47 protein-coding genes, 1 other RNA gene and 1 pseudogene (1 of these 49 running past the window's edge) are annotated in these 57,671 nt (G+C 32.6%); 30 read left to right on the top strand and 19 right to left on the bottom strand.

Translation table 11 applies throughout. From position 1 onward, the window contains the following. Window positions 1-10: 10 nt before the first annotated feature. Window positions 11-457: a hypothetical protein gene (locus tag BUB42_RS06120; RefSeq protein WP_073018191.1), complete on the bottom strand. Its 447-nt coding sequence runs from the start codon at window positions 455-457 to the stop codon at window positions 11-13. 684 nt (window positions 458-1,141) lie between these two features. Here BUB42_RS06120 and BUB42_RS06115 point away from each other — a divergent pair. Further along, window positions 1,142-2,608: a glycoside hydrolase family 130 protein gene (locus BUB42_RS06115; protein ID WP_073018189.1), complete on the top strand. Its 1,467-nt coding sequence runs from the start codon at window positions 1,142-1,144 to the stop codon at window positions 2,606-2,608. 110 nt (window positions 2,609-2,718) lie between these two features. On the opposite strand, the gene BUB42_RS06110 is transcribed toward BUB42_RS06115, so the two are convergent. Both BUB42_RS06110 and BUB42_RS06105 read right to left on the bottom strand, forming a co-directional pair. Continuing rightward, window positions 2,719-3,195, bottom strand: a complete 477-nt coding sequence (locus BUB42_RS06110) for a hypothetical protein (RefSeq protein WP_073018187.1) — start codon at window positions 3,193-3,195, stop codon at window positions 2,719-2,721. A 295-nt stretch (window positions 3,196-3,490) separates the two neighbouring features. Continuing rightward, complete coding sequence (locus BUB42_RS06105; RefSeq protein WP_073018185.1) at window positions 3,491-4,258, bottom strand: XRE family transcriptional regulator; 768 nt, start codon at window positions 4,256-4,258, stop codon at window positions 3,491-3,493. Between the two features lie 89 nt (window positions 4,259-4,347). Between BUB42_RS06105 and dinB the strand changes: the two genes are divergently transcribed. From dinB to BUB42_RS06090, 3 genes are all read left to right on the top strand, one after another. Continuing rightward, entirely contained in the window at window positions 4,348-5,514 is a 1,167-nt protein-coding gene (gene dinB, locus BUB42_RS06100) for a DNA polymerase IV (RefSeq protein ID WP_073018183.1), read from the top strand. Beyond that, window positions 5,504-8,572, top strand: a complete 3,069-nt coding sequence (locus BUB42_RS06095) for a DNA polymerase III subunit alpha (protein WP_073018249.1) — start codon at window positions 5,504-5,506, stop codon at window positions 8,570-8,572. The genes dinB and BUB42_RS06095 overlap by 11 nt, the downstream gene beginning before the upstream one ends. 350 nt (window positions 8,573-8,922) lie before the next feature. After that, on the top strand, window positions 8,923-9,444 hold the full coding sequence (locus BUB42_RS06090) for a hypothetical protein (protein WP_211517674.1): 522 nt from the start codon (window positions 8,923-8,925) through the stop codon (window positions 9,442-9,444). 205 nt (window positions 9,445-9,649) lie between these two features. On the opposite strand, the gene BUB42_RS06085 is transcribed toward BUB42_RS06090, so the two are convergent. The 3 genes and pseudogenes from BUB42_RS06085 to BUB42_RS16990 all read right to left on the bottom strand — a co-directional run. Continuing rightward, on the bottom strand, window positions 9,650-10,165 hold the full coding sequence (locus tag BUB42_RS06085; RefSeq protein ID WP_073018181.1) for a hypothetical protein: 516 nt from the start codon (window positions 10,163-10,165) through the stop codon (window positions 9,650-9,652). 223 nt (window positions 10,166-10,388) lie between these two features. After that, a complete protein-coding gene (locus BUB42_RS06080; RefSeq protein WP_073018179.1) occupies window positions 10,389-12,143 on the bottom strand; it encodes a hypothetical protein in 1,755 nt (584 codons plus the stop codon). A gap of 311 nt (window positions 12,144-12,454) precedes the next feature. Beyond that, window positions 12,455-12,610: pseudogene (locus tag BUB42_RS16990) on the bottom strand (IS30 family transposase); the annotation flags it as partial. Window positions 12,611-12,794: 184 nt separating this feature from the next. Here BUB42_RS16990 and BUB42_RS06070 point away from each other — a divergent pair. After that, window positions 12,795-13,355, top strand: a complete 561-nt coding sequence (locus BUB42_RS06070) for a DUF6642 family protein (protein WP_073018177.1) — start codon at window positions 12,795-12,797, stop codon at window positions 13,353-13,355. Between the two features lie 246 nt (window positions 13,356-13,601). Beyond that, entirely contained in the window at window positions 13,602-14,273 is a 672-nt protein-coding gene (locus BUB42_RS06065; RefSeq protein ID WP_244533885.1) for a sugar-binding protein, read from the top strand. A 115-nt stretch (window positions 14,274-14,388) separates the two neighbouring features. On the opposite strand, the gene BUB42_RS06060 is transcribed toward BUB42_RS06065, so the two are convergent. Then, window positions 14,389-15,078: an SIMPL domain-containing protein gene (locus BUB42_RS06060; RefSeq protein ID WP_073018175.1), complete on the bottom strand. Its 690-nt coding sequence runs from the start codon at window positions 15,076-15,078 to the stop codon at window positions 14,389-14,391. A gap of 49 nt (window positions 15,079-15,127) precedes the next feature. Then, window positions 15,128-15,766: a rhomboid family intramembrane serine protease gene (locus BUB42_RS06055; RefSeq protein ID WP_073018173.1), complete on the bottom strand. Its 639-nt coding sequence runs from the start codon at window positions 15,764-15,766 to the stop codon at window positions 15,128-15,130. Between the two features lie 115 nt (window positions 15,767-15,881). On the opposite strand from BUB42_RS06055, the gene BUB42_RS06050 reads away from it, so the two are divergent. Further along, window positions 15,882-16,751 (top strand): lysophospholipid acyltransferase family protein, encoded by an 870-nt coding sequence (locus tag BUB42_RS06050; protein ID WP_073018171.1) that lies wholly within the window; start codon window positions 15,882-15,884, stop codon window positions 16,749-16,751. Between the two features lie 120 nt (window positions 16,752-16,871). Here BUB42_RS06050 and BUB42_RS06045 read toward each other — a convergent pair whose 3' ends face one another. Both BUB42_RS06045 and glmM read right to left on the bottom strand, forming a co-directional pair. Then, the gene (locus tag BUB42_RS06045) at window positions 16,872-18,359 is read right to left on the bottom strand and encodes an aminotransferase class V-fold PLP-dependent enzyme (RefSeq protein ID WP_073018170.1); all 1,488 of its coding nucleotides are present in this window, start codon (window positions 18,357-18,359) and stop codon (window positions 16,872-16,874) included. A 657-nt stretch (window positions 18,360-19,016) separates the two neighbouring features. Then, entirely contained in the window at window positions 19,017-20,405 is a 1,389-nt protein-coding gene (gene glmM / locus BUB42_RS06040) for a phosphoglucosamine mutase (RefSeq protein ID WP_073018243.1), read from the bottom strand. A gap of 116 nt (window positions 20,406-20,521) precedes the next feature. On the opposite strand from glmM, the gene BUB42_RS06035 reads away from it, so the two are divergent. The 4 genes from BUB42_RS06035 to BUB42_RS06020 all read left to right on the top strand — a co-directional run bounded on the left by BUB42_RS06035 (window position 20,522) and on the right by BUB42_RS06020 (window position 25,152). Further along, entirely contained in the window at window positions 20,522-21,106 is a 585-nt protein-coding gene (locus BUB42_RS06035) for an acyl carrier protein phosphodiesterase (protein WP_073018168.1), read from the top strand. Further along, window positions 21,103-22,788 (top strand): gamma-glutamyltransferase, encoded by a 1,686-nt coding sequence (ggt, locus tag BUB42_RS06030; protein WP_073018166.1) that lies wholly within the window; start codon window positions 21,103-21,105, stop codon window positions 22,786-22,788. The genes BUB42_RS06035 and ggt overlap by 4 nt, the downstream gene beginning before the upstream one ends. Continuing rightward, window positions 22,745-23,005, top strand: a complete 261-nt coding sequence (locus tag BUB42_RS06025) for a hypothetical protein (RefSeq protein ID WP_073018164.1) — start codon at window positions 22,745-22,747, stop codon at window positions 23,003-23,005. The genes ggt and BUB42_RS06025 overlap by 44 nt, the downstream gene beginning before the upstream one ends. Window positions 23,006-23,367: 362 nt before the next feature. Further along, window positions 23,368-25,152, top strand: a complete 1,785-nt coding sequence (locus BUB42_RS06020) for a chloride channel protein (protein WP_073018162.1) — start codon at window positions 23,368-23,370, stop codon at window positions 25,150-25,152. 73 nt (window positions 25,153-25,225) lie between these two features. Here BUB42_RS06020 and rnpB read toward each other — a convergent pair. Beyond that, an RNA gene (gene rnpB, locus BUB42_RS06015) (RNase P RNA component class A) lies at window positions 25,226-25,564 on the bottom strand. 127 nt (window positions 25,565-25,691) lie between these two features. On the opposite strand from rnpB, the gene BUB42_RS06010 reads away from it, so the two are divergent. The 6 genes from BUB42_RS06010 to BUB42_RS05985 all read left to right on the top strand — a co-directional run bounded on the left by BUB42_RS06010 (window position 25,692) and on the right by BUB42_RS05985 (window position 30,383). Then, window positions 25,692-26,012 carry a hypothetical protein gene (locus BUB42_RS06010; protein ID WP_073018161.1) on the top strand — a complete coding sequence of 107 codons (321 nt, stop codon included), beginning with the start codon at window positions 25,692-25,694 and terminating at the stop codon, window positions 26,010-26,012. 287 nt (window positions 26,013-26,299) lie between these two features. Beyond that, complete coding sequence (locus BUB42_RS06005; RefSeq protein WP_073018159.1) at window positions 26,300-27,229, top strand: glycerophosphodiester phosphodiesterase family protein; 930 nt, start codon at window positions 26,300-26,302, stop codon at window positions 27,227-27,229. A 253-nt stretch (window positions 27,230-27,482) separates the two neighbouring features. Then, window positions 27,483-28,568, top strand: a complete 1,086-nt coding sequence (gene dnaX / locus BUB42_RS06000) for a DNA polymerase III subunit gamma/tau (RefSeq protein ID WP_073018157.1) — start codon at window positions 27,483-27,485, stop codon at window positions 28,566-28,568. 314 nt (window positions 28,569-28,882) lie between these two features. Beyond that, window positions 28,883-29,227 (top strand): DNA polymerase III, encoded by a 345-nt coding sequence (locus BUB42_RS05995; RefSeq protein ID WP_084118294.1) that lies wholly within the window; start codon window positions 28,883-28,885, stop codon window positions 29,225-29,227. A 194-nt stretch (window positions 29,228-29,421) separates the two neighbouring features. Continuing rightward, window positions 29,422-29,727: a DUF202 domain-containing protein gene (locus BUB42_RS05990; protein ID WP_073018153.1), complete on the top strand. Its 306-nt coding sequence runs from the start codon at window positions 29,422-29,424 to the stop codon at window positions 29,725-29,727. Window positions 29,728-29,810: 83 nt separating this feature from the next. Beyond that, entirely contained in the window at window positions 29,811-30,383 is a 573-nt protein-coding gene (locus tag BUB42_RS05985; protein WP_073018152.1) for a TlpA family protein disulfide reductase, read from the top strand. A gap of 392 nt (window positions 30,384-30,775) precedes the next feature. On the opposite strand, the gene BUB42_RS05980 is transcribed toward BUB42_RS05985, so the two are convergent. After that, window positions 30,776-32,356 carry an NADP-dependent glyceraldehyde-3-phosphate dehydrogenase gene (locus tag BUB42_RS05980; RefSeq protein ID WP_073018150.1) on the bottom strand — a complete coding sequence of 527 codons (1,581 nt, stop codon included), beginning with the start codon at window positions 32,354-32,356 and terminating at the stop codon, window positions 30,776-30,778. A gap of 53 nt (window positions 32,357-32,409) precedes the next feature. Next, window positions 32,410-32,721, bottom strand: a complete 312-nt coding sequence (locus BUB42_RS05975) for a rhodanese-like domain-containing protein (protein ID WP_073018148.1) — start codon at window positions 32,719-32,721, stop codon at window positions 32,410-32,412. A 286-nt stretch (window positions 32,722-33,007) separates the two neighbouring features. Here BUB42_RS05975 and BUB42_RS05970 point away from each other — a divergent pair, with 286 nt between their 5' ends. From BUB42_RS05970 to trxA, 7 genes are all read left to right on the top strand, one after another. Further along, complete coding sequence (locus BUB42_RS05970) at window positions 33,008-33,640, top strand: Crp/Fnr family transcriptional regulator (protein ID WP_073018146.1); 633 nt, start codon at window positions 33,008-33,010, stop codon at window positions 33,638-33,640. A 54-nt stretch (window positions 33,641-33,694) separates the two neighbouring features. Further along, window positions 33,695-34,483 carry a sulfite exporter TauE/SafE family protein gene (locus BUB42_RS05965; protein ID WP_073018144.1) on the top strand — a complete coding sequence of 263 codons (789 nt, stop codon included), beginning with the start codon at window positions 33,695-33,697 and terminating at the stop codon, window positions 34,481-34,483. 266 nt (window positions 34,484-34,749) lie between these two features. Beyond that, window positions 34,750-36,165, top strand: a complete 1,416-nt coding sequence (locus tag BUB42_RS05960; protein WP_073018143.1) for an MBL fold metallo-hydrolase — start codon at window positions 34,750-34,752, stop codon at window positions 36,163-36,165. Window positions 36,166-36,190: 25 nt separating this feature from the next. Next, the gene (locus BUB42_RS05955) at window positions 36,191-36,394 is read left to right on the top strand and encodes a YgaP family membrane protein (protein ID WP_073018141.1); all 204 of its coding nucleotides are present in this window, start codon (window positions 36,191-36,193) and stop codon (window positions 36,392-36,394) included. Then, window positions 36,395-37,015 carry a methyltransferase domain-containing protein gene (locus tag BUB42_RS05950; RefSeq protein WP_073018140.1) on the top strand — a complete coding sequence of 207 codons (621 nt, stop codon included), beginning with the start codon at window positions 36,395-36,397 and terminating at the stop codon, window positions 37,013-37,015. Window positions 37,016-37,069: 54 nt separating this feature from the next. Then, window positions 37,070-37,273 (top strand): hypothetical protein, encoded by a 204-nt coding sequence (locus BUB42_RS05945; protein WP_073018138.1) that lies wholly within the window; start codon window positions 37,070-37,072, stop codon window positions 37,271-37,273. After that, on the top strand, window positions 37,270-37,572 hold the full coding sequence (trxA, locus tag BUB42_RS05940) for a thioredoxin (RefSeq protein ID WP_073018136.1): 303 nt from the start codon (window positions 37,270-37,272) through the stop codon (window positions 37,570-37,572). The genes BUB42_RS05945 and trxA overlap by 4 nt, the downstream gene beginning before the upstream one ends. Window positions 37,573-37,660: 88 nt before the next feature. On the opposite strand, the gene BUB42_RS05935 is transcribed toward trxA, so the two are convergent. Both BUB42_RS05935 and BUB42_RS05930 read right to left on the bottom strand, forming a co-directional pair. Next, window positions 37,661-38,710 carry an AMP-binding protein gene (locus BUB42_RS05935; RefSeq protein WP_073018134.1) on the bottom strand — a complete coding sequence of 350 codons (1,050 nt, stop codon included), beginning with the start codon at window positions 38,708-38,710 and terminating at the stop codon, window positions 37,661-37,663. 15 nt (window positions 38,711-38,725) lie between these two features. Further along, the gene (locus BUB42_RS05930; RefSeq protein WP_073018132.1) at window positions 38,726-39,646 is read right to left on the bottom strand and encodes a CPBP family intramembrane glutamic endopeptidase; all 921 of its coding nucleotides are present in this window, start codon (window positions 39,644-39,646) and stop codon (window positions 38,726-38,728) included. 98 nt (window positions 39,647-39,744) lie between these two features. Here BUB42_RS05930 and BUB42_RS05925 point away from each other — a divergent pair, with 98 nt between their 5' ends. Continuing rightward, complete coding sequence (locus BUB42_RS05925; protein ID WP_073018130.1) at window positions 39,745-40,089, top strand: ArsC/Spx/MgsR family protein; 345 nt, start codon at window positions 39,745-39,747, stop codon at window positions 40,087-40,089. 101 nt (window positions 40,090-40,190) lie between these two features. Then, on the top strand, window positions 40,191-42,647 hold the full coding sequence (locus tag BUB42_RS05920) for a TonB-dependent receptor (protein WP_073018241.1): 2,457 nt from the start codon (window positions 40,191-40,193) through the stop codon (window positions 42,645-42,647). A 111-nt stretch (window positions 42,648-42,758) separates the two neighbouring features. Here BUB42_RS05920 and BUB42_RS16220 read toward each other — a convergent pair whose 3' ends face one another. Then, a complete protein-coding gene (locus tag BUB42_RS16220) occupies window positions 42,759-42,932 on the bottom strand; it encodes a hypothetical protein (protein ID WP_139257301.1) in 174 nt (57 codons plus the stop codon). A gap of 257 nt (window positions 42,933-43,189) precedes the next feature. Between BUB42_RS16220 and fumC the strand changes: the two genes are divergently transcribed. Continuing rightward, a complete protein-coding gene (fumC, locus tag BUB42_RS05915) occupies window positions 43,190-44,587 on the top strand; it encodes a class II fumarate hydratase (protein ID WP_073018239.1) in 1,398 nt (465 codons plus the stop codon). A gap of 195 nt (window positions 44,588-44,782) precedes the next feature. Further along, window positions 44,783-46,651, top strand: coding sequence for an RNA-binding domain-containing protein (locus tag BUB42_RS05910; RefSeq protein WP_073018128.1), 1,869 nt, complete (start codon window positions 44,783-44,785; stop codon window positions 46,649-46,651). 99 nt (window positions 46,652-46,750) lie between these two features. Here BUB42_RS05910 and lpdA read toward each other — a convergent pair whose 3' ends face one another. Continuing rightward, complete coding sequence (gene lpdA, locus BUB42_RS05905) at window positions 46,751-48,154, bottom strand: dihydrolipoyl dehydrogenase (protein ID WP_073018126.1); 1,404 nt, start codon at window positions 48,152-48,154, stop codon at window positions 46,751-46,753. Window positions 48,155-48,304: 150 nt separating this feature from the next. Further along, window positions 48,305-48,763 (bottom strand): Lrp/AsnC family transcriptional regulator, encoded by a 459-nt coding sequence (locus tag BUB42_RS05900; RefSeq protein WP_073018125.1) that lies wholly within the window; start codon window positions 48,761-48,763, stop codon window positions 48,305-48,307. A gap of 281 nt (window positions 48,764-49,044) precedes the next feature. Between BUB42_RS05900 and BUB42_RS05895 the strand changes: the two genes are divergently transcribed. Then, on the top strand, window positions 49,045-50,271 hold the full coding sequence (locus BUB42_RS05895; RefSeq protein WP_073018123.1) for an aminotransferase class I/II-fold pyridoxal phosphate-dependent enzyme: 1,227 nt from the start codon (window positions 49,045-49,047) through the stop codon (window positions 50,269-50,271). Window positions 50,272-50,756: 485 nt separating this feature from the next. Continuing rightward, window positions 50,757-52,913, top strand: a complete 2,157-nt coding sequence (locus BUB42_RS05890) for a prolyl oligopeptidase family serine peptidase (RefSeq protein WP_073018121.1) — start codon at window positions 50,757-50,759, stop codon at window positions 52,911-52,913. Window positions 52,914-53,580: 667 nt separating this feature from the next. Here BUB42_RS05890 and BUB42_RS16215 read toward each other — a convergent pair. Next, a protein-coding gene (locus tag BUB42_RS16215; RefSeq protein ID WP_170857191.1) for a PAS domain S-box protein crosses the window boundary here: on the bottom strand, window positions 53,581-57,671 show its 3' portion. Its footprint extends 1,927 nt past the window's final position; 4,091 of the gene's 6,018 nt are visible here — the last part of the coding sequence; its start codon lies off the right edge, out of view; its stop codon occupies window positions 53,581-53,583.

The following is a 57,671-nucleotide window of genomic DNA, read 5'->3' as shown; positions in this document are numbered from 1 at the left end:
TGCAAATTTTCTATTGTCTATTTTGAAATCGTTCTATTAATCGAACCAAAGTCGCAGTTGTAAGTGCACCAATTATGTAATATCCTATTGTCCAAGCTTTAGTAGTATTAGTTTTGGCTACCGGCTCGTCATCAAGTCCTATTTTGCTAGGTAGATTAATTGCGCCTACTCCAGCAAAAAAACCAGCAGAAGCGGCTTTTGTCCACAACTCCTTTCCCTCACCGCTGATTAAGCTAAAGTATGCGGTATTGCTCACTAAATCACCTATTAAACTGGCTTCATATAACGTTTCCTTATTATCCATTTCTACTCCAAAATAAGCTGCGCTTTTTTGCATTGCTTCTTCGCCAACTAGATCGATTCTAGGCATGTCGCCATTAATATGTTTTAATGATTCATTTAGAATGGTCAGCATTACTGCTCCACCTAAACCTGCTAATAGATTAGTTGCATTCATGTTTTATATTTTTCAAATTAAATTTTATCATTCTTATTTCATTTTTCGTCAATTGATTTAATATCTGTAATATAAGAACAAAACTAAAACTGTGCTCTTATTTTACTATTTATTAAACAAAATTTTATGCGTAACGAAAACACCTAACAGCGTTATCATTGTAAATGTTTCAACTTGTTTTAAAGGAACGAAATTATTCTAATTCCTATTTTGGTAAATTTATTAATAGATAATGTTAATTACTTACAGAATTTATTTTTGTTTTTATACTATTTACATTGTTCTAAAAGCTATTTAATTCTTTAACGTAATATAAGGTTTCATTTAAAGGTGATTGATTACCTTAGACATATCAAAAATAATTACCTGAAATTATGCAAAATATTTCTTTCTATTAATGATCCGTCAGTTTGTTGCTATCATTGGTGAAAAATAATTATTGACTGCAATAGTTATTTGTAAAAAAAACGAGAAATTTAATTACTTAAAATGTCATGTTACGTTTGATAATTATCCAAATAATTTTTTGAAATTGTAAATAAAGACGACAATTCAAATTTTGAGTAACAATAAAATCCTATTTTTTTGTAAATTTGAGTAACTAGTTGATCTTTATCTTAACAGCAATTCATTATAATTTGTAATTAAACAGTTTAATTTTTTTTTAAATTAAAAAACACAACTATGCAAGTTCCAATAATCCGAAAAAATGTAGTTTTTACACCTGACTCCAAAAGAGTAGTTACCCGATATTTTATGAATGGTAAGCAACGCACTCAGAAAATGGTTAGCCACATCATGACGCTAGATGAGAAAAAGGTTAAATCTACCTTAGAACAAACGTTAAGAGAATTTGCTAGAAGACACAGGAATATAACAAAAGTGTTTTATAAACACTGTGAAAAAATTAGGGGAATTATTGAAGACATGCAAATTGATTACGCAAATTTATCAGATGAACGCAAAATGTTGATTGGCTCTTATTGCACGATGGAATATTCAATAGAGTCGGCAGCTTTTTTTAATCCTTCTATAGTCGAAGATTTTGACCAATCAGACCTAGAAGCTGGAGAAAAAAGAGTGATAATTTCGTTTCGTGCCACTGGTGAAGGTCATATATCGTCAATTGTTTTTCGAAGAGGAATTTTAGATAAAAACAATGATCTCCGAGTAATGAAAATTGGTAAAAATATTGACAAAGCCGAGGTTGGTCACAAAACTTTTTATAATAAGCAGCGCTTTATAAAAAAGTTAGAGGAAATGCATACTGCTGATAAATACCTTTCTTGCATCATGCAAGAGTTGCCAGAGGAATTTGAGTTTCTGGTTTTAAAAGATTTAGTAAACAAAGCATTGGCCAGTACTACGATACGTCAAGAAAAAAGAACCGCATTAGAAGAGATAATTTGGCTAGCAGACTCCTTTTATGATTTACAATTTAAACACGATTCTGATATTACAGAGCGCGTTATATTTCCTATTTCTGAGTCGGAAAGTCGTGGAATTGAAGATGCTCGTTTTGTGCGCTTTGTTGATGATGATGGATTTAACAGCGTGTTTGCAACTTACACAGCTTATAATGGACATACTATTCTTCCTAAATTAATTTCTACCGAAGATTTTTACACCTTTCGAGTGATGCCATTACACGGAGCTGGTGCACAAAATAAAAATTTAGCAGTGTTCCCTCGTAAAATTAAAGGTAAATATGCAATGTTATCACGAATTGATGGTGTGAATAATTATATTATGTTTTCGGAAAAACTAACACAATGGAATAATCCTATTTTGTTGCAAGAGCCAAGATACACATGGGAGTTTACACAAATTGGAAATTGTGGTTCGCCATTATGGACCTCTGAAGGTTGGTTAGTAATAACCCATGGTGTGGGAGCTATGAGACGCTATTGTATAGGAGCATCGCTTTTTGATTTAGAGGATCCTTCAAAAGAAATTGGCAGGTTAAAAGAACCTTTACTCTCACCATTAGAAGATGAACGTGAAGGATATGTTCCTAATGTTGTTTATTCCTGCGGTTCTCTTATTCATAACAACAGTCTTATTTTGCCGTATGCAGTTTCAGACTATTCATCTACTTATGGTGTTGTAGACTTGATTGACTTGCTGAATGCGTTAAAAAAGAGTAATTGATAGCAGTGTGTAAAATTGAATAAATTAATTTTATAAATAGAGCTTTATGTTAAGCTTTATAATTGACAAAAAATCACAAAAAAGGGGAAATTAATTTCCCCTTTTTTGTATTATTTAGTTCCGCAATCTACAGCGTCGAATTTATATTTTACTCGGTCAAAATCAATAGGTTCTCCTTTTACGAAATGCGAAGCTCCCATTGTTATTTGTATTTGTCCGTTACCTAAAATAAGTTGATTGTTCCGTTTTAAAAACGCCATTGGATTTTTTAAAGTTTTTTCTTTATAATCACCTTGAATAAAAGTATAGCTAGCAAATAAAGTATCACCTTTAAATTCACCTACAATTTCACCCGTTTTTACAGGCATATTATCAATTGCCATTACCATATCTCCCGTTACTTCTCCATTTTTAAAAGTATTAATTTTTAGGTTTAATGTGTCTTTTTCATAAATTGCTTTATAACAAGCCACACTTATTGGCTCTCCAACCTGCGTAACTGTGGGCGTTTTTTCAGCTTCTTTATTTTTACAGCTTGTAAATACTATAGATGCAAGCAACAAACTATATAATCCTAGGTTTTTCATAATACTTTTTTTTTAATTAATGTTTTTGTCAATCGCTAATTTACAAAGAAATAACGTGCGTTAGATAAAATTACAGCAGTAATTAACTTGGTAAATAGTTATGGAAAATTTAAAATACTAAAAATTAAGCGATTGAGTTTAATTCGCCAAATTCACTATTACCATTAATTTTGATTAAAAATTAAACCAAAATAAAGTATTTAGACAAGCTTAATTTAAAAAAATTACTTGTTTCTAATGGTGTATAAATTGAATTCTCGAGAACAATCAAATCTCATTTTATATTTTACAACTGTTAGCTAATTTTAGCACTCACTGCTCTTATTTCTCTTCTTAATTCTCTAACCATATCTTTTAAACTTTCAGCACTTAAATCATCTGGAATAAATTCTTTAGTAGCAATACTACAAGCGTATTCCCAAATTTCTAAAATCTCCGAAGCCTTTACCACATAAGGCAGGTACACCGTATTATCAGAATGTAGCATTAACGCGTTCTTTCCGTTTTTATTCAATCGCTTGTATACAATTCCTTCCGTTTTAGTAACTATGATATAGGTTTTGCCGTCCATAACATCGCCTAATCGTTCTACATATTGCCCTACAATAAACGAACCTTCTTTATGAGGTGGCATAGAATCTCCTTCAACAGGAAAAGCTCTAAATTTTCCATTTCGCAAAAACGGAAGTGAAATATGTTGTAGATTTTCTATATACTCAGGATCAGCATATCCTGATGCATACCCCGCTCTCGCTTTATGCGGTATTATTTCGATAACGTTTTCTCCTTCTTGATCTACCGCTATTGGCAATAATATTCTATTGTCCCCTAATTTTAGTAAGTCGTCAATAGGTATTTTTTGTACATCTACCGAGAGTAAAATGTCAATACTAACATAGAAATAATACGATATTCTTTTTAAAATATCATAAGGAGGTTCAGAGCTGCCGTCTTCATATTTAACATATCTGCCCCTTGTTATCAAAAGATTTTCAGCTAGTTTTTCTTGAGAAATACTCTTCTTAACTCTTAAATGTCTGATGTTGTCCGAAAATAAAGACATAGCTATTTTGTTATAAATTATAACTACAAATATAGTTTATTTTGTTACAACCTATACTAATTTTGTACTGTATTTTATAGAAAAGAATTATGGACAGAGCAATAGTACACATGGATTTAGATACATTTTTTGTATCGTGCGAGAGATTAACTAACTCAAAATTAAATGGTTTGCCTTTAATTATAGGGGGTGGAGACCGCGGCGTTGTTGCGGCTTGTTCGTATGAAGCACGAACTTTTGGTGTGCGTTCTGCAATGCCCATAAAAATGGCACTTCGGCTTTGTCCACAAGCTAAAGTGATGAAAGGTGATATGGAATTATACTCTAAATTATCACATGATGTTACTCAAGTCATAGAAGACAAAGCACCTATTGTGGAGAAAGCCAGCATTGATGAATTTTATTTAGACATTACTGGAATGGATAAATTTTACGGTTGTTACCAATGGACAAATGAACTTGCACACTCTATTACAAAAGAAACTGGATTGCCCATCAGTTTTGCATTATCCGTTAATAAAACGGTTTCTAAAATAGGCACAGGTGAATCAAAACCTGTGGGGAGATTAGAAATTCCAGAAATTATGGTAAAACCATTTCTAAATCCGCTTTCGATACAAAAAATTCCTATGGTGGGCGAAGTTACTTTTCAATTACTATCGCGTATAGGCATTAGAAATATACAAACCCTTTCAGAAATGCCTGCCGAAGTTTTACAACGAATGATAGGTAAAAACGGTCTTGAATTATGGAAAAAAGCAAATGGTATTGATAATAATCCCGTTGAACCTTATACGGAACGAAAATCAATTTCAACCGAACACACTTTTGTGCAAGACACCATTGATATTCATAAACTAAAATCGCTATTAGTAGGCATGGTCGAAAAACTAGCTTTTCAATTGCGTTCAGAAGAGTGGCTGACCTCAACAGTAGTTATAAAAATACGTTATGCTAATTTTGACACAGAAACAAAACAATGCAAAATAGCCTATACTTCATCAGATCATGCACTAACAAAAACAGTAACTGATTTATTTGATAAATTATACCAACGCCGAATGCGATTGCGACTCATTGGTATTCGCTTCAGCGGATTAGTTCGCGGTACTTACCAAATCAATATGTTTGACGATACTGAGGAAATGCTATCGCTTTACCAAGCCATGGATAAAATGAAAAAACGGTACGGCTTTGACGCAGTAGCGCGTTGTGCTGGTGCAACTCTTAAAACAAAAAACAACAATGTATCTTAATTGTCACTCGTTTCATAGCCTGCGTTATGGTACAATTCCATTAACTGAACTCGTACAACTAGCTGTAACTGCTAATGTGACAGCTATGGCTTTAACTGATATTAATACTGTTACTGGAATTTATGATTTTATCAAAGAGTGTAATGCTGTTGCTATAAAACCCATTGTAGGAATTGAATTTAGATACAACAACAAACTACTTTATATAGGTTTAGCTAAAAATGCCGAAGGTCTTGCGGAAATGAATCGGTTTTTGACGCAACATAATTTTGATGGTAGTCCCCTGCCTAATTCTGCACCCCAATTTCAAAATGTAACTATAATTTATCCTGTCGAAAATGTTCCTAATTGCTTTAGAGATTTTGAATTTCTAGGCATTCGCCCAGAACAATTACCACTGTTGTATCATCCTATATGGAAAAGTAAATTAGATAAAATGGTGGTTTTGCAACCAGTAACTTTCCGTACAAAAAAGGAATTTAATTTACATAAAATTCTACGTGCCATTGATACTAATATCATTTTATCAAAACTTACCGAGACTGATTATTGCAGCACATCTGAAATTATGATTCCGTTAGAACAACTATTAGAAAAATTTACAGACTATCCTGCAATAATTGAAAACACTGAAAAAATAATTACCGAATGCAATTTTGAATTTGAATTCAAAACCCCAAAAAACAAAATTAATTATACTTCTAATAGAGAAAGTGACATACAGCTTTTAACCAGTCTTGCCTACCACGGATTGATAAAAAAATATGGTAAAACTAATTCCGATGCACGCAATAGAGTAGAAAAAGAGTTAAAAGTTATCCATGAATTAAAATTTAGCGGTTATTTTTTAATCACTTGGGATATTATCCGGTATAGCAACAGCATGGGATTTATGCATATAGGTAGAGGCAGCGGCGCTAATAGCATTGTGAGTTATTGCCTTGGTATTACTGACATTTGTCCGCTTGAATTGGATTTATATTTTGAACGTTTTCTAAATGTAAATCGTAAAAGCCCACCTGATTTTGATATTGACTGGAGTTGGAAAGAACGGGATGTTATTCTAGAATACATTTTTAACAGATATGGTCGAGATCATGTTGCGTTTTGTGGTACTAATGTTGAATTCAAATACCGATCGATTTTTAGAGAAGTCGGAAAAGTTTTTGGTTTACCCAAAGAAGAACTAGATGCGCTGGCTAAAAATCCTATGCAGTTACACGATACTAATTCAATAGTTGCATTAGTGCAAAAATATGGAATGTTGCTCGAAAAATATCCCAATCAACGCAGTATGCATTCCTGTGGCGTATTGATTTCTGAGCAACCTATTACTAATTACACTGTTTTAGAAATGCCGCCTAAAGGATTTCCTATTGTATTATTTGACATGCATGTTGCTGAGGATATCGGTTTTGAAAAATTTGATATTTTGAGTCAGCGCGGTATTGGTCACATCGATGATTCTGTAAAACTGATTAAAAAAAATCGCGGTATTGACGTCAATATTCGAGATACGTCTATATCAAAAAATGAAGCAAAATGCAACGCGTTTTTAAGTAGTGGTAACACTATTGGGTGTTTTTATATCGAAAGTCCAGCGATGCGCGGTTTATTGCGAAGATTAAAATGTGAAAATTATAAAACGCTTGTAGCAGCATCATCTATCATTCGTCCAGGCGTTGCCCAAAGTGGAATGATGAAAGAATACATTTTTAGGCACAACCATCCGGATCGCTTTGAATATTTTCATCCCGTTTTCAAAGAGCAGTTGGGTGAAACTTACGGCATAATGGTGTATCAAGAAGATGTAATCAAGATTGCACTCCATTTTGCAGGAGTTCCAGCCTCAGACGGTGATATTTTGCGTAGAGCAATGAGTGGAAAAGGACGTTCATCAGCGGCATTACAAAAAGTAAAAGACAATTTTTTTAGATGTTGTGAACAAAAAGGGCATCCGCTAGCACTTAGTCAAGAAATTTATAGACAAATAGAATCCTTTGCAGGATACTCTTTTTGCAAAGCACATTCCGCTTCCTATGCTGTTGAAAGTTATCAAAGTTTGTATTTGAAAGTGCATTATCCCATAGAATTTATGGTGGCTGTTATCAACAATCAAGGTGGTTTTTATAGAACAGAAGTCTATGTTCATGAAGCTAAAATGTCAGGCGGAATCATTAAAACTCCTTGTGTAAATAAAAGTGAATATGAAACAACCGTGTACGGAATTGAAGTATTTCTGGGTTTTATGCATTTAGAAGGGCTTGAAACTAAAATAGCAAATCATATAGTATCTGAGCGTAACACTAATGGATTATACCAATCACTTGAGGATTTTATAAATCGAATTCCAATAGGTATTGAAGGAATTCAGTTATTGATTTTTATAGGTGCATTTCGTTTTACAGGTCAAACAAAAAATCAATTACTGGTAATAGCAAGATTGATATTAGTCAATTTCAAACCTGAAAATCGCAATATGATGCTGCTTCAAGAACCGGTTAAGGAATACAATCTTCCAGTGCTAGAACGCTCTCCATTTGAAGATGCTTTTGATGAAATAGAATTATTGAGTTTTCCTGTTTCTTGTTCGCCCTTTGATTTATTACAAACTAAATATCGAGGAGGTGTATTATCTAAAAACTTATTGGAATACCATAAAAAAACAGTCAAAATGCTCGCTTATCTTATTTCTCGAAAACAGGTTCCTACTAAAATGGGTACAATGTATTTTGGAACTTGGATCGATGCTGAAGGACATTTTTTTGACACCGCGCATTTCCCTAATAGCTTAAAACAATATCCGTTTCAAGGTGGCGGTTGTTATTTATTGTTAGGAACTGTAGAGGTCGATTACCACTTCCCTACCATTACTATCGTTAAAATGGCTAAAATGCCTTTTATTCCTGACCCAAGGTATTCTAATTCAAATGATAGACAGTACAAAGCACATCAACAAATTAAAGAAGATGTGAGTATGACGCAACGAGCACCTTATCCACAAGATATTAATTTGCCGCGGCATAAAATGAATACTATTTCTTCAGTTAAAAATTAAGCATGACTAAAACTAAAAGCAACTTTTGATCAACTAGCTTTGTTTGAGTAATGTGAATAAAATAATGTTGTTGTTTACTACTTGAGTTCAATTATTAAATACGAAAGTTAGGAATCGCGTAGGAAGATGTACTATTTGTATATGATTCAGTCAGAGTAAATTTTTATGGAGAATATGATGATAATTTATTTCTATAAAAATTTAATTTCATAGAATTAATTGCTTTAATTAGATCACAAAATGATACACACTTTTTTTAGTGTTTTTATTGAATAACCTATTTTACAGTTGTATTTTTGAATATCATTTGATGACAATCATTATATTCTAATTCTGATAAAAACGCAATTATGTCTCGCTACGACAAAATCAAAAATTTACCCATTTATAAAAAAGCAGCATTAATTTTCCAATTAGTAGACAGCTTAATGGCTTCTTTACCTGATGATGATTATCTTCAGGATACTAAAAATTTTATGCGAACAGATGCAATGATTATGCAAGCAAAAATTGTAGGTGCTGAAAGCGGCGATTTATATAGTATCAGGATGCAAAATGCTGCACTTATTAGAGAGCATGCCATGCATTTATATGTGCAAGTAGGAAGCTTGCGTTTTCACGAAAGTTACAAGGATTTAGAATACGTGAAACTAATTCGCAAAGAAATAGAAGAATTCCGATTGCTGTTTTTAGCTTGGGTCAATAATTTTGATCGTACAAATCATATTTGGGATGAATGGGGTTTATTTAATCCGCCAGGTGCTATTGAGCCTGATGAAGAGGAGAATTTTAAAGACGATGATTTTGATATAGATGATTTTTTAAACGATTTCTCAGATGGTGATGATGATGATGATGATGATGATGTTTAGTTCACTACGATAAATTAATTTAGAATGCATATGTAATTCAGGTCAAAGCTAGAATAACGTGTAAACTACTTCTGTTTTTTCTAATCAGTAAGTCCCCAATCTCTCCTTTACATCTGTAGATAAAAAGTCATTAAACAATTAAAAAAATCCTACTTCGCAAGAAACAGGATTTTACAGGAAGTCAAAAGTTATCCACTCATTTTAGTTATAATGTTAAAGCAATCCTTTTGGATTTGTTTTTGTTGTTTATCAGAACTCTATATATAATCTCAGAATGTTGTTTATCCTTCGTATATTGTATTTCACAATCTACTTTTTTAATACCCCAATTAGGATACTCTTTTATTAATTTTGAAGATAAAACATAGGGTAATTTAATTGATTTGTAATTTTCTTGACACGTCAATAACTGTCCATCTTTATCATATGATGCAGTAATAAAATTATTAGCTTGCTTAAATTTAACAATATAGTCACTGTCGATTTTGGACAGATAAACATCAGAAGTTTTAATATTATAATTAGCCACCGCATTCTGAAGATTTTGAACATTTACTGGAAATTCTTTATTGGTAACTGTAGTGAGGTATTCTGAATTAAGAATAGTTTCACTATTATTGTATACCAATGGATTGGGTAGTGCTAAATGAGCTATATCATTTTGAGCAATCGTTAGGTTGGTTAAGCCTATGAGTAAAAAAACCTTTAAGTAATTTTTCATGAGTTTTAGATTTTAAATTATTATTAATTTGATGTAGACATTAATGAAATGAATTATCAAAAATCTAACAGCCATACCGTTATTTTGATAAAGCAAATTAAATTAAATATTTAACCAAAACCATGAAATGTAGATAGACAGCTAATGTACAAGCAATAGATGATTGATAGACAATTTTAAAAAAACTCCAAGAAAAGGGTCTATAAATTTGATTTACATATATTTATAGATTTTGAATGAAGTCATCTAAATCAACACCCTCATGAAGGTTTAATTTTTTACGAAGGCGATAGCGACAGGTGTTAAATGAAGCTAAGGAGATGTTTTGTAAAGTAGCAATACTTCGACTATCCATTTTTAAGCGAAGTAAAGAACAAAGTCTGATTTCATTTTTACTCAATTTCGTAAACTGTTTAGTTAGTTTACTGTAGAATAAGTCACTCAATTTATCCAAACGCTCAAAAAATTCTTGAGTATCATTATCGACAGTTATTTTATTAAGGATTTCTTTTTCTAAAACAGTTAATAGCGCTAATTGCTCATTTGAAGTAGTAGTTTTAATATGTTTTATTTTTTCAGCCAATTCTTTTGCCCACTCTTGATTTTGTGTTAAGCTAATGGCAAAATCCGATAAATCTCTTTTTTTAGAATCTATTTCAGATTCTAACTGTTTGTTTTTTAATTCTGTAAGCTTTGAATTTTGTTCCGCAATTAACAGCTTGTTTTTCGCTAAAATAATAAGCCCTTTTCTGCGAAAGTAAAGAGCAATTAAAAAACAAATTAAAAATATTGATAGAATAGAAACAATCCATAATTTAGAACGCTGGCTATTTATTTTATTCTCTTTCATTATTCTGTCGATCTTAAAATTTAAGGCCACACGGTTTAAAGAAATCGTATTAAGTTCTTCTTGCCATTTCTTATCTGCAGTTTCAGAAACAATATTAATACTATCTATTAAAAAAATTTGTTTTAAAGCAACTTCATCAGACTGCTTAAAATTACCTTGAGCACGATATAAAATCCCTCGAGCTTTTAAAATTTCTAACTTAGAACTCGGATTTAGATCATTTTCAAATTTCAGATTAACGATAATGTTTTGTAGTCTTTTGAACGTTTGTTCCGCTTGCACTAATTGCTTCAGCTTTACTTCAGTTTCAATCACTTGTGTTCCAGCACTTATTATTCGCGGCAAATCATAGCGTTCAGTAATTTCATTTTTGAAGAAACTATATAAATCAAAATTAGATTTGTACAATGGCAATGCTTTTTCAGGTTGATTCTTATCAATATAAACATCAGCCATATTATCACGAATACTTCCTAGCAAAGAATGATTTGGGAATTTTTTCAAAGTAATTTGGTATGCTTTATTATAATACAATAAAGCAGAATCTAGCTCTTTTTTGTTCAAGTAAAAAAATAGTCCATAATTATTATATGCCGAAGGGTTATAGATATTATCGTGATTTTTTATAAACTTAATATTCTTTTTATGTGCTAGTGCAGCACTATCTAATTTGTTTACTTTTGCATAATTATCTGCTAAAGAGCTGTAAGAGAAAGTAATGTTTTGAACAAAGGTGTTTTTTTCATCAGAAGTCAGTTTATTAGAATATCCATTATAATATTCAAAAAAGACATTATACCATTTTATAGATTCTATAGGAAACCCGATTTCTTTAAACCAATTACCAGCTTGCAAATAGCAATGCATTTTAAAAGCATAATGATTATCAATTAAAAATAATAAATCTAAACGCTTATAATGTTGAGCTAAATAAGTTTGAAGTTGAAGTTCTGTAAACGATTCTCGCAAAAAAGTTCTAAAATGTCCCTTAGGAAAAGACTTTTCCATTGAGGCAGATATAATATTATACTCTTTTAAAGCCTCATCACTACTTAAAACTTTCTGCCCCTCACAAAAAAAAGGTGTCGCTAAACAAATAATAGGAAATAGATGCTTGAAAAAAGACATTGTTTTTGTTGTTTATCGGTTAAGTATACAGTACACACAACGCTATACAGCTAGCAAAATAGTTTTGTTAATCGCTGACATTCACAAAGATAGCTAAATTTTATAGTCAAATAAATTCGTCCGAACAAAAATTAATATATAATTCTTACTCAAAGTTGTAGTAAACTTTATGGTGCTTTGTAGTTACTAAAAGGTTTCTGTCTATACAATTAGTGACCAAAATAATCTCAGTGATTTTACTCAAATTATTAATATACTTTACCACAATGTTTTTACCACAATTTCTAACGTTGCGCAGGCAAAAGTAAAATAGAATTTCGCTTATCTGAATTACATTTAAGCTGCCTATAAATTGAGGAAATATGCATATTTAGAGCAATAGCTATTTGGGTTTTACAGACGTTTTGTTGCAACAGAATTTCTAATTTGTATCTTTGTTCAACGGTAAAATGTTTCTGGCTTTGCATATTTTAGTTGAGGATCAAGTAAGACAAATTTCCCCATTTCAGCAAAAAGGAAAAGGAATTAATTTCTTTTCTTTGTCCTGAAAAAAATAGTCATCTTCCTATGCAATTCCTAACTTTCACATTTATAAATGAACCCAAGGAATTATAAAACTTAAATTTGCAATAAACAACACCTACTAAAAAGATGGATCAAGATAAATTTATTTTCTGCCTTGAAGCCGTTCCCGATGTGGAATTAGAAAACAATACCGAAGTAGTGCAACACTTGGAGCAACTAGCGCTTGAGCATGGATTAGCGAGTATTTATAAAACCTGTGACACTATCGAGGGACTTGAAGAAAGTCTAAACGCATTACTTTATGACGATCATAATTTTAAAGATTATGAAGTAATCTATTTTGTCATGCAAGGGCAAGAAAATACCATTTGTATTCATGATTATTATTATAGTTTAGAAGAAATAGCAGAACTATTTGAAGGAAAATTAAAAGGTAAAATTGTTCATTTTGCCAATGAAAAAGTGTTAGATTTAAGTAATGACGAAGCACAATATTTTATAGATGTTACAGGCGCCAGAGCAGTTTCTGGCTATGGAGCAGCATTCAATAATTTAAGCAGTATACATTTAGACAAAGTTTTTTTTAGCTTGTTCCAAGATCAAGATGACTTAGTTGAAATTGTGGAGGAACTACATCAAAAATATTATGCAATTTGCAAACTTTTGGATTTTAGGTTGTATTATTAAAAAATATAAAACCGTTCTGAACAACATTATAGCAAACTTTTTAGATTTATATAGTATTAATTACATAGTAAAACTAATAGTATAAACTTGAAATAAATTAAGCATTTACGAAATCTAAAAAGGTTAAAACTAACGATGCCTTTTATTTCTAACTAAGTATTTAAATTGTAAATTTGGTTTTCATTGTTGTTCTTTTATCAATACAATAATTTCTTCAACTTAAACATTCGATCTAAAATAAATATAATGCAGAATATGACACAAGAAATGAAAAAATATGAAGTGCATTTGATAGAGAAAAGTCAGTTAGAAATTACTGGAAAGGGCGATAACACTTTATGGAATCAAGCAACAATCCTGACTGATTTTACTTCGCCTTGGGACGCAGCCTTACCGGCAAAAATGGAATTTAAAGCATTATGGGATGGTGTAAATCTATTTTTTTGTTTTACGGTTTTTGATACACTAATTCGTATTGATAAAAAAGATGATAGCATTCAAAGTATAGGAAATTCAGATAGAGTTGAACTTTTTTTTAGACCTGATAACTCACTCAATCCTTACTATTGCTTAGAAATAGATACCGCGGCGAGAATTATGGATTTTGTTGCGTATCCAAATAAGAATTTTGACTTTGAATGGAATTGGCCGCAAGGTCAATTAGAAGTTAAATCGTCCATACAAGATAAGAGCTATACTATTGAAGGAAGTATTAGTATTTCATCATTGAAAATGCTAAATATTTTAAACGATAACAAAATTGAAACTGGAATATTTAAAGCAAAATATAATGAAATAGAAAAATCAATCTTTGAACCCACTTATATTTCTTGGGTTGATCCCGATAGTAAAACTCCAAATTTTCATCTTCCTTCTTCTTTTGGCGTACTACATTTAGAAAATAGACTTTCCATTTAGAAAACCATAAAAAAAGAGAATTTGATATTCGAAATTAAATTTCGTCTATCAAATTCTCCCTATATCATTGCAGCAAGTTTAAAAACCTTAATTTTTTATTACCACTATTTATCGTTTATTCTAAAATAAAACTAACCGTTACATTTGCAGTAATATTTATTTCGCCCACAGCTAAAGTTTCTCTCGGAACTGACATATCAGCCATTTCCATTGTTTTCATTGCCATATACCTTGGTTGTGGATAATAATTTTGCGTATTATCTGATATTGTGATGGCACGACCTACTTTTTGTCCTATAACTGAGACATAATCTTCTGCTTTTAATTTTGCTTCTTTTATAGCTAACTTTCTAGCTTCCGACTGATATTGCACTAATTTCGATGATTGGAATGTTACATTATCAATTCTATTAATCCCCGCATCTACTAATCCTTCCATTAATTCATCATATTTTGATAAATCTTTCAATAGGATTTCTATTGTTTGAGTAGCGTTATAATTATGTTTCTTTTTTTCATAATCGTATTGTGGATTTAATGCTACACGCTGCGTTTTAAAATCGGATGGAGCCAAATTCATTTTTTTTATAAACTTTAATGCAGCCTCAATCTTTATATCATTTTGCTTTTTAACATCCTTAGCATTATTTCCTTTAGTTTCAACTGTTACTTCAATAGTTGCTTCATCTGGAATAACTTTTACTTTTCCTTCTCCGCTTACATTAATTTGAGGAATTTGTTTTACCTCCTGACCATAAGACAATGTCATGAATAAGATCGATAAGATAGATAGTGCTTTTTTCATTTTGTTAAAATTTAATTGTTAGTAGTCACACTTTCCAAAAGTTGTGCCACTATAATTTCCCAGCCTTTTGCATCACAAAAAGGATAACTATTGGAATTGCTAGTAATACAACCATCAAAGTATGATCAACTAGAAGTGTTGGCTCTTTCACTATAGTAATTAAATAACCTCCTACCGCACCACCAAAATGCGCTGTATGCCCAATATTATCATTTTTAGCTCTCATGCCATAAATGGAATACAATAAATATAAGATTCCAAAAATGTAGGCAGGCATTGGTATTATAAAAAATATTCCCAACATCATATTAGGTTGCAATAAAATAGCCGAGTATAAAACTCCGGTTACAGCCCCAGAAGCTCCCACGGCTCTGTAACCATAATCATCTTTGTGAAAAAGCATCGTTAATAAACTTCCAAAAATTAGACTCCCAAAATAGACCAAAATAAAAGAAAAATTACCTAAGAAATTAATAACAACTGGCGCAAAAAACCAAAGCGTCAACATATTAAAAATTAAATGAGTCAGATCAACATGAAGAAAACCAGACGACAACATTCGGATTTGTTCTCCTGATTTTATGCCTCCGACATGAAATTCATATTTCCTAAAGAAACAAATATCATTAAAACCCTTGTAACTAAACAAAACATTTGCAACGATTATTGCTATTAAAATGGTATTCATATAGTATGTTTGGTGTGAACGGCAAAGATAGTCATTCTCTGATGCTGTTGCAGTAAGTAACCAAAATTAATAGCAATCTACATTTTTGACATATATTTGCATTAAAAATAACTGCATGCAATTTCTTATTTTCATTATAGCGTTTCCATTTTTGTGGCTTATCTCTATCCTTCCCTTTCCAATATTTTATTGGTTCTCGGATTTCATCTATTTTATTGTTTATTATATCATTGGCTACAGAAAAAAGACAGTAAAGGAAAATTTAGCTTTAGCATTCCCTCATCTTAGCGATAAAGAAAGACTTGAAATTGAGAAAAAATCCTATCATCATCTTTGTGATATGTTTTTAGAAATGATAAAAACAATGAGTATTTCTGCTGCTGAAATGAACAGAAGATTTGTGATTACCAATATTGAACTAGTAAAAGAATTTGAAGATAAAGACAAAAGTACCGTTTTACTGGCGTCACATTATGCAAGTTGGGAATGGTTGTTAACTATTAATGAAAAAACAAAATTCAAAGGAGTTGGTGTTTATAAAAAAATTGCAAATAAGTATTTTGACAAAATGATTCGGGATATTCGATCTAAATACAATGCAGAACTAGTTGAAACAAAAGATACGATTCCGCTAATCGCAGAAAATCAGAGAAAAGGAATTTTAAGTATGTACGGTCTTGCCAGCGATCAATCGCCAAAATTAGATCGAGCCTTTCACTGGGATAAATTTATGGGCGTTGAAGTTCCAGTTCATACGGGCGCGGAGATGCTCGCCAAAAGATATGATTTGAATGTGCTTTTTGTAAAAGTGAAAAAAGTGAAAAGAGGGTTTTACGAGGCTACTTTTATCCCTATTACAGAAAATCCTAAATCTATCCCCAATTTTGGAATTACAATTCAATATTTACGAGAAGTAGAAAAACAAATTGAGGAAGCACCTGAATTTTATTTCTGGACACATAAACGATGGAAACACAGACGGTAGAGTTCAGTGGTCAGTGTTTAATTTGAAGTGTTCAGTTTAAAGTGTTCAGTAAAAAAAATCACTAATTCAAATCATGAAGTTTTGAATTAGTGATTTTTTTTGTTTGTTTGAATAAAAATTCTAAATAGCAAACCAGTTTTTTACTAATTCATCTTCAAGTGGTTTTGCTTTTTTATTGACAAATTCATTTGTGATTGCATTATAATCATAATCTAAAGCCCAAGTTTTATGGTTTTCGGCTAATGATTTTATGCTCTCGCAAACAAATTCAATTTCGTCATTTGTAGTAGTCGGATGAATAGACATTCTAATCCAGCCTGGTTTTCTAATTAAATCACCAAGTGAAATCTCATCAATTAATTTATTAGAAGTTTCTTGGTCAACATGCAATAAAAAGTGACCATAAGTTCCAGCACAGCTGCACCCACCACGTGTTTGTATTCCAAATTTATCGTTCAGTAATTTTACGCCTAAATTAAAATGTAAATTCTCTACAAAGAAAGAAACCACTCCTAATCTTTCTTGGTGCTGAGCGGCTAGAATTTTGATATTAGGAATATATTCTAATTGTGAAAAAATGTAAGCTACTATTTCGTGTTCTCTTTCTAATATATTTTCAATTCCCATTTGATCTTTCAACTGAACAGCCAACGCGGTTTTGATTACCTGCAAAAATCCTGGTGTTCCACCATCTTCCCTATCTTCAATATTTTCAATGTATTTATGCTCACCCCAAGGATTAGTCCAACTCACCGTTCCGCCACCTGGATTATCAGGAACTAAATTTTGATATAATTTTTTATTAAAAACTAAAACACCAGATGTTCCGGGACCACCAAGGAATTTATGAGGCGAAAAGAAAATAGCATCTAAATAACTTTCCGCATCCTTTGGGTGCATGTCAATTTTCACGTAAGGTCCAGAGCAAGCAAAATCCACAAAACATAGTCCGTTATGCTGATGCATTATTTTTGCTACATCATGGTATGGCGTTTTTATTCCTGTTACATTAGAGCAAGACGTAATAGACGCTATTTTGAGAGTTCTATCATTATATTTATCCAATAAAATTTCTAAATTTTTTATGCAAAACAGTCCATTGTCATCAGCAGGAATTACATGAACATCTGCAATTGTTTCTAACCAAGAAGTCTGATTAGAATGATGTTCCATGTGCGATATAAAAACAATTGGTTTCTTTTCGGCTGGAATCGTGATAAAGCTTTTTAAATTTTCCGGTACTTTTAAACCTAAAATGCGTTGAAATTTATTGACAACGCCAGTCATTCCAGTTCCATCAGTGATTAAAACATCATCAGCACTTGCATGTACATGATTTTTTATGATTTTTCGCGCTTGATGATACGCTTTTGTCATTGCAGTACCAGAAATAGTAGTTTCAGTATGTGTATTGGCCACAAAAGGACCAAATTCATTCATTAATTTTTCCTCAATCGGGCGATATAAACGTCCACTAGCAGTCCAATCAGTATAGATAATTTGTTTTTTGCCGTAAGGCGACTCAAACTCTTGATCTATCCCAATTATATTTTTACGAAACTGTTGAAAGTATTGCTCTAATGCTGTTGCCGCTGTTTTTGTAATCATTTCATTTTCAATTAGTGTTCAAAGATATTAATTTAAATTAGATAGCAATTTTGAACTTTTGTTAATATTGAGGAATTTATAAAAAACAATGTTAAAAAGAGCGTAAAATATAATTGAAACTTCTAATTTTAGCTTTAAAAATAGTGATATTTTAATGTCACACTTTCTTAAGTAGTCATCAAGAATTGCAGAACAACTAATTTTTTCACCATAATTCGAACAATTGGAATCTGCAATCGCTTAATAATTAAACCTCAGGAAATTGTAATGACTTTATATTCTGAGCTAACATTCTATTTTAAATCACGGTTTTTTTTGCCTCAAATATCACTTTTGAAGCCGTGGGTTATAGAATAAATTATGAGTTAAAATTATTTTCCTATATGCTATTGAAAACGTGAGTTATTTATCGAATAATCACTAATCAAATACCTTATTATCAAAGTGTTAAATATATCATTTTGAAATTGTAAAAAAATGACCTTTTGGGCTTATTACAATAGACTTTAAGGCCATCTTAAATGGTCTTATATTTCTAAAATAGTCAAACAGTCGGAAATATTTTTTTTAGTGATTTTATATTTAACAAAATTATTTTTCAAAAAAAACCCTTTCAAATTAATATTTTGAAAGGGTTGATAGCTTTTTTTAAAATGATTAAATACCAGCAATGACTTTAATCTCATCGATAATTCTTTCCGCCAGTGCATCAGCTTTTTGTTGAGAAGAAGCTTCAGTGTAAATGCGAATAATAGGTTCTGTATTTGATTTTCTCAGGTGCACCCAATTTTCGGCAAGATCAATTTTTACACCGTCAATTGTTGTAATATCCTCATTTTTATATTTCTCAGTCATAGCAACAAGAATGGCATCAACATCAATTTGAGGAGTCAATTCGATTTTGTTTTTGCTCATATAATATTCAGGATAGGATGCGCGCAACTCAGATACCTTCATTTTTTTGTTGGCCAAATGGGTCAAAAACAACGCCACTCCTACCAAGCTATCTCTTCCGTAATGCAATTCAGGGTAAATTATACCTCCATTTCCCTCACCACCTATTACTGCATTATTATTTTTCATTAATTCCACTACATTCACTTCGCCAACAGCACTAGCCTCGTAACTTCCATTATGCGCTATTGTGACATCGCGCAAGGCACGGGAGGAAGACATATTCGAAACAGTATTTCCTGGTGTTTTACTCATAACATAGTCAGCACAAGCAACCAAAGTATATTCTTCACCAAACATTTCCCCGTCTTCGCAAATAAAAGCCAAACGATCTACATCTGGATCCACAACAATTCCTAGATCGGCTTTCTCTTGTACCACAAGCTCAGAAATGGCGGTCAAATGCTCTTTCAAAGGTTCTGGATTGTGAGGAAAATGTCCGTTAGGTTCGCAGTATAATTCAACTACTTCTACACCCATTAATTCTAATAATCGCGGAATAATAATTCCACCTGATGAATTAACTCCATCAACTACCACTTTAAACTTTGCTGCTTTTACGGCTTTAACATCTACAAGAGGTAAATTCAATACTTCATCAATATGAATATCCATGTAAGCATCATTAATCGTTATTTCCCCTAAATCGTCTACATCAGAGAAAACGAAGGATTCTGCCTCAGCAATGGCAAGGATTTTTTCACCTTCTGCACCATTTAAAAACTCTCCTTTTTCATTTAATAATTTCAACGCGTTCCATTGTTTCGGGTTGTGTGATGCAGTAAGAATAATTCCACCATCAGCTTTTTCAATTGGTACTGCAACTTCCACTGTAGGCGTCGTAGAAAGACCCAAATCAATAACATCAATTCCTAAACCTATTAAAGTATTGATTACCAAATTGTGAATCATTGGTCCAGAAATACGAGCATCTCTGCCAACAACTACAGTTAATTTTTCTTTTCCCCTATACTCTTTTAACCAAGTTCCATAAGCAGAAGCGAATTTTACGGCGTCAACCGGCGTCAAATTATCACCTACTTTTCCGCCTATCGTCCCACGAATTCCTGATATTGATTTTATTAATGTCATTTTTATTTTTTTAAATTTTGGAGTTGATTTTGTAATTATCGACAAATATAAGACTTGACGGTCTATAAAACCCATCAAAATTGAAAAAGTAGGATTAAAATTCTTATTTTAGGCGAATGAATTTTCTAGCACATATCTACCTTTCTGGTGACAATGATTTAATTAAAATCGGTAATTTTATGGCCGATGGAATTCGCGGTAAACAGTTTGAAACCTATCCTAACGAAATTCAGAAAGGGATTATTCTGCATCGTGCTATTGATACTTTTACTGATTCACATCCTATTTTTAGACAAAGCACTAAACGACTTCACGAAAATTATCATCATTATGCTGGTGTGATTGTAGATATATTATACGATCATTTTCTAGCTAAAAACTGGGACAGCTATTCTGATGTGAAATTGGAAGATTTTGTTAATCGCTTTTACCAGTCTTTAGAAAATAATAAAAATATATTATCTGAGAGAACAATTGCAATAATGCCAATTCTGATGAAAGAAAATTGGCTACTTACTTACCGTTCTATCGCTGGAATCAATCAAATTTTAACCCAAATGGATCGACGCACACAAAACCAATCGAAAATGCGCTTCGCAACTAACGAACTTGGGGAATTCTATTCAGACTTTGAAATGGAATTCACTGAATTTTTTAAAGATTTAATACAATTTTCGAATGAAAAAATAACAACTCTATGAACAAATTAATACTTCTAATTGCGGTAGCATTTTTAAGCTGTAAATCAAATGAAATAATAATTGAACCCACAGGTTTAGTCGCTACTAAAGTAATGGTTGTTTCGGCTCGTGAAGAAGCTTCCCAAATTGGTGTTGAAATCATGAAACAAGGAGGTAATGCATTTGATGCGATGGTTGCAACTGAACTAGCGTTAGCAGTTGCTCATCCTCAGGCGGGAAATATTGGTGGTGGTGGTTTTATGGTTTATCGCAAAGCAAACGGTGAAACTGGAGCAATTGATTACAGAGAAAAAGCACCAATGGCTGCCACCAAAGATATGTTTCTAGATAAAAATAGAAATGTAATAAAAGGAAAAAGTACTGAAACTGCTCTTGCAATTGGAATTCCTGGAACCATTGCAGGCATTTTTGAAGTGCATAAAAAATTTGGTTCTATGCCAATGAGCGAGATATTAAAACCTGTTATTGCCCTTGCAGAAAAAGGAGTAATTGTGACAAAACATCAAGCGGCAAGTTTAAATAGTAACCGCGAAACTTTTGTAAAAAGAAACGGCGCAAATAGTTTATTCTCTAAAATCTATAAAGAAAATGACACTATTAAATATGCTGCACTCGCTGCTACGTTAAAAAGAATTGCGATTAACGGAAAAGACGAATTCTACAGTGGTGAAACGGCTAAAAAATTGATTTCTTTTTTAGCAAAAAAAGATGCAAACACAACGATCGAAGATTTTAAAAAATACCAAGCAAAGTGGCGTACACCAATTACCTTTAAATATAAAAAATTAAAAATCACATCAATGTCGCCGCCCAGTAGTGGTGGAATTTGTTTAAATCAGATCATGAAAATGATCGAACCCTACAATCTTTCTAAAATGGGACACAATAGTCTCCAAGCAATTCAGGTAATCACAGAGGCTGAACGAAGAGCTTATGCCGACCGGAATTATTACTTGGGTGATCCTGATTTTGTGCAAATACCCGTAAAAGAATTACTGAGTCCAACCTATTTAGAAAAGCGAATGAAAGATTTTTCATTTGATGAATCTACTAAATCATCAGCTGTCGCTCGAGGCGAAATAAAAGGCTATGAAAGCAATCAAACAACACATTACTCTATTGTGGATGCCGAAGGAAACGCAATATCAGCGACCACAACCTTAAATGACAATTATGGTTCTAAGATCTATTGTGATGAATTAGGATTCTTTTTAAACAATCAAATGGATGATTTCAGCGCTAAAGCTGGCGTTCCTAATCTTTATGGATTGACAGGAAGTGAAGCAAACAGCATTGCTCCTGAAAAAAGAATGCTAAGTTCTATGACGCCAACAATAGTAGAAAAAAACGGAAATCTTTTTATGGTAGTAGGAACTCCCGGAGGTTCTACAATTATCACTTCTGTGCTGCAAACAATACTTAATGTTTATGAATTTGGTATGACAATGCAGCAAGCTGTCGATGCGCCACGTTTTCATCATCAATGGCTACCAGACGAAATCACTGTTGAACCCAATTCATTTTCGAAAGAGCTAATGGAAAACCTAAAGAAAAAATCATATTTTGTTAATGAAAAAAATAAAGAAATTATAGGTCAAGTCGATGCCGTTTTAGTTTTACCAAATGGAAAATTAGAAGGTGGAGCCGATAAAAGAGGAGATAATAAAGCTGTGGGTTTTTAAAATAAATTTTAATGAAAAAACTAATAATAATTTAAGTATCATTTCATTCGACTGTAAAAGTCAGAACATCCCAATCAAACCCGAAGGAGTCGCCGCCACTAAAGCGATTGTAGTTTCCGTTCGGGAGCAAGCATCAAAAATTGGTATTGAAATCTTAAAAAAAGTTGGTTTTGCATTTGGTGCTCTAGTTGAAACAGAAAACGCTTTTGCAGTTTAGAGTGCTTTATATTAATGTAAAAGAAGCTTCATAAAAATAAATATTGCAAAAGTGAAATTAAATTATCCAGAAGGACGGAATTTTTAAAGTTTCCAATCCAAATTAATTTCATTACAAAATTAAAGACAATAATAACCCACATTTCCATTAAATCCCAACGAAGAATCCATCTAAGTTTCTCAAAGCCACGGAAGGAAGTATTTTTAGTAGCTAAATCTGATAAGTTATAAAAGCTGTTAATGTAAAATAATTACAATATCCAATTTTACTAATATCAAGTTCTATTTTAACGAAAAGAAATCTTTAAAAATTTATAATGCCCATAAAATATGGTAATTTTGCTTTTCCTATAAAAAATTATAATGTTCAAAAAGTATTTTTCTAAATTACAAATAATTATTGCGATCGCGCAGTCGTTATTAACTCCAAAACAGTTTATATTTTTATCGGCAGTTTTAGTTGGTATATCATCTGCATTGGCTGTAATTGTGTTGAAAACTTTTGCGCATTGGGTATTCTCATTCGCCACTTACGTGAGTGGAATTTTAAAATTAGGTTTTTTAAATAGTATTTTGCCCATAATTGGAATTGTTCTAACTGTTTTCGTAGTCAAAAGACTTTTAGGAGGCACAATTCAAAAAGGAACTTCGCAAATATTATATGCAGTTGCAAAAAAAGCAAGTATTATTCCTCAAAAACAAATGTATGCGCAAATCGTAACCAGCTCTTTGACCGTTGGTTTAGGTGGTTCAGCAGGATTGGAAAGTCCTATTGTAATTACTGGAGCAGCATTCGGGTCAAATTATGCACAAAAATATAAATTGAGTTACAAAGATCGTACATTGCTTATAGGTTGTGGCGTTGCTGCTGGAATTGCCGCAGCATTTAATGCTCCAATTGCAGGCGTATTATTTGCGATAGAAGTCCTACTAGTTGATGTCAGTATAGCAGCATTTACACCTATTATGATTGCAGCGGCAACTGGCGCATTGGTTTCTGTAATTGCACTAGATGAAACGATCTTACTATCGTTTAGACAACAACAAAATTTTGATTACCACAATATCGTTTATTATATACTTTTAGGTGCTTTAACAGGATTAATTTCTGTTTATTATTCCCGTAATTTTGAAAGAGTAGAGCATTACTTTAGCAAGCTAAAATTTAGTCCTTATAAAAAAGCTTTGTTTGGATCGTCGATTTTAGCTATTCTTATCTTTATTTTTCCAACTCTTTTTGGTGAAGGCTATGAAAGTATAAAAATATTATCTGATAGTGATCCTGGAAAAATATTAGAGAACACCTTGTTTAGTAGTTTTAGAGATAATAGTTGGGCACTTCTACTTTTTGTAGGATGCACAATGATGATTAAAGTTTTTGCAACTGGAATTACTTTAGGTAGCGGCGGAAATGGAGGTAATTTTGCCCCATCGCTTTTTTTAGGATCTTATGTCGGATTTTTCTTTGCTACTTTACTAAATTTAATAGGGCTTACTAAACTGCCTGTAAGCAACTTTTCACTTGTAGGAATGGCAGGAATTTTAAGTGGATTGTTTCATGCACCTTTGACCGCCATTTTCCTAATAGCCGAAATTACTGGAGGTTACAGCTTAATGATTCCGCTAATGATCGTTTCCTCTATTAGTTTTGCCATTTCTCGCCGCTTTGAAAAACATTCGATGGATGTTAAAAATTTAGTACAAAAAGGACATGCATTTACAAGCAATAAAGATACAAATGTTCTTTCCACTCTAGAAACAAATTCGATTATTCAAACTGATTTTTTAACAGTAACAGAAGATGAAAACTTAGAAAAATTAGTTGATCTAATTTCCCATTCCAATCAAGTTATTTTTGCGGTAGTTGATACTACTAATAATCTTTTAGGCATTGTTCATTTCAATACGATTAGGGAAATAATTTTTAATAACTATCGAGTGAAATATACAAAAATTCAGGATATAATGTTACCATTGAACGAAGTTGTGACGCCAACAGAAAGTATGGAATCTGTGATGAATAAATTTGAAAGTTCTAAGGTGGCTTTTTTACCAGTATTAAAAGACGGAAAGTATTACGGTTTTATATCTAAATCGAATGCATTAGAAGCTTATCGCGCGAAGTTAAAATCGATGATTATTGACTAAAAATCTTTGCTGAATTTTTATTTCGCTCCAATGAAGCTAATGGTTCAAAAGAGCTGACGAAAAGTAGAAGTAAAAAAAATACAGACCTATAAGCCGGATTCTGTTAACGCTGAAATAAATTCAGTGTCACCTTATCATTTATCTAGATCGCACATTACTGTGTGACTCAAGCTATCTACCCTTCAACAACGGACGAGAAGCCCTTAAATGCTGATATACTTGATATTTCACCGCATAGAGTTTACCTGGTTTCACTACAGCATTACCTGTACATACTTTCTGTTGCACTTGTCCTAATCCATTTTGAAAAAATTCAAAATAAACCGACGGGTGTTACCCGCTATGCTTCCCTATGGTGTCCGGACTTTCCTCTCTCGCCCAATGGGACAAGAACGATAAGGCGGTCTGCGGCGCGAAAATACAACTATTAACTGAAAAAAAAATGAGTTGAATGTTATAATTCGTAAATTACATGTTGTTAAGCGATTTAGCACTACTAAAAGTACTTTTAAAAAACGTAATTACTAAAAAAACATATTATGGAACGACACATGTACCACTACGCCACGGTTTGTAAAGCATTGCAAGAACTAACTGAAAAAGGATATACAGTAGATTACAATTTGCAAGAAGATAAAATCATCAACAGTTCACAGGATTTTACGATTGAAGAAATTTACCGTTATGAAGGCATAACCGATCCCGGAGATGAAGCGACAGTTTATGGAATTAAATCCTGTGAGGGAGAAAAAGGATCTTTTGTTACAGGTGCATCAGCTAATAATACAAAAAGCGCAACGATGGTTTTAAACGAATTATTCATTAAAGATCGACATGAATACAACGCAAATAAGAAATAATCGCTAATACGGACTCTTCAAAATAAGTAAGAAATAATTGGCGATGGTAAAACTATAAGCAACTCTATTGTTTTGGATTATATTGGTTTTAAAGTAAAATTTTCTATCATTAGTAATAAGAAATCTTATATTTTCCAAAATCACAATAAATAATCTTGCTAACGAAAACAAAATAAAAATATATTAGCAAATTGATGATCAATATCTAATCTAACAAAACGGTTTTTTTAACATTTTCGCCAGTAAGACGTATCATTTATTTTTCTTTATTTGTACAAAAAAATAATATGTCATTAAATATTAAAATGTATTTATCATTATGGAGTGTGTTGTGCTACAGCCTTATTTTTGCTCAAACTCCCAGCTATCACATTTCATTTCCAAATACGAAGCAATTCCATAATTTCATAAGTTATTCTAAGCAAAGCTATCCATTAGTCAGTGCGCATCGAGGTGGCCCAACAAAAGGATTTCCTGAAAACTGTACAGCCACTTTTACCAATACCATAAAATATATTCCTGCCATCATTGAGACTGATATTGCTTTAAGCAAAGACTCAGTTCTTGTAATGATGCACGACAATACTTTAAACAGAACCACTACCGGAACTGGAAAAATTGGAGATTACACTTATAAAGAATTGCAACAACTATTTTTGAAGGATACAGAGGGAAACGTAACTTCATTCAAAATTGAAACTTTAGATCAAGTTTTGCAGTGGGGAAAAAATAAAGTCATTTACACCTTAGACATAAAACGAGGCGTTCCTATGAAAATGATTGTAGATGCAGTAAGGAAAAATAAAGCAGAGCGAAATACTATAATCATTACTTACAATGCTAACCAAGCAGAAGAAGTTTCAAAACTGGCACCCGATTTATTAATTTCGGTTTCAGCCCGAGGAAAAGAAGATGTAGAACGTATGGAAGCACTTGGCGTGAAAGCCGAAAAAATGGTCGCATTCGTAGGAACATCTGAACCCAAAAAAGAAACTTACGGTTATTTAAGAAGTAGAAAAATACCTTCTATTTTAGGAACAATGGGGAATATTGACAAAAGTGCTATTGCAAAAGGAGACGATATCTATTACCAATTAATCGAAAATGGGGCGATCGTACTTTCGTCTGACCGACCTGTAGAAGCTGGAAAACAATTAGCAAAATATGTTTTAGACAAAAAGATAAAATCGAAATACATTAAATTATCGAAAAATTAAATTGTCATAAGTCACTGCTTTTGATTAGTTCAACAAGATTTTAATTGAAAAAATAAACGCTAGGTCATCTAAGGAATTTTACTTAGAGATTTTTTTCTACTAAAACAAAATGGATTGCAAAAATGAATAAAAACGTTGTTAGATTTTTCAGAAAATAGAAAAAATACCTAAGATTATAGATTGAAATTTTTCTCTAAAAAACTTACTTCCATCCCCAATTTATAACCTATATTTGCTTTTGAATAAAAATTCTATGGAACAATTTGTTGTATCGGCACGTAAATATCGTCCTCAAACGTTTAAAGATGTTGTGGGACAAAAAGCAATTACCAATACTTTACTGAATGCCATAGAAAGTAATCATCTTGCCTCTGCCTTATTATTTACTGGACCTCGTGGAGTTGGAAAAACAACTTGTGCCCGAATTTTAGCTCGTAAAATAAATCAGCCAGGTTATGACGATCCAACCGAAGATTTTGCTTTCAATGTTTTCGAACTGGATGCTGCTTCAAATAACTCTGTTGATGATATTAGAAGTTTAATTGACCAAGTTAGAATTCCGCCGCAAACTGGTCAATATAAAGTTTATATTATAGATGAGGTTCACATGTTGTCTTCGGCAGCTTTTAATGCGTTTTTAAAGACACTTGAGGAACCGCCAAAACACGCCATTTTTATTTTGGCAACGACCGAAAAACATAAAATCATTCCAACCATTTTATCGCGTTGTCAAATATTTGATTTTAAGCGAATCACTGTAAAAGATGCCAAAGAACATCTTGCTGAAGTTGCCACTAGTCAAGGAGTGAATTTTGAAGATGACGCTTTACACATTATTGCTCAAAAAGCAGATGGTGCAATGCGGGATGCTTTATCAATTTTTGACAGAGTTGTTTCGTTCTGCGGTAAAGATTTAACTCGCCAAGCCGTTACTGAAAACTTGAACGTGCTGGATTACGAAACTTACATCAATGTGACCGAATTAATTTTGGAAAATAAAATTCCAGAATTATTACTTGCCTTCAACGAGATTCTTGCCAAAGGATTTGATGCGCATCACTTTGTATCAGGCTTAGCTTCTCACTTTAGAGATTTATTAGTTTCTAAAACTCCAGCAACCCTGACGTTATTAGAAGTTGGAGAACAAGCTCAAAAAATGTATGGCGTACAAGCTCAAAAATGCAATGCCGATTTTTTACTCAAAGGAATCGAAATTGCCAACGATTGTGATTTGAAATATAAGTTAAGTCAAAATCAGCGACTTCTTGTTGAACTTTGTCTAATGCAATTAGCCTCTATCACATTTGATGGAGAAAAAAAAAAGTTGAGCAATTTATAATTCCGCCTACTTATTTTAGAAAAACTGATTACTCTATTGTTGATACTAACTCGGCCAAAAAAGCGGAAGAAGTAACTTCAAAAATAAGTAATGAAACTTCTATAATTAAGAAAGTCCAACAAATTGCGACTAAAGTTGACGAAAATCAATCTCCCATTCCTGTAACGAAAAACAAGGTTGTAGAATCAAATGAACCAAAAGTATCAGCATTTTCATTAACAAGTATTCGTGCTAAAAAAGCATTAGAAGAAAGCAACAAAGGAATTGTCAAGGAAGTTACTAAATTACCTACCGAGGCGTTTGGAGAAACTGAAATGTTATTGCAGTGGAATAAATACGCACAGCGTTTAGGCGATAAAGGCTTTAAAATTATGGAATCATTGTTGTTGATAAACGATCCAAAGTTAAACGGAACTGCTATCACTCTTGAATTACCAAATGAAGGTTCCAAACTTGATTTTGAAAAAGAATTGAATGGACTTTTAGGACACTTGAAAGGACATTTGCATAATCACGATATTACGATCGAAATTATTGTCAACGAAAGTATCGAAAATAAAAGAAGCTTCAATGATCAAGATCGATACAACAGACTTCATGAGATAAATCCAAATATTGAACTTTTACGATCAACATTTGGTTTGGATTTAGATGCTTAAATATCGATGGAAACTAATTTACATTATAGTAGTTAATTTAACAATTTTCTAATTTTAAAATGAAATTAGTTATATTGAAATTGTAATATTTATTGTTCTCTATCAATTTAGTAATGACTAGTTTGCTAATTACAAGCATTTCAAAAACTAATTAATTTTACTTGTTCTACAAAAGATAAATAAAAGCGTTTATTATGGATGTCAATAAAACCATCAACAAAGATTTAATATTACGAGAGAAGTTAGCTCTTCAGCGCACAACTTTAGCCAATCAATCTACTTTTCTTTCGTTTTTGAGAACATCGATGTATTTTCTCGTTGCAGGTTTGAGTGTTAGAAATTTACTTCAGGTAGAGAATAGTTTAATTCTAGAAATTGCCTTTTTTATAATTTCATTCTTAATATTTGTATTCGGAATTTATAATTTTATTAAACATAAAAAATCAATCGTCGATAATGCAAAACATATTGGTGCCTATCAAATGGAGTATTACCAGTAAATGATATTTTTATTTTGAAATAAAAGCTATTTCCTTTTCAAAAAAACATATTAATTTCCTCCATATACGATTTCTTAAAAAAAATGACAAAAGCTAAAACCTCTAAGAAAAATATAGTTCAAAATATCGCGTTTATTGTATTTATTGCACTTTTACTATTTAGTCCTTTGGGCACTTTTATAAAAGTACAACTAAACCGTCTTATCGTTTTTTCACCAAAAACAATTCAATTACAAGATCAAAAACTGCTATCTTCCTATAAATGGCTGATTTTAGATGTTAAAGGAAATGAAGTTTCATTACAAGACTTTAAAGGGAAAATTATTTTTGTCAATTTCTGGACAACTTGGTGTCCGCCGTGTATAGCGGAAATGCCGAGTCTTCAAAAATTGTATAATGATTATCAAGATAAAGTGGTGTTTTTATTTGTCACCACCGATTCATTCAATACCGCGGATACTTTTTTAAAGAAAGAAGAACTAAACTTACCAGTATATCAGTCCATCACAAACCCGCCATTAGAAATGGTATCTGCAACTATTCCGGCAACTTATGTTATTGACAAACAGGGAAACATAATTGTCGCTAAAATTGGTACTGCTAACTGGAATAGCGATTCATTTAGAGAAAAATTGGATAATTATCTTCGAAAATAAATATCATAATTCATCAATTTAAATTATAGAAACTCATGACTAGGTATCTTAACAGCAAAAATAAAATGATTCCAACCAATGCAAAAGTAATAAAACAGCTAATTAAATTGATCACAACATTTGGAATAAACCGCAAATGACGGTGCGTGAGCACTGGTTCCCGTTCCAGTCTCCTATTGAGATTTTCTTTTATTATTTTAATTTGCTTTTTGATACGCTTTAAGTTTTAAAATAGTTTCAATACTACCACTTCTCTACTAAAGGATTAAATTTTTCAATACTCTAAAGTACACAATTTTTTAAAGCAAAGAATTGTTACTTTGTTAAAAATCAGTTACAAAAAAAGCCGACTCAAAAAATTGTGAGTCGGCTTTTTATTTAAAAAAATGAAATTATAAAATATAATCCGTGTTGATGAAATTTGATTCTTTACTATCTAGTAGTGCTTGTAAAATTTCATTGTTGTATTCGTTATCTTTTGAAGCTACAAAAGTCCTAATGGAGAATGATCGCAGCGCATCGTGAATACTTAATGTGCCCACAGCCGAATCTTTTCTTCCAGTAAATGGAAGTACATCTGGACCCCTTTGACAAGAACTATTTAAGTTTACCCTACATACTAAATTTACTAATGTATCAATAAGCGGTGCAATCGTTTTGATACTATTACCAAATAAACTCACTTGTTGACCATAATTTGATTCAGCCATATCATCAAGTGGTTCTTGAATATCTTTAAATGAAATAATTGGCACAACTGGTCCAAATTGTTCTTCGTGATACACACGCATTTCTTTATTTACAGGATACAAAACAGCAGGAAATATAAAATTATCTGTTTGTATTCCTCCCTTTTCATTAATAATTGATGCTCCTTTGCTTGTAGCATCATCTATTAATTCTTGAATATAGGCTGGTTTTTCTTTTTCAGGCAATGGAGTCAGCATAACCGATTTGTCCCAAGGATTTCCAAAGACTAGCGAATCAACTTTTGCAGCGAAACGTTTATTAAATTCATCTACTATTGCTTCATGAACGTATAAAATTTTAAGTGCTGTACAACGCTGTCCATTAAAAGATAAACTACCTGAAATACATTCTTGAATAGCCAAATCTAAATCGGCATCTGGCAAAATGATTGCCGGATTTTTAGCTTCTAATCCTAAAATTAAACGCAATCTATTTTTGTTAGGATGTTGATCCTGCAAAGCAATTGCAGAAATGCTGTTACCAATTAAAGCCAAAATGTCAACTTTTCCAGATTTCATGATTGGACTAGCCACATCACGTCCGCGTCCATATACAATATTGATGACTCCTTTCGGAAAGCTATTTCTAAACGCTTCTAAAAGTGGGGAAATTACTAAAACACCATGTTTCGCAGGTTTAAAAATAACTGGATTCCCCATAATAAGGGCTGGAATTAGCAACGAAAAAGTTTCATTTAACGGATAATTGTATGGACCAAGACATAAAACAATGCCGAGAGGTCCGCGACGAACCATTGCGTTTATACCTTGAGTTTTGGAGAAATGACCATTTCGACTATTTAATTCTTTAAGACTATCAATCGTGTCATAAATATATTCTACAGTTCGATCAAATTCTTTTTCAGAATCTGATAACGATTTTCCTATTTCCCACATCAAATATTTCACAACTTCGCTTCGAGTTGTTTTCATTTGTGTAGCAAAATTTATCATGCATTTGATCCTGTCTGCAACTTTCATTGTAGGCCATTGTCCTTGTCCTTTATTGAATGCCGCACTAGCAGAATTTACCGCTTCGAGTGCCTCGGTTTCTCCCATTAAAGGTATTGAACCAAGAATTGTAGTAGCATATTTTTCAGTAGAGGAAATAGTAGAAAAAACAGCGGTGGTCTGACCCTCCCATTTTTTTAACTCACCGTCCACGAGATAAGTATCCTGATTTAATAATTTTGTAATTTGATATTCTTCTGGTATTGAATTCATATGGTTTATTATAATTAGTTTTTATATAGTTCGATTAATTTCGCGTTTTTAGCTTAGGGTGCAACAACTTCGCCTTCCCACTCCATTATTCCTCCCGTGAGGTTATAGGCATTTTCAAATCCAAGTTGGTTCATGATTTCGCAGGCTTTAGCACTTCGCATGCCAGAGCGACAATATATAAAATAGTTTTTCTCTTTATCTAAGGCTTCTATAGCATTGACAAATTGCTGACCGCTATTAATATCAATATTTATCGCATTAGCAATAATTCCTTCGCTGAATTCATTTTCAGTTCGCACATCCAATATAACGGCATTGGGATCAGTGTTTAATTGTGAAACCCAATCTTCTTGTGTTAAATTCATAATTATCATTTTTTGTAAAAATACAATGTTTTTAACAAACAATTTATGTAACAATTGTTAATTGCTACGTTTATTCAAGAAATCGTTTTCTAAAAACATTCATTATCAAAGGAGTAGCAATTATGCTTTGAGTTTTTAAAAAATATTACCCTATTTATCCGATAGACAATTTGAACATAAACAAATAGCAGTCAATTACTTATCCGATAATATTAGACCAAAATCATCTTGCTTTTACAGGATAATAACAGTACATTTGCTAAAAACACTACAGTTAAAATCTAAAATGATAGATCTAATAAAACATATATTTCCTTCATTTTCTAAAGAATTATTACAGGAAATCGATTTGAATGCCACCATCAATTCCTTTGATGCGGACACGGTTATTATTAGAACCGGACAATATATTAAAAATACTGTTTTAGTAATAAGTGGTAAAATTAAAATATATCGACAAGACGAAAATGGCGGAGAATTTTTCATGTATTACTTGCAACCCGGCCAAGCTTGTGCCATTTCTATGATTTGTGCAACAAAGAATGAAAAAAGCCAAATAATGGCTAAAGTTGTTGAAAATGTAGAACTCGTTATGGTTCCTTTGCCACTGATGGACAAATGGATGATGCAACATCGCAGTTGGTACGAATTTGTAATTGATACTTATCGCAGCCGTTTTGAAGAAGTGCTAGAAGTTATTGATAGCATTGCTTTTAGAGCAATGGACGAACGATTAGAGTTTTATTTAAAACGTCATGCTGATGCTTGTGGCTGTAATGAACTAAAATTATCACATCAAGAAATAGCATCAGAATTAAATACTTCAAGAGAAGTAATTTCCCGTTTACTAAAGAAAATGGAACAACGTGGTTTAGTCAATTTGCATCGAAACAACATTGAACTTTTAAAAAAATTATAGTTTAATAAAACTGTTTGTTATAAACGTAAACAGGTTGTTTCAAAAAATTAAAAAATGGAATATTTAGGTTATTTTCTTTCAATTATTATCGGACTTTCATTGGGATTAATCGGTGGCGGTGGATCGATTCTTGCTGTTCCTATTTTGGTTTATCTTTTTAAAATCCATCCAGAACAAGCAACAAGCTATTCTTTATTTATTGTTGGTATAACCGCAATGTTTGGGAGTTACAGTCATTATAAATTGGGCAATTTAAAAATAAAAGCGGCACTCATTTTTGCATTACCATCTGTAGTTTCACTACTTTTTGTCAGAGATTTTATTTTGCCAAAAATCCCCTCAATCGTTTTTACCTTAAACGATTTTTCAGTTACTAAAAATTTGATGATCATGGTGGTTTTTGCTTTTTTAATGATAGCAGCATCACTTTCTATGATAAGGGAATCAATTCCAAAAGAAAGAGTAAAACGTGACGATTCTTTGAGAATAGCCATTATCGGACTTTTAGTTGGTTTTATAACTGGATTCCTTGGAGCAGGTGGCGGTTTTTTAATTATCCCAGCGTTACTGTTTTTTGGCAATTTGCCAATGAAACAAGCCATCGGTACATCATTATTGATTATCTTTATTAATTCGTTAATTGGTTTTGGCGGAGATGTGCTTAACGGTTCTGAGATCAATTATAATCTACTTTTCACTATATCATCAATTGCGCTGCTGGGAATGTTCATTGGAACTTATCTATCTAAAAAAATTGATGGAGAAAAATTAAAACCTGCTTTTGGATGGTTTGTATTAGTGATGGGAATTTATGTTATTATCAAAGAGTTTTTCATTAAATAAAGGTTTTATCTCAAATTTTTTGGATTCTTATATTATTTGAAGCGAGGTCATAGAAGCGCAAATTTAAAGTATAATGCAGCGGTTTTATCGCCGACTATTTAGAATTCAAGGATTGCAAACAAAATAAACTAGTTTAAAAAGAATCTTAGCCCGACTAACGCTCAGAGAGTGTGTGAAATGCTAATTAAAATAAGAATGTAACATTTATCACTGTGAGTCTTAAAAAACAGCGGTAAATTTGTAAAAGAAAATTAAAAATTACAATCATGCAAATAGAGCAAATATATACAGGATGTTTAGCGCAAGGAGCTTATTATATTACATCTAATGGCGAAGCAGCTATTATTGATCCGCTTCGTGAAACGCAACCTTATTTAGATAGACTAGAACGTGACAATGTACAGTTGAAATACATTTTTGAAACACATTTCCATGCCGACTTTGTTTCTGGACACGTTGATTTGAGTAAAGAAACAGCTGCTCCTATTGTTTATGGACCAAATGCGATTTGCGAATTTGATTGTATTTCTGCAAAAGATGGTCAGGTTTTCAATCTTGGTAATATAAAAATAAAAGTTTTACACACTCCCGGTCATACAATGGAAAGTGCAACCTATTTACTTATCGATGAAAACGGAAAAGAGCATGCTATTTTCTCAGGAGACACCTTGTTTATAGGTGATGTAGGAAGACCTGATTTAGCGCAAAAAGCTGCATCAATGACTCAAGAAGAACTGGCAGCTATTTTATTTAACTCACTAAGAGATAAAATTATGACGTTGCCTGATGACGTTATTGTATATCCAGCTCACGGCGCAGGAAGTGCTTGTGGAAAAAACATGAGTAAAGAAACAGTTTCGACTTTAGGTGAACAAAAAGCTACAAATTATGCCTTACGATCTGATATGACCGAAGCCGAATTTGTGAAAGAGGTGACGGATGGTTTATTACCACCACCAGCTTATTTTGGGATGAATGTCGCTATGAATAAAAAAGGATATAATAGTTTTGAAAACGTTTTAAATTTAGGAATGCGGGCTTTAGCGCCCAATGCATTTGAAGCCGCAGCAGAAGAGACCACAGCATTATTGCTTGATACTCGTAAAAATGGTGAATTTGCGAAGGGATTTATACCGCAATCGATAAATATAGGAATTGATGGAGATTTTGCCCCATGGGTGGGCGCTTTAGTTGCCGATGTGAAGCAACCTATATTAATTATTTGCGAAATAGGTCAAGAAGAAGAAACTGTAACTCGATTGAGCCGAGTTGGTTTTGACAACTTAATTGGCCATCTCGAAGGTGGATTTGAAGCTTGGGCAAAATCAGGAAAAGAAGTAGATACGGTTAATAGAATCACCGCGGAGGAGTTTGCAACGCAAGTTAAAATTGGCGAAAGCAAAGTCATTGATGTCCGTAAAGAAAGTGAGTACAGCGCAGAACATGTGGAGGAATCATACAGCAAACCTTTAGCCAACATCAATCAGTGGATTAAAGATATTGATCCAAAAGAGCATTTTTTCTTGCACTGCGCTGGTGGATATCGCAGTATGATTGCAGCTTCAATATTAGAAGCACGAGGTTTTCGAAATTTTACCGAAATTGAAGGCGGATTTAACGCTATTGCAAAAACATCTTTACCAAAGACAGATTTCGTTTGTCAAAGTAAAGTTTTAAAATAATTGTTCCAGTAAAATAAATATTTCAATGAGGAAAAACATGGGTTCGACAGACAAGATTTTATACGTTTCAGGTGCAACACTTATTGCTGTTTTGTATTTTTCGAACTTCATTGACGGCACTGCTGAGATTTTCTTAGAAATGATGGCACTCATATACATATCGAGCAGCTTCATTAGTTTTTATCCACTGTATTTTTCAATAGGAATTTCTGCAAGAAATAAAGTATAAATGGAAGCTCTAAAATTCAATAGTAATTCTAAATTAAAAGTTTTGGACGTAATGTATTGGGAAACTCAATATCAAAATAATAATATTGGTTGGGATTTGGGCACCATTTCCCCTGCTATTAAAATGTACATCGATAATTTAATAGATAAAAAAATAGCTGTTTTAATTCCGGGTTGCGGTAATACTTATGAAGCAGAATATCTACTCGAACAAGGGTTTACAAATATTACCGTTATTGATATTGCCCCAACTCTAGTTTCGACTTTACGAGAAAAATTTAGAAGCAACTCAAACATTACTATACTTTTGGGCGATTTCTTTGAACATAAAGGACAATATAATATTATAATTGAACAAACTTTTTTCTGTGCACTTGAGCCGGCTTTGCGCCAAAAATATGCTCAGAAGATGAATGAACTTTTGGCCGCAGATGGAATTTTATTCGGACTTTTGTTCAATAGACAATTTGATGTCGGACCCCCTTTTGGCGGAAGCCAAGAAGAATATCTATCAGTTTTTCAAAAAGAATTCGATATTTTACAGATGAAATTATGTTTAAATTCTGTCGCTCCAAGAGCCAATACCGAGTTATTCATAGAATTAAAGAAAGTCAATTCATAAAAGAATAAACTTTCGAAATAGACAAATACTTTATAAATTTTTAGATTTAATCAGATGAAAAATATATTATTTACAAACTGGAATGCAATGCGATTTATTCGACTGGCAATAGCCCTATTTTTATTTAGCCAAGCTTACATTACAAAAAATTGGATATTTGTTGGTATTGGATTTTTTTTCTTAGTTCAAGTAATTTTTAATTTTGGCTGTGGCCCAAATGGTTGTGCTGTACCTAACAATAAATACTCAAAAAGATGAGCAACTTTGACACAATAATCAATTCAGAAAAACCTGTTTTAATTGACTTTTTTGCAACGTGGTGTGGGCCTTGTAGAACGCTTGCACCCATTTTGAAACAAGTCAAAGACAGTATGGGCGAACGCATTTCAATCATTAAAATTGACGTGGACAAAAACCAGCAAATAGCTTCAAAATACCAAGTCCGAGGAGTACCAACAATGATTTTATTTCAAAACGGTAAACAACTATGGAGACAATCCGGCGTGTTGAGTAAAGAAGACGTTATTAAAGTAATAACGGAAAAAAGTAATAAATGAGTTTATTTATTACTTTTTTCCGTTCTAGGTTTTTGATTTCGATAATTATTTAAACGAGTTGCGTAAATTATAAAAATAATAAAACTGTTTAAAGGCTTTCTAAAATTTCCTTACGCTTAACTTTACCATTTTCTGTTTCTGCGAATTTCTTTACGTAAAAAATTTCTTTAGGTCGCTCATACTTATCTAACTTTTTAAAAATAGTATCCTCTAGCTCTTGCTCGTCTCCTTCGATGATCAAAACTAATTTTTCACCTAAATCTTCGTCCTTCATTCCAGCCACAAAAAATCTTGAATGTATTTTTTGTGATAGTTTATCTTCAATTTTTTCTGGAACTAACTTTATTCCACCGCTGTTGATTAAGTTATCAATTCGACCAATAAAAACAAAGTGATCTTCATCGATTAATGATACTAAATCATTAGTAACAATTAATTCATTTGAAATATTTGGAGCGTCAATTACAAGGCAATTTCTATCGTCTATACCTATTTTTACATTTGGCAAAAGTGAGAAAGCTTCTTCACCTACTCGTTTTGCGGCAATATGCGTAATAGTTTCGGTCATCCCGTAAGTTTCATAAACTTCTGTTTTCAAATTAGCCAATTGCGATTCTAATTCATGATTCATTTTGGCACCACCAACAATCATTTTTTTAACTTTAAATAATTCTGCTATAGAGTTTTGGACTTGCAAAGGCACCATCGCAGCAAAATCATAACTACGATCTTTATTAAGCAACGGTCGCGAGCTAGGAGACACAAAATCGATATCAAGTCCAAGAATGAAGGCTCTCACTAACATCATTTTACCAGCAATAAAATTAGTAGGAAGGCAGTGTAACGCTGTATTTCCCGGTTTTAAATCAAAAAAATCTCCAGATGCCAGCGCCGAATTTATCATAGCCTGTTTTTCAATTTTAATTGTTTTAGGAGTTCCAGTCGTTCCTGATGTGTTTAGTTCAAGATATGATTTTGCATCAAACCAATCTAGTAAAAAATCACCCATCGCTTTTTCGAAAGGCTCACCTTCTTTTATTAAGATATAAGCAAGACTGCATAAATCATTTCGTTTAAAATGAAAACCATTTATTTTGAACAAGTTATGAACGTTATTGTAATTGATAGTATTTGTCATGATTGCTGTTTTAAATTAGAATTTTAGAATTTTACCAGTTAGTTTCTCTTTCCAATTTGTCCACTGATATTTTTGACTAAAGATCAGTAAAAGTATTGGATAAATAATCAGTACCGGAACAATAATATCCACACCAGCAGATGGTTCAGAAATATCTTTTAATATGGAATGTGTTTGAAAAGCGGACCAATCTGAAGTGATCAACAAAGCTCCTATCAAATTATTAGCTGCGTGAAAACCTAAAGCAAGTTCCAATCCCTCATCCATTAATGTAATGATTCCAAGAAACAGTCCAGTCCCAATATAATAGATCATTATAATGGGTCCCATTTTTACTACTTCAGGATTAAAAAAGTGCATTCCGCCAAAAATAAGAGAAGTCATTAACAAAGGAAACCATTTGTTTTTAATCAAGTTTGCAAATCCTTGCATTAAATATCCTCTAAAAACATATTCTTCCGCGCTGGTTTGTATTGGAATAAGAATGACACCAATTACGACTAGAATTGCGAAGGGAATCGGTTTGAAATTAAAGACAAAATTCGCTGGATTATCGTAATATGAGATTAATGTCGTCCCCACTGTTAACGCACTCCATACTGCGAACGAAAAAAGTATGCGTCCCCAGTCTACCTTATCTCGCGAAGTTGTTATAGAATGCATCGATTGATTGTGAAGATAGCGCATTACAAATATTAAACTAATTATTACAAAGACGAAAGAGATTAGTATTAAAAATAAAGTAATATTTGAATCAAAGTAACGCATTATACTGGCTTCATCATTTGGATAAGCTGTGCCATTTTTAGCGACGTCAAATTTTAAAGCTACAATAAATGGTATTTGACCTAAGAATGATGCAAAAATTATTAAAACAGAACCCCAAATATACATCGCAAACTTATTCCCTAATTTCACACCTTGTTCAATAAACATACATTTTTATTTAATATTATAAGTAATTCGATAAGCAAATATTACTTTTGCGCCTAAGATAAAGGATCGTTAAAAAATCCTATTAAATAGGAATAATAATGATACAAATATACCATAATTCGCGATGCGGCAAATCTAGAAATTGCGTATTATTGATTGAAAATTCAAAACAAGCGTTTGAAGTAATTCACTACTTAAAAACTCCACCATCATTCGAAGAGTTGTCCAATTTAATTCAAATGCTAAATATTGAACCTATCAATTTAGTTCGGCAAAAGGAAAAAATTTGGATTGAAAATTTTAAAAATATTGAAATGAATGATCAAGAAATAATACGAACGCTAATTGCCAATCCCATCTTAATTGAAAGACCAATTTTAGTCAAAAATGAACGAGCCATCATTGGAAGAGATTTGGAAAAAATCACATATTTCATTTCGTAACTAATATCAAATTTTTAAAATTAACAATTCTTTGTGATACGTCATATTAAACATTATCCAACTTTTGACGTCTAACCTTTTTTTAACCAATGTTTCTAGAAATGAAAAAAATAAATTCTGTTTTAATTTTAGTTCTCTTTTTTAATACGCTCTTCAGTTACGCACAAACGAGTCCGCCCTCGAAAATCAAAATCACAGGTAAAGTTGTCGAAAAAATTACTAAACAGCCGCTTGAATATGCAACAGTGATATTCTTAACGGCTGATAACCCAAAACCAGTAGCGGGCGGAATAACAAATGCTAAAGGAGAATTTGATATCGAAATACAAACAGGAATTTATGATATTAAAGTGGAGTTTATCTCCTTTAAGGTAAATGAAATTAAACAGAAAAATTTTAAATCAAACACTAATTTAGGAACAATTAGTTTGGAAGAAGATGCAAATCAATTGAACGAGGTAATTATTCGCACCGAAAGAACTACTGTCGAAATTAAATTAGACAAAAAAGTTTACAACGTAGGAAGTGACCTGCTGGTAAAAGGTGGAACGGTAAGTGATGTTTTAGATAATATACCTTCAGTTTCTGTAGATATTGAAGGAAATGTGAGTCTTCGTGGAAATGATAACGTGAGAGTTCTTATCGACGGCCGACCTAGTAATGCAATTAATATTGCTGAAGCATTGCGATTAATCCCAGCTGATGCCATTGAAAAAGTGGAAGTTATCACCAATCCATCTGCGCGTTATGATGCAGAAGGTGGAGGTGGATTACTTAATATTATTTTGAAAAAGGGGAAAAATCAAGGTTTGAACGGAACATTTATTGCATCAGCTGGTTATCCTGAAAATTATGGTTTAAGCGGAACTTTAAATTACAAGTCAAAAAACTTTAATTTGTTTACCACTCAAGGGTATAATGACCGCAATAATCCCGGAAATGCAATTACTAATACTGACTTTTTAAACTCTAATAATGAAATCATTAATTCAGTAAATGAATCAAGAACTAACGAAAGATTTAGCAAGGGATATAATGGAAACTTCGGGATTGAATGGAATTTAAACGAGACTACTTCATGGACAAATCAAGTTAATTATAGAATAAGCAATGGCGACAATATTGATAATGTTTTTCAAGATTTTATCAACAGTGACAACACGTTTAATTATCGTCGGAATCGAATAAACGACGAAATCAGTGATAATGAAAGTTTTGAATTTGCCAGCAATTTTGTAAAAAAATTCAAAAAAGAGGGTCATAAATTAACGATTGACGGCTCATTCTCTAAAAGCGATGAATTGAATAGCGCAATTATTACAGATCGAGCAACCAATACCAGCACTGTAAAATTCGATAACACGATAAATGATCAATCGCAGAATAGAAATTTGTTCCAAGTGGACTACGTTTTACCTTTAAAAAAAGGAAGTCAGTTTGAAGCTGGATATCGCGGTGACTTTATTGATTTATTGACGGATTATAGTGTGATAAATGATGGCGTACCTAATAATAATTTTACAAATTCATTAGAATACAAAGAAAAAGTTAATGCTCTGTATTCACAATATGGACTAAAAATCAAAAAGTTTTCATTTCTCTTTGGTTTGCGTTTTGAAGATTCAAATATTCAGATAAATCAATTGGCAACAAATGATTTCAACACAAAAAAATATAATAATTTTTTCCCAAGTGCCTTTTTCACTTATGAAATATCAGATAAAAGCAGTGCTTCGGTAAGTTACAGTAGAAGAGTCCAAAGACCTAGAGGAAGACTCTTAAATCCGTTCAACAACTTATCTAGTAATATTAATATTTTTGTTGGAAATCCCGATTTAGATCCGTCTTTCACTGATGCGATAGACTTTGGATACATAAAAAGATGGGAAAAACTTACCTTTAACACTTCACTTTATGTCAACAAAACAACAGATGCATTTCAATTTGCAAGAAGAGAATCTGGCGATTTTGTTAATGGAATTCCCATTACACTCAGCTCTCCTATCAACTTAGCTACTGAATATAGAACAGGATTTGAATTTACGTTAAATTATTCTCCTTACAAATGGTGGAAACTAAACGGGAATTTTAATTTCTTTAGAAATGAAACACAAGGAAATTTTATTTACACGGATTTTAGCAACAGAGTAATTACTCAAAATTTTGATAACGTTGCAACATCTTGGTTCACCAGAATAACTTCAAAAGTCACCTTGCCATACAAAATTGATTGGCAAACAAACGCTACTTACAATGGGCCGCAGGACAATGCACAAGGTAGAAGTCTAGGTATAATTGCAGCTAACTTAGCCTTTAGTAAGGATGTATTGAAGGACAAAGGAACAGTAACATTTAATATAAGTGATGTTTTCAATTCTAGAAAAAGAATTATGGAAACATTTCTTCCGCAGTTTTCAAGTTCCTACAGTGAAATGCAATGGAGAGTCAGACAATTTACCGTTGCCTTTACATATCGTTTCAACAAACCGAAAAACGAGAGAGAAAAGCAACCTCGAAAAATGCAAAATGATGGAGATGGCGGCGATTATCAAGGATAAAAAAATGAGGACTCTTTTTCAGAGTCCTCATTTTTTTCAAATAAAGTAAAGATTATATTTTCATAAAAAAAGGACTCACAAAATGAGTCCTTTTTTATTTAACAAAATAGCTTACACTGATTGTTGCTCTTGCTTCTTTTTATCTCTTTTCTCTTTGTATGCTTCCCATGTTGCTCCACCTACCCAATAAGATACGAAACCAACTAGAAAAAACATTAACCAAAAACCTATTGTAAGAATGGTTAAGAAAAGTAAAAAGCCTAAATACTGTGAAAATTCAAACATGTTTTCCGGAATTTTGAATGTAAGTACAAATGTATGTTTATTTCCTTTTCTTACCTATAAAAAATGATAAAAACTGAATATGAATTTTTATGAAAAAGGAATTATCCGTATTTTTGAGCTCAGAATTTGGAGTTAATCCCGCTGTACACTCCAATCTTTTCTTTTTTAAAGAAAAAAAGAAAAGGATTTCCACCCGAAGCTTCGGGACAATCGCGGCTAAAAACCAAATAATCGACACATTTATAAATAACAATAAGATGAATTTTAGAATAGAAAAAGACACCATGGGTGAAGTGCAGGTTCCAGCTGATAAGTATTGGGGCGCACAAACAGAACGTTCACGTAATAATTTCAAAATAGGCGCATCGGCTTCGATGCCTAAAGAAATCATTGAAGGTTTTGCTTTCCTCAAGAAAGCAGCTGCTTATGCCAATTGTGATTTAGGTGTTTTACCAATTGAAAAAAGAGATGCTATTGCGACCGTTTGTGATGAAATCCTTGCGGGGAAATTAGAAAATGAATTTCCGCTGGTGATTTGGCAAACTGGTTCTGGCACTCAAAGCAACATGAATGTCAATGAGGTGGTTGCTAACCGTGCTCAAGTATTAAAAGGATTAAACATTGGCGAAGGCGAGCAATTTATAAACGCTAACGATGATGTGAACAAATCTCAATCAAGTAATGATACTTTCCCAACTGGAATGCACATTGCTGCTTACAAAGTAGTTGTTGAATCAACGATTCCTGCTGTTGAAAAACTAAGAGACACCCTGAATGCTAAGGCAATAGAATTCAAAACAGTTGTGAAAATTGGACGGACGCATTTAATGGACGCTACTCCACTTACATTGGGGCAAGAAATTTCGGGATATGTAGCACAATTGAACTACGGATTGAAAGCTGTTAAAAATACATTAGCTCACTTATCAGAAGTAGCTTTAGGAGGAACAGCGGTAGGAACTGGATTGAATACTCCAGAAGGATATGACGTAAAAGTAGCTGAATATATAGCTGAATTTACTGGACATCCGTTTGTAACGGCTGAAAATAAATTTGAAGCGCTAGCTGCTCATGACGCTATTGTTGAAACGCATGGTGCTTTGAAACAATTGGCAGTATCATTGAATAAAATTGCCAATGATGTTCGAATGTTAGCTTCAGGTCCACGCTCAGGTATTGGAGAAATCCTTATTCCAGAGAACGAGCCAGGATCTTCTATTATGCCTGGAAAAGTGAATCCAACACAATGCGAAGCACTAACTATGGTTTGTGCACAAGTTATGGGGAATGATGTTGCCATCTCTGTTGGTGGAATGCAAGGTCATTATGAACTGAATGTTTTTAAACCATTAATGGCAGCAAACTTTTTACAATCAGCTCGTTTATTAGGTGATGCTTGTCTTTCGTTTGACGAACATTGTGCTCAAGGTATTGAACCAAACTACAAACGTATCAAAGAATTAGTTGACAACTCACTGATGTTAGTTACCGCTTTAAACACAAAAATTGGATATTACAAATCGGCTGAAATTGCTCAAACTGCACATAAAAACGGAACAACATTAAAAGAAGAGGCAGTGCGTTTAGGATACGTAACGCCAGAGGATTTTGATGCTTGGGTTAAACCCGAAGATATGGTGGGAAGTTTAAAATAAAACCTTTTAAATCCCAAAATAAAAAAATCCCAAATTCCAGCTAATACATTGTGGAATTTGGGATTTATAATTTTTGGAATTTCGTATTTAAAATATTGGAATTTTAATTACACGTGTTATATTTCGACCGTACTTAAATATTTATAATTTTATTAAAAAGTATATCTTTGACTACATAATATAATATTCCGAAATATGCCATTAATAGATAAAACTTTAGAGATAATCGAGCATTGTTTAAAAAACAATTCTTACAAAGAAGTTGAAACAGAAAGAATAGAATTAAAGGACTTATCAAACAACGGTAAATGGACAGAACTTTATTCAACTGTGTGCGCTTTTCTTAACACAAATGGTGGAAATATAATCATTGGAATTAATGAAAATGTTAGAGATAAGAAATATAAATTTACTGGTTTTAATTATCACGATGAAAATAAATTAAAAGAATTAAGCGAAAAATTTACTGATAAACTTGGAAATTCAAAGCATCTATTAAATTATTTTCCAAATTATGAAATTAGAGATTTTTTAGATGGAAAAGTAGCCATAATATATGTTGAAAAGTTACCAGAAGACGAGAAATTTGTTTATCATAATAAAATTGCTTACAAAAGAAAATTTACTGGAGATCATAAATTAACTGAGAAAGAAATTAAAGCACAAGAGGAGCTAAAAATAGAATTAATAAATGCCCAAGAATTATCTATTGTACCAAATACCTCTATTGAATTAATAAATATTGAAAAACTAAATGAGTATATAGTACAGTTAAATATTGGTAAAAAAGTTGAGACTTTAAAAGCTGATTTAACTACTGCTATTCCTTTTTTAAATAGAAAAGGCTTTGTTCGAGAAGGTAGTCCAACCTTGTTAGGAATGCTTGTTTGCGGAGATTATGTTGAAGATTATATTCAAGGAAAATGCGAAGTAGATTGTTACGTTGAAGTTAAAAACAAAATAGCTGAAGATAAGCAAATATACAGGGAAAATATTATTGATTTAATCCAAAAAAGTGTAAATTTTGTTTTTAGAAACACTAAAGTTGGCATAACATCTGAAAAAGGAGGAACGGCGCAACCTGAATATCCAGAAGATTTAGTTCGAGAAATTGTTAATAACGCCTTAGCTCATCGAGATTATAAAAGTAATAGATTTATAATTATTGAGATCAGACCTAATAAGAATTTGATGATTCAAAATCCAGGTTCTTTTCAAGAAAAGCAAAGATTACATGTAGATACAAATCAAGGAAAAATCAGAAGAATTATTCCAATACAATATGCCAGAAACCCTAAACTTACTGACTTGTTAAAAAGTTTCAATAGATGGGAAGGAAAAGGAAAAGGTTTAGCTTCTTTAACAGATGCGTGTCTAGAAAATTTGATTGATATGCCTTATTATATTTTATCGGAAGATGAAATTAAACTTTTTGTTCCTAAAGGAAAAGTTTATGACGATAAAATGGAAATTTGGTTAAAATGTTATGCTGGATATTTATCTGAAAAATATGGAAAAGAATTAAGTGAAGAGGAAAACGTAATACTGAGTTATTTTTATAAATCTGAAACTTTAAATCGCTTAGATCGCTATACAATACTTTTAACTTCCGATAATAATCACAAAAACATAATTTCAAATCTGGAAGAAAAAGGTTTATTAATTAAAAATAATAATAGCACGGAAATTTATCCAGTTTATATTGTTGATAGAGTTTTAACGGAAACTGATTATTCAGCTAAACTTAACACTATTTTTAAATCTGATTTTGAACTACTCCCAGATAAATATAAAAATGTTTTAAATGCTATTTATCAACATTCTACATTTGGGAATCAAAATGAGATATTAGGCGCTAATAGTATCGGAAACTTTATTTATTTCTCCGAAAACAAATCAATCGAAGATTCAAAAAAGTTTGAAAATTTTAAAAGAACTATTAGAACTATTTTTAATAAATTAGAAGAAAAAAAGTTTATTGTTCGTAAAAACAATAAAAAATCAGATTTTAAAATTAACAGATCCTATCAACACTTAAGTGATTTATTTGAAAATAAAACTTAGTCAATCCCAAAATAAAAAAATCCCAAATTCCAACTTTTAATTGTGGAATTTGGGATTTATAATTTTTGGAATTTAGTATTTAAAATATTGGAATTTTAATTACACGTGCAATGCTCTATTATCTGTAGCGGCAAGTGCAGCTTCTTTAATCGCTTCCGCAAAAGTAGGGTGCGCATGAGAGATTCTAGAAATATCTTCGGCGGATGCTTTAAATTCCATTGCAGTTACTGCTTCGGCAATTAAATCAGCACAACGCGCTCCAATCATGTGAACACCTAAAACTTCATCCGTTTTTGCATCAGCAAGAATTTTTACAAATCCGTCTAAATCTCCTCCTGCTCTCGCACGACCTAATGCTTTAAATGGAAAACTTCCTGCTTTGTATTCAATTCCAGACGCTTTTAATTGCTCTTCTGTTTGTCCTACAGCAGCTACTTCTGGCCAAGTGTACACCACTCCTGGAATTAAATTATAATTTATATGTGGTTTTTGACCTGCTAAAAGTTCCGCAACCATGGTTCCCTCCTCTTCTGCTTTGTGAGCAAGCATCGCTCCACGAACGACATCACCAATTGCATAAATATTTGGAACATTCGTTTGCAAATGATCGTTTACCTCAACCATTCCTCGATCTGAAATTTTCACGCCTGCTTTGTCAGCATTCAATCCATCAGTATAAGGACGGCGACCAACAGAAACTAATGCATAATCGCCTTCCAGCGTTATGGTTTCTCCCTTACTATTTTCGGCTTGCACTACAACTCCTTTTCCATTTCTTTCTACTGATTTCACTTTGTGTGAAACGTAAAATTTCATGCCTTGTTTTTTAAATACTTTAGTCAATTCTTTAGATAAAGAGGCATCCATTCCAGGAATGATTCTGTCTAAATATTCTACTACAGATACTTGCGCTCCTAAACGCAAATACACTTGTCCAAGTTCAATTCCTATAACTCCACCACCAATAATCACCAAATGTTTAGGAACTTCGGGAAGTTTCAACGCTTCAGTAGAAGTGATTATTCTCTCTTTATCTAATTTAATAAAAGGTAAGTTCGATGGTTTAGATCCTGTAGCGATAATTATGTTTTTAGCTTCCACAGTTTCCGAAGTTCCATCGGCTTTTGCAATCGCAACATGTGTGGCGTCAACAAATGATCCTAAACCTTCAAAAACAGTAATTTTATTTTTATCCATCAAAAATTTTACACCACCTACAGTTTGGTCAACTACGGCTTGTTTTCGGGCGATCATTTTTTCTAGATTCACTTTTATCTCTCCAGAAACTTCAATTCCGTGCTCAGCAAAATGCGCTACGTCACTGTAATGATGCGAAGAAGCAAGTAACGCTTTAGAAGGAATACAACCTACATTTAGGCAAGTTCCGCCAAGAGCGGCATATTTTTCTATAATTGCTGTTTTAAAACCTAATTGCGCACAGCGAATTGCTGCAACATATCCTCCAGGGCCAGAACCTATAATGACTACGTCAAATGAACTCATAGTATAATTATTTATTATGTTTTTATAAAATGTCGCACAAAATTAGGGAATTAAGTTTTGTTTAAAGTTTAAATTCACTGGTATTTGCCTAGAATAAATGACAATTAACATTTATTTATAAGTAAGTAGCTCGTAGTATTTTCCTTTATTTTAAATAGTTATTACAGTTGTATTTTTTACTTCACTAATCATAAAGGTGCTGTGCGTGCTTCCAATATGTTCCAATGTAGTTAATTTAGTCACTAAAAACTCTCTGTACGCTTCCATATCCTTTACCACTATTTTCAGAATGTAGTCATAATCGCCACTCACATGATGACATTCTAAAACCTCTTTGAGTTTCACGACTTCAGTTTCGAACTTAGTAAGAAACTCTTTGGTGTGTTGAATGAGTTTAAGATGACAAAAAACGACAAATCCTTTTTCAACTTTCAAGCGGTTGATTAGTACCACATATTTATCGATAATTCCTTCTCTTTCCAGTTTTTTTATTCGCTCATACACTGCAGTAACTGAAAGGTTTAGTTTTAAGGAAAGTTCCTTAGTTGTTTTCTTGCTATCTGATTGTAATAAAAAAAGTAGTTTTTTATCTGTTGCGTCTAATGTCATTTTCTTTAAAAATTAGAATGGAAAAATAATCTATAAAATTCTTATTTAAGACGCTAAATTAGAATATTTAACTATATAATTTTAATTTAATAGTTTTAAAAACTAATATTAAACAATAGCATTGATTATTAATCTACAATGATTTTAATTTGAAATAGATTTCTGTATGCATCCGAGATTTCTAGCCCAGATAGCAGTGGAAATCCTTTTCTTTTTTTTTAAAGAAAAGATTGAAACGAATAGCTGGAAAAAGCTCCTAAATAAAAGACTAAATATAAATTATGAAAAATTTTAATCCCGCAGACAACATTCAGGATTTACAATACTTTGGAGAATTTGGTGGCGTCAACCCGTCGATTTCTGATTCCTCAACTTATACTTTCCTTTCGGCAAAAACTATGTTCGATACATTTGAAGGCAATATGGAAGGCTGCTATTTGTATTCGCGACACTCCTCACCAAGTAATTTATATTTAGATAAAGCCTTGGCAGCTATGGAAGGAACAGAAACAGCCAACGTGTCAGCTTCAGGAATGGGAGCTATTACGCCTACACTATTACAATTATGTGGCTCAGGTGATCATATTGTTTCCAGCAGAACTATCTATGGCGGAACGTATGCTTTTTTAAAGAATTTTACGCCAAGATTAGGTATTACAACGACATTTGTTGACATTACAAAATTAGACGTTGTGGAAGCTGCGATAACCGCCGAAACTAAAGTTTTGTATTGTGAAACGGTGAGTAATCCATTGCTGGAAGTAGCTGATATTGATGGTTTAGCAAAAATTGCTAAAAGACATAATTTAAAATTGGTTGTAGATAATACTTTTTCCCCATTATCCGTTTCTCCTGCAAAATTAGGTGCCGATATTGTGATTCACAGCTTGACAAAATACATCAACGGAAGTAGTGATACTGTGGGCGGGGTGACTTGTGCCTCACAAGAATTTATTGATAGTTTAAAAAATGTCAATAACGGAGCCAGCATGTTACTGGGACCTACAATGGATAGTTTGCGTTCAGCAAGTGTGATGAAAAATTTGCGCACATTACATATTAGAATGAAACAACATAGCCATAATGCGATGTATCTGGCGCAACGTTTCGAAAAAGACGGTCTAAAAACGGTTTATCCTGGATTAGAAAGTCATCCAAGTCACGAAATTTATAAAACAATGATTAATCCAGAATACGGTTTTGGCGGAATGATGACATTAGATGTTGGTACTTTGGATAAAGCAAATGCACTGATGGAATTGATGCAATCTAAAAATCTAGGATATCTTGCAGTTAGTTTAGGGTTTTATAAAACGTTGTTTAGCGCTCCAGGAACTTCGACATCAAGTGAAATTCCGATGGAAGAACAAATAGAGATGGGTTTAACTGATGGTTTAATACGTTTTTCCATAGGGTTAGATAATGATATTGAAAGAACGTATCAAATGATGAAAGCATGTATGATGGAACTGGAGATTTTAAAATCTAAAGCTACTCAGACTGCGTAATTTTTTTTTTATTTATTAAAATCCGTTTGAAATGTTTTTTTCGAACGGATTTTTTTTGATGAAAATTTAATTAATAGCGATTGAAAATCTGTAACATTAAGATTTTGTTACGAAGTACACAGATTTCCGAAAAATAATTCGGGCCAAATATTGTCTAACTTTTTGGGGTCAGTCCATAAAGTGCACTAAAGTGCAAAGTTTTTATTATTTTCTCCACTATTAATTTATTTACAATACTACTAAATACTGTTTATCAGTGCTTTAACTATTAAATAAATGTTTTTTTTATTAAAATTTAGTACATTTGATTTACCTATTAATACGAGACCTTCCTCTTTTCAACATACCCCAAACCTCAAGAATCGATAAAAAATTGATTTTGTTTTATTTCTATGATTATGATTAACCTGTGACTTACCAAAGTTTAATAAAATGACAGGTAAAAAATATAGCATTTTATTTTTAATATTTAAATTACTACTATCATGAAAAAAATCATTACTTCATCCGTCTTATTATTATTTGGTTCAACATTATTTGCGCAATGGAATTATCCTAAAACTAAAATGGAAATCGTAAGCGATACCTATTTTGGAGTAACTTATAATGATCCATATCGTTGGTTAGAAGACCTTAAAGATCCAAATGTCATTTCGTGGTTTAAAGACCAAGCGGACCTTACCAACACTAATTTAAGTAAAATCTCTGGTAGAGACGAGCTTATTGCCGAATGGAAAAAATTAGACAAACTCCAGCCTGCAGTTTATTATTCTCCAATAAAAGAAAATGGTAAAATTTTTTATCAAAAAAGAATGCCTGGAGAAAAAGTTAGCAAAGTTTATTACCGTGAACAAATGCAAGGCGCTGAACAGTTGCTCTTTGATCCTTTGACTTTCATTCCAGGAAAAACATTGTCCGTTCAGCAAATAATTCCCAGTTACGATGGTAGAAAATTAGTGATTGCTTATTCAGAAAGAGGTGCCGAAGTTTCTACAATCCAAGTTATGAACGTGGACACCAAACAATTTTTACCTGATATTATAATGGCTATCGTGAGGCCTGGTAGTTGGACTTTTGATAACAATGCCTTTACTTATATGTGGATTAAATCCGCTGATAACACTGATCCCACCAGCCGTTTAAACCCAAAAACCAAATTACACAAATTGGGCACAAACGTTAACTCCGACATTGATTTTTTTAGTAATGAAACATATCCTGCCTTAAAAATTGAATCTAAAGTATACCCTTATGCTTTTTTTCTAAAAGATTCGAAAGAGTATATTTTTGCGCGAGAAGGAACGGTGCAAAGAGAAAAGAAATTTTATTATGCGCCTATTGCTCAATTACACTCTGGAAATATCCAATGGAAACCTCTTAGTACACTAGATGATAAATTAGTACGAAGTGCTGATATGCATGGTGATAAAATGTATGCAATCACGCATAATGGTGCCAAGAACTACAAACTTATCACTACAGATTTAAAAAAACCAAATTGGGCTACTGCTAAAATAATTGGTCCAGAAAAAGAAACACAAACACTGGAATCGTTTACCCGCAGTAAAGATTATTTATTGCTTACTTACAGTGACGGTATTAATAACCAAATTTATAAATACAACACTAAAGATCTTTCGAGTACAGAAGTAAAATTACCATTTACTGGTTTAGTAAATATTTCATGTATGGACACCAAAACCAACGATTTTTTTATAGCCATAACTTCGTGGAATAAACCCTTAACCGAATTTTTATTCGATGCCAATACAAATTCCTTTTCAGATAGCCCTTTTAATAAACCAGCACTTTATCCCGACTCCTATAAAAATTTAGTAGTGGAAGAAGTAGAGGTTAAAGGACACGATGGGGTAATGATACCGCTTACTATTATTTATAAAAAAGGACTAAAAAAAGATGGTTCTAATGTTTGCTTAATGGATGCATATGGAGCATACGGTATTAGTATGTCTCCCTACTTTAGCGTGAGGTTAAATTCGATGGCAGTAAAAGGAGTTGTCATTGCTATTCCGCATGTTCGTGGCGGTAGCGAAAAAGGACAAGACTGGTATAAAGCGGGTTACAAAACTACTAAACCTAACACTTGGAAAGATTTTATTAGTTGCGGAGAATACCTCGTTGCACAGGGATACACTTCGCCGAGTAAATTGGCAGGAACAGGTACGAGTGCTGGCGGAATATTAATTACAAGAGCCATAACCGAAAGACCTGATTTATTTGCAGCTGCCATTTGCAATGTTGGCGTTGCCAATGCCATGCGGGTTGAATTTTCTTCGAATGGTCCGGCCAATATCCCAGAATTTGGTACCGTAAAAGATGAAACCGAATGCAAAGCTTTGTATGAGATGGATGGAATGCAACACGTAAACGCGGGAGTAAAATATCCTGCTGTAATTTGTATTGCCGGTTGGAACGACCCTCGAGTAGTAGCATGGCAACCTGGTAAATTTGCTGCAGCTGTACAAAATACTTCCACATCCGGCAAACCAGTTTTGATGAAAATAAACTACGATAACGGCCATTTCACCGAAGACAAAGACGTTACTTTTGCAAATTTTGCAGATCAATATGCTTTTGCGCTATGGCAATGCGGACACCCCGATTTTCAGTTGAAGAAATAATTTTTTTGTGTAAAATAAAATACCAATTTCTTTAATAAAATTGTAATCTCCTAGGAATATAAAAAAGCGTTTTGAATATTTATCAAAACGCTTTTTTTATACTTTAAATTTTGAAGATTAGATCTTTTTCAAATACAATTAATGTTATTTCGCTTAAAGCCTAAATAGATTTTACGTTTATTAGAATCCAAATTGTGAAATAAATCCAGTTCTAAATGCTAAGCGCAGCCACCAAACAACAGCAGCATATTATGAATAAAAAAGGTATCAATGATTTGTTTTCTTTCCATGACCAGATTAATATACTATGATAACAATCAGAAAAATCCATATTAGTTTTTTATGTTTAAATAAACTAAAACCTCTTTTAAATAACAGAATCTGCAACAAGCAAACCTATTGTTACCGCAGTATATTTTGCAACATCGTTTTTATTGACTTATTAATTGTCATAAAATTAGTGCATTATTTTTTGAATTTTTAGCATTTACTATTACTCCATACTCCTAAACCTTTTGAAGTTCTTCTTTATTCAATAATGTTATGACATCAGCCATATTGTTTATCTGGGTTTCATTAATAATAAAATCAGTGGTCGCTTTAATATTGAAACCGAAAACATAAATCAATCACATGTTAATTAAAACGGGTAAGATACAGTACAAATTTACTTTTTAACGAGCCATTTATTTAATAATTCTTCTAATTCTGCTTGTATAATGGGTTTTGGCAAATAATCATTCATCCCTGCTTTTATACACTTTTCTTTGTCCCCGAGCATTATTCCCGCTGTAATAGCGATGATTGGTACATTTTCACTGCCTTCCATTTTCCTAATTTCGCCAGTTGCCTCGTAGCCATTTTTATTTGGCATTTGAATATCCATTAATATAAGATCTGGCTGGTGTTTTGTGAAAAGTTCCACGGCCTCGTTACCATCTTTAGCTTCTAATATTATGCAATTAGTAATTGCTCGCTTTACTAATGTTTTGGCTAAAAGCATATTAATTTTATTATCCTCTACAATTAAAACTTTTTTGTTGTTTATTGCTTTTAATAATTTGTTTGTGTCCTCGAGTATTATTTTTTCTTCAACTAGTTCCTCTAATTTCTTGCTTTTTGCCTTTTTGAATTTAGCAATAAAGAAGAAATCACTTCCTTCACCATATTTACTAATTAGTTGCACTTTGCTATCCATCAAGGCCAAGAGCTGATTTGATATAGCAAGGCCGAGCCCGGTGCCCCCAAATTTTCTATTTGTGGAATTGTCCTCTTGAACGAATGACTTAAAAATCTTTTCATTGTTGATAGTTTTAATCCCCACACCAGTATCTTTTACGGAGAACTTTATATTACTGTATTTAGTTTCCGATGAATTAATTTCGCTGATATCGAAGTGTATTTCTCCAAAATTTGTGAATTTAATCGCATTACTCAATAAATTGACCAAAATTTGTTTCAGTCTAACTGAGTCGGCCAAAATATATTGTGGAACGGCTTTTTCAATATTTAAAATTAATGTTATTTTCTTATCATTGGCCTGATATTTAAATAGGTTAATTACTTGGTTTGCCAGCTTGTGAAGATTTACTTGTTCAATATTAAGCTCTAATTTACCCGATTCAATTTTTGAAAAGTCTAGCACATCGTTCACAATTTCCATTAATGACGTTGCTGACTCATTGACGGTTGTCATGTATTCTGCCTGATTTTTTTTCAGGTTGGACTTCATTAATAAATGAGTAAATCCAATTATCCCGTTTAATGGAGTTCTAATTTCATGACTCATATTTGCCAGAAAATCAGTTTTAGCTTTATTGGCTGTTTCTGCTAGTTCTTTGGCTTTAATAAGTTCCATATCCAAAACTTTCTGTTCTGTAATATCAAGAAAACTAATTACAATTTCGTTTATATTTCCTGATTGATCCAGGTCAGGGTAACCATTTACCAAAATCCAAGTTGTAACTTTCGTTTTGGGATGAATAACTCCCATAACAAAATTCTTTAGAGGTTCTTTTGATGCAATAATTTGGCTTACTGGATAGTTCTCAAAAGGCATTACTGAATTATCTTCAAATAAACATTTCCACACGAGATCCGTTGCCGTTTTACCTACTATTTCATCACCGTTGAGTCCAAGTAATTCAGCTGCTTTTGCATTACTTAATAAGATTGCAGTGTCCGACCCATGTACCAAAATACCTGCATCTAAACTATTCAACAAACCGCGATAGCGTTCTTCACTTTTAAATAAAGCTTGATCCGAGTTTTTCGCGGTTGTAATATCCCTACATAAACAAATGTAATGAGTTTCATGATATTCACTCTCTTTCATTGGAGCTACCGAAAGTTCGAACCAGTGCAGTTCAGACTCTAATTGCAAAGTATATTGTTTTCCAGCGGAAAAACCCTTTTGCGAGGCCTCTTCTACAGCGGCAATACATACAATAGATGCTTCGTAAGGTAATATTTCCCTAAAATTTTTCCCTAAAAATACAGTAGCTGGCGATGCAAGTAAATCATCTCTACGGGAATGATAATTAAAAATATTGCCCTTTAAATCCACTTCAAATAATAAATCAGGAATGGCATCAAGAATAGCTTCCATTTTTTTTCGCATTTTTTTGAATTCTTCGTCTCTTTTTTTACGTTCGCTTACATCTCTGACAATGGCAACAATTCGTCCATCAGCAATCATTTTTGCAGTGATTTCGACAGCAATAAAAGATCCGTTTTTATGAAGCATATTGCGTTCAAGTAAGGTTTGCTCACCGCTAAACAATTCTTTATACATAATTGGCCTTTTAATTAGTTCAGCTTTACTGTATAAATCTGTTATGTTTTTTGCGCATAATTCCTCTTTAGCATAGCCCAGCATAATGCAGGCACTTTCATTAACCTCGAGTAAATTTCCTGAAATATCATTAATTAAAATAGCATCAGAAGCTTGTTCAATAAGACTTCTATATTTCTCTTCACTGTTGATTAATTGTTCCTTAATATTTTTTAATTCGGTGATTTCTATCATGGCCCCATTTAGACGTATTGCTTTTCCAAATTCGTCTCTGGATATTATCCCTCTGTCATAAAATATTCCATAACTACCATCTGCTTTTTGAAAACGGAATTCATCTGACCATAAATTTGTCGAACCAGCATAAGAATCCTCTAATTTTTTTACTACTCTTTCGCGGTCCTCTGGATGAAGCTTAGATCGCCATCTACCGCTGTTGTTCTGACCGTCTGAAACAATGCTTCCAAAACCTAAAAGAGAGATAAAAGTTTGATTATTCCAACTTTCTCCAGTAAGGATATCATATTCAAATACTGCATCATTAGTGGCTGCAGAAATCATTTCAAATCTCTCGTTTGCGATTTTTATTTTTTCTTCCGCTTTTTTAATTTCAGTTAGATCGAGGCCCATCCCCAAGATGCACTTTTTCCCTTTGTATTCAAAAGCATGTGAATTAATGTAATATGGGATTTTGTCTTTATTTTTCGTGAATAATTCGACTTCTAACCCTGGTGATTTAATTTCAAATATGGTTTTTAATCTAATTTCTATTATTTCTTTAAAATCGGCATCATAAAAGTCAATTGCTTTCATTTGACCTATTTCTGCAGCAGTGAAGCCACTGACTGCCTCCAAATTTTTATTCCACTTGACAAAATTTCCTGTTTCCTCATAGAGATAAAAAATACCTGGAAGATTATTAATAATCATTTCAGAAAGTAGTTTCTCTTTTATAACTGTCGTCTCGGCATTCTTGCGTTCAGTAATATCGGTTATAGTACCAATATATCCAACAATCTCATTTCTAGAATTTTTCTCCGGAATGGCCTTCCCCATAACCCAGACTATTTCTCCATTAGGGCGAACGAAGCGATATTCTGTTAAGGATTTTTGCTGGTTTTTTGCGGCATTTTGCCAGCCACTAAATAGCTCTTTTTTGTCTTCATCATGAATTGCTTTCTGCCAGCCATTTCCTAAAGCTTCACTTGAAGACAATCCAGAAAGACTGCACCAATACGGATTTACGTAAGTAGTGTATCCTGCCACATCTGTTCGAAAAATACCTACAGGCGACACTTCAGTAAGTGTATGAAATCTTTTCTCACTTTCTAATATTTCTTCTTCGGCCTTTTGACGCAAAGCTTCTTTTTCAAATATTTCTAATGCAAAACCAACATCGTTTGTTGCTTCCTCTAGCAATTTTATTTCTTCAGCATCAAAAAAGTCTTTTTCGCTGGAATACAACAAAAAAGTTCCAATAACTTTACCAAATTTCTTTATTGGCACAGCGATTAAAGCCAGATAACCTCTGAATAAAGCTTCTTGCCTCCATGGCAGCATTGTTAGATCATTAGCTATGTCATTACTAACAATGGATTTTTTTTCTCGAACGGATCTACCGGCAGGGCCTCTCCCTAATGGTTCATCATCAACAGTGATCGTGTTTATTTTAGCAAAGTATTGACCGTCATCGCCAGCAATCATTACTGGCTGCACTATGTGCGTGCTTTCATCTACCAAGCCAATCCAAGCCATTTTAAATTGTCCTACTTTAATAGCAATATTACAAACTTCAGTAAACAACGTTTCTTGATTAACGGTTCTAGTAATCATTTGGTTGATCTGACTTATAAACAAGATAAGCCTATTTGCACGAATTATTTTTTGCTCTGACAAAATCCTATTAGTGATATCAGTAACAATTCCATGACAAATCACAGTTCCTTCTTGCTCTATAATTGGCA

This window comes from Flavobacterium micromati, from assembly GCF_900129585.1.
In the GTDB taxonomy this organism is placed as follows: domain Bacteria; phylum Bacteroidota; class Bacteroidia; order Flavobacteriales; family Flavobacteriaceae; genus Flavobacterium; species Flavobacterium micromati.
This window is presented reverse-complemented; position numbering and strand designations above follow the sequence as displayed.

Coding starts and splice junctions, on each gene's coding strand:
- BUB42_RS05995 (WP_084118294.1), top strand. CDS start 28,883: ATGTTATTGCAGTGGAATAAATACGCACAGCGTTTAGGCGATAAAGGC.
- BUB42_RS05890 (WP_073018121.1), top strand. CDS start 50,757: ATGAAAAAAATCATTACTTCATCCGTCTTATTATTATTTGGTTCAACA.
- BUB42_RS06020 (WP_073018162.1), top strand. CDS start 23,368: ATGTTCAAAAAGTATTTTTCTAAATTACAAATAATTATTGCGATCGCG.
- BUB42_RS06055 (WP_073018173.1), bottom strand. CDS start 15,766: ATGAATACCATTTTAATAGCAATAATCGTTGCAAATGTTTTGTTTAGT.
- BUB42_RS05990 (WP_073018153.1), top strand. CDS start 29,422: ATGGATGTCAATAAAACCATCAACAAAGATTTAATATTACGAGAGAAG.
- BUB42_RS06045 (WP_073018170.1), bottom strand. CDS start 18,359: ATGATTACAAAAACAGCGGCAACAGCATTAGAGCAATACTTTCAACAG.
- BUB42_RS06110 (WP_073018187.1), bottom strand. CDS start 3,195: ATGAAAAACCTAGGATTATATAGTTTGTTGCTTGCATCTATAGTATTT.
- BUB42_RS05960 (WP_073018143.1), top strand. CDS start 34,750: ATGCAAATAGAGCAAATATATACAGGATGTTTAGCGCAAGGAGCTTAT.
- BUB42_RS05985 (WP_073018152.1), top strand. CDS start 29,811: ATGACAAAAGCTAAAACCTCTAAGAAAAATATAGTTCAAAATATCGCG.
- lpdA (WP_073018126.1), bottom strand. CDS start 48,154: ATGAGTTCATTTGACGTAGTCATTATAGGTTCTGGCCCTGGAGGATAT.
- BUB42_RS05975 (WP_073018148.1), bottom strand. CDS start 32,721: ATGAATTTAACACAAGAAGATTGGGTTTCACAATTAAACACTGATCCC.
- BUB42_RS05925 (WP_073018130.1), top strand. CDS start 39,745: ATGATACAAATATACCATAATTCGCGATGCGGCAAATCTAGAAATTGC.
- BUB42_RS05900 (WP_073018125.1), bottom strand. CDS start 48,763: ATGACATTAGACGCAACAGATAAAAAACTACTTTTTTTATTACAATCA.
- BUB42_RS05935 (WP_073018134.1), bottom strand. CDS start 38,710: ATGACAAATACTATCAATTACAATAACGTTCATAACTTGTTCAAAATA.
- BUB42_RS05930 (WP_073018132.1), bottom strand. CDS start 39,646: ATGTTTATTGAACAAGGTGTGAAATTAGGGAATAAGTTTGCGATGTAT.
- BUB42_RS06060 (WP_073018175.1), bottom strand. CDS start 15,078: ATGAAAAAAGCACTATCTATCTTATCGATCTTATTCATGACATTGTCT.
- BUB42_RS06095 (WP_073018249.1), top strand. CDS start 5,504: ATGTATCTTAATTGTCACTCGTTTCATAGCCTGCGTTATGGTACAATT.
- BUB42_RS06115 (WP_073018189.1), top strand. CDS start 1,142: ATGCAAGTTCCAATAATCCGAAAAAATGTAGTTTTTACACCTGACTCC.
- BUB42_RS05965 (WP_073018144.1), top strand. CDS start 33,695: ATGGAATATTTAGGTTATTTTCTTTCAATTATTATCGGACTTTCATTG.
- BUB42_RS06090 (WP_211517674.1), top strand. CDS start 8,923: ATGTCTCGCTACGACAAAATCAAAAATTTACCCATTTATAAAAAAGCA.
- BUB42_RS06085 (WP_073018181.1), bottom strand. CDS start 10,165: ATGAAAAATTACTTAAAGGTTTTTTTACTCATAGGCTTAACCAACCTA.
- ggt (WP_073018166.1), top strand. CDS start 21,103: ATGAACAAATTAATACTTCTAATTGCGGTAGCATTTTTAAGCTGTAAA.
- BUB42_RS06080 (WP_073018179.1), bottom strand. CDS start 12,143: ATGTCTTTTTTCAAGCATCTATTTCCTATTATTTGTTTAGCGACACCT.
- BUB42_RS06035 (WP_073018168.1), top strand. CDS start 20,522: ATGAATTTTCTAGCACATATCTACCTTTCTGGTGACAATGATTTAATT.
- BUB42_RS05895 (WP_073018123.1), top strand. CDS start 49,045: ATGAAAAATTTTAATCCCGCAGACAACATTCAGGATTTACAATACTTT.
- glmM (WP_073018243.1), bottom strand. CDS start 20,405: ATGACATTAATAAAATCAATATCAGGAATTCGTGGGACGATAGGCGGA.
- BUB42_RS05945 (WP_073018138.1), top strand. CDS start 37,070: ATGAAAAATATATTATTTACAAACTGGAATGCAATGCGATTTATTCGA.
- BUB42_RS06065 (WP_244533885.1), top strand. CDS start 13,602: ATGCAGAATATGACACAAGAAATGAAAAAATATGAAGTGCATTTGATA.
- fumC (WP_073018239.1), top strand. CDS start 43,190: ATGAATTTTAGAATAGAAAAAGACACCATGGGTGAAGTGCAGGTTCCA.
- BUB42_RS05970 (WP_073018146.1), top strand. CDS start 33,008: ATGATAGATCTAATAAAACATATATTTCCTTCATTTTCTAAAGAATTA.
- BUB42_RS05950 (WP_073018140.1), top strand. CDS start 36,395: ATGGAAGCTCTAAAATTCAATAGTAATTCTAAATTAAAAGTTTTGGAC.
- BUB42_RS06070 (WP_073018177.1), top strand. CDS start 12,795: ATGGATCAAGATAAATTTATTTTCTGCCTTGAAGCCGTTCCCGATGTG.
- BUB42_RS06050 (WP_073018171.1), top strand. CDS start 15,882: ATGCAATTTCTTATTTTCATTATAGCGTTTCCATTTTTGTGGCTTATC.
- BUB42_RS05980 (WP_073018150.1), bottom strand. CDS start 32,356: ATGAATTCAATACCAGAAGAATATCAAATTACAAAATTATTAAATCAG.
- dnaX (WP_073018157.1), top strand. CDS start 27,483: ATGGAACAATTTGTTGTATCGGCACGTAAATATCGTCCTCAAACGTTT.
- BUB42_RS06005 (WP_073018159.1), top strand. CDS start 26,300: ATGTCATTAAATATTAAAATGTATTTATCATTATGGAGTGTGTTGTGC.
- BUB42_RS05920 (WP_073018241.1), top strand. CDS start 40,191: ATGAAAAAAATAAATTCTGTTTTAATTTTAGTTCTCTTTTTTAATACG.
- BUB42_RS06105 (WP_073018185.1), bottom strand. CDS start 4,258: ATGTCTTTATTTTCGGACAACATCAGACATTTAAGAGTTAAGAAGAGT.
- BUB42_RS05955 (WP_073018141.1), top strand. CDS start 36,191: ATGAGGAAAAACATGGGTTCGACAGACAAGATTTTATACGTTTCAGGT.
- BUB42_RS06010 (WP_073018161.1), top strand. CDS start 25,692: ATGGAACGACACATGTACCACTACGCCACGGTTTGTAAAGCATTGCAA.
- BUB42_RS06120 (WP_073018191.1), bottom strand. CDS start 457: ATGAATGCAACTAATCTATTAGCAGGTTTAGGTGGAGCAGTAATGCTG.
- trxA (WP_073018136.1), top strand. CDS start 37,270: ATGAGCAACTTTGACACAATAATCAATTCAGAAAAACCTGTTTTAATT.
- dinB (WP_073018183.1), top strand. CDS start 4,348: ATGGACAGAGCAATAGTACACATGGATTTAGATACATTTTTTGTATCG.
- BUB42_RS05910 (WP_073018128.1), top strand. CDS start 44,783: ATGCCATTAATAGATAAAACTTTAGAGATAATCGAGCATTGTTTAAAA.
- BUB42_RS16220 (WP_139257301.1), bottom strand. CDS start 42,932: ATGTTTGAATTTTCACAGTATTTAGGCTTTTTACTTTTCTTAACCATT.